Raw genomic sequence first — 57,671 nt, 5'->3', positions numbered from 1 at the left:
TTCCAAGCGTGATTTTGTAGTCGTTGCTTTAACGCCAAGCTTTGATAAGTTAGAAACAATTTTAGTCAAATCTACTTCTCTTCCCATACTTTCCACCTCTTCTTTTCTTTATATTTAAGACGTAGTGTCCCATAAAAGGTTTCAACTACATCATACCCACTATTTAAGTATTTCATGCTTATTATTATAACATTTTTTCATCATCTGATACGTTTCAATATTGTTACATATGTTAAGTGGAAGTAAATCATACTACATGATAAGCCTTATTGACAATGGTGTTTTTTTAAATATTCATGCTACTTATTACTCTTTTGCTACCTTGAACAGCAATATTTAAACCAGGTATTTAAATCATTAATTTTGAATACCCCCCTATAGTATGATAAAATGATTTCATCAAACGTAGGAGGAACAAAATGACGAACGAATGTCACGATAACTCTTGTCGTAAAAGTCACCATCCAGAGCAAGTAAAAAAAGATTTAATCACTCGACTAAATCGCGCCGAAGGTCAAATTCGCGGTATTAAGGGCATGGTCGAAAAGGATGTTTACTGTGACGATATCATCACACAACTATCCGCAACACAATCAGCTTTAAATAGTGTCGCAAAAGTGCTATTAAACGGACACTTAAAAGGCTGTGTAAAGGACAGACTAGCTGAAGGTGATGACGAAGTATTAGATGAACTTCTCACCACTATACAAAAACTAATGAGAAAATAAGGAGTGTTTGATATGGCAGAAACAATTCAATTAAATGTAGAAGGCATGTCTTGTGGTCACTGTGTAAAAGCTATTGAAACTGGCGTTAGTACACTTGCAGGTGTAGCTACTGTATCAGTAAACCTTCAAGAAAGCACAGTAGATGTAGCTTATGATAATTCAAAATTGGATAAAACAGACATTTCACAAGCAATTGAAGAGGCAGGATATGCCGTTAAGGGCTTAGTAAATCCTTCTTAACAGAAAACTTTTATCTTAATAATTTTTAAACACACACAAAACAACTGCTCCTAGCAGTTGTTTTGTGTGTGTTTACAGAAAATATTTTTCATTCATACATCCACATGTTGTCACAAATTACTCAATCTTATCACATTATGATAACAAGGAAATTGTGCAACCTCAAAAGGTAAACGCGTCATGATGGTTGTCTCATTAAGTTCTTCATACTGCAACCAGAAGAACTACAGATTGGGTATAAAGAGTGATCAATTCGATACAATCAAACGCTTATTTATTTTAGCTCTTATAGTTGTTTCTAAATTTATACAGCGTTAAAATGAACATACTTATGTTTATAGAAAGCAGGGATTATATGAAAAAATCCATCCTATTATTAATGTCCGTACAGTTTTTTGTTTATTTAGGATTCGGGTTAATAATTCCAATTTTGCCTGAGGTTGTTGTACAACAAGGCTTTAACAAAATGCATGTAGGTGGATTATTAACAGTTTATTCTTTAGCAAGCTTCTTCACAGCTCCTCTTTGGGGTATATTATCAGATAAAATGGGTCGTAAAAAATTAATTTTAGTGGGGCTTCTCGGTTTCTGCACAAGTTTCTTATTAATTTCGATCTTTATCGATTCACTTACAATGCTCTACATTTCCCGCGTTGTCGGTGGACTATTCTCTGGAGCACTTTATACAGCTGTCACAGGTTTTATAGGTGACATGTCTACAGAGGAAAACCGCAATAAGTATATGGGATTCATGGGGATGTCAATCGGTTTAGGCTTCATCTTTGGGCCAGCTATTGGCGGATTACTTGGTCATTATAGCCTGAGTTTACCATTTACAGCCTCAGCTATTTTAATCTTCCTATTATTCATTTATGCAAGTATTGTGTTAGTAGAGCCTGAGCGACTTGGCGAAGCTAATAAACGTGCAATTGTTCCAAAAGGGGCTTCTACACTTTTCAAATATCGAGTGCGATACTTATTCCTATTTTCATTCGTTGTAACATTTTTACTTGCTGGTGTTGAATCGACTCTCCAATTATTCCAAATGGATAAAATCAACATCACCTCTGCTCAACTAGGTTCTTTATTCTTATTTAGTGGTTTTGTCGATTTCCTTGTCCAAGGCGGTCTTGTTCGTCGTATTAAAGACGGTTCTGAAGCTAAATGGTTAATGATCGCTCAAATTATTACGGCAAGCGGTTTATTACTATTTCCTTTTACAACAAGCCTTGCTTTCGCGGGATTTGCGCTATGTGTCTTCACAGCAGGTAACGCTTTAGCAAGAACATTAACAGTTTCGTTAACATCTAAAGAATCTGGCGGTAAATACGGAACAGCAGCTGGCATAACATATTCAATGGATAATATGGGACGTATTATCGGGCCCCTATTCTTTACTTGGGTATTCACAATGCAAGCAAACTCAACATATTTTATTTCTGCATCACTAGCGGTAGCAAGTATCCTAGTCATTCTACTATTCAAATCAACTAAAAAAACATTACGTATTTCAGAATAAAAGTGAAAATCCAGCAACCATCATGGTTGCTGGATTTTTTCTGTCAATTTAAATGACTTTGTTTCTTTTGCTAATTCCGGATAAGCCTCTTTTAGTACGGAGGATCTTAGCATATAAAGCGTTATGATAATAAGGAAACTACTTGAGCCGAGCAAGATCCACTGTGCGGGGAACTTATCAAATAATAACCCAAACAGCAGCGTTCCAAGTGGCATCATCGCCCCCGCCATTGTTTCTAGAATACCGAACGCTCTCCCACGATATTCTTCCTCTACTTCCGTTTGCATCATGACGCCAATTGGTGTATTCGTAAATACACCAAATACAGAAAAGCTTATAAAAATAGTTATATAAAAAATAACTATCCAAATATACGGGAAATCTATCCACAGTGGAACAGTCATTAAACCTAATGATATGGCCAATAACAATATAGATCGTTTTGAAAATAATAACGGATATTTCACTTGCTTTCTTGTCGCGAAATAAATAGACGCTACAAGCATCCCAACTGCACCTGATGCCTCAATAATTCCGATATGTCGTGAATTCACATGTAACAATTGAACTAACACATAAGTTCCACCCACACTCAAAGCCGAGAAGAAAAAGTTAATCCAAAGCGCAGCCCATATAATAATTAAGACGACACGCTTTGTTTTTAAATATCTAAACCCTTCTTTAAAGTTTTGTAAAAAGCTTTCTTTATCTCCTTCACTTTTATCTTCTTTTTTTGAATACAATTTAAAATCCATTGTTGCTTCGAGTAAAAAGGCTGTAGCGTATGCAGCCATATGAATTATTAAGAATACTTCTATCGAAACAAAACCATACATCATACCACCAAGAGCAGGACCACCAATTGCCGCTACAGATAATGAAGCTTGGTTAAATGAGGTCGCTTTTTGCAAACGTTCTCCATCAACTAAATTTGCAATTGAAGAAGAAAATGTAATGCCTATAAATGTTGAAGTAATTGAATAAATTGCTGTTGTAATATAGATTGCTGTTACTGACATTCCGAATATAGCTGAATACGTAAGGAGTCCACCCATAGTTAATACGGTACAAGCTTGTGCAATTAATATGATAGGTTTCTTCGAATATTTGTCTGCCATCATACCTGCAATTGGTGCTAACAACGTTCTTGGAATAATAGAACAAATCATATTTACAGCAAAAGAAGTCGCTGATCCCGTCATTGCCAAAATATATAAACTAATACCAAATCCTAATACATTTGAACCCAATGAAGAAATCATTTTACTAATCGTAAAAGTCCATAAATGATAAGTCGCTTTCTTTAACTTTAACGCTTCATCCACTTGCCATCTCCACCTTTAGTTTAATTTAATTGAAATGTTTAATTTAATTAAACAAATAATACCATGTACTTGACTTCCATTGCAAGATAAAGTTTAATATAATTAAACTAATTCAAAAATAGTGAGGTGTCTGTATGGAAACTCTCGGAACGCGAATACGTAAAATTCGCAAGGAGCGAAAGCTAACATTAGCAGAGCTAGCAGGCGACCGTTTAACAAAAGGTATGCTCAGTCTAATTGAAAATGATAAAGCCAATCCTTCTATGGATAGCTTGGCATATATTGCAGAACAGCTCGGGATTGAAGTAAGTGAATTATTAGAGGAAGTAAGTGCATCCGAATTACGCGAGTTACTTGAGAAAGTGAAAAGTATCCAGGTCCCTAAATTATTAGAAGCAATTGAACCACAACTTGAAAGATTACAACTAATTGAGCCTTATATAGACAGACTACCCATTAGTTACGAAGCAGGACAACTTTTAGTATTATATGCTGAGGCTAAATATGATGTAGAGAAGAAACATTGGGAAGAACCATTAGATCGTGCTATTCAAACCTTCAAAAAGATGAACTTAATGAACGATTGGCTACGTGCCTATATTTTAAAATCATCCGCTATGTTCATTAATCATAATTACGAAGAATCGTTAAATATTCTACTAGCTGCTAAAAAAGAAATTGAATGGAATCACTATGTAATAGATGAACTGCCAAATCTCGATTTACTTTATATGATAGCTGTTGAATACTTGGCAATCGGGATGGATGAAGAAGGTTTTGGAGTCATGAACGAAGCAATCAAACTATCGAAAGAATCACGCATTTTTTATCGCATCGATGATCTTTATCGATTAGCCGCGTTCAAAGAAGCTATGAATGGTAACGAACAAAACATACATTATTATTTAAAAAAGCTCTCTCAATATGCTGACTTTACAGACGATGCCACAACAAAGGGTTTTATCATTTTTACGAAAGCACATTACTACAACAGTTATATTAAAGACTACGAAAAGGGCAATGAGTTTGTTGAGCAATACTACGAGTTTGATGAGTGCGAAGGAACTAAAACAATGGCCTTTTACTATCTTGAAAAAGGTAAATCTTTATTCGGGATGAAGCGATTTACTGAAGCACTTGAAGCATTTGAACAAATCGACGAATTTCCCAATTATTTCCACCACCCGTATGATTTATCTCTTCAAAATGAATTATATGCTTATAAAGCTTTATGCTATGAGCAACAAGGGCAATTAGCAAAAGCTTTAGAAGAAGCTAAAATCGGTGTTGATTTAGTCGAGCATTTTATAGATACACCCTATAAACAATTTATTAATGACACATATGAAAAGCTAAAAAAGAAAGCAGATGGGCGTTAGCGCCATCTGCTTTTTTGCGTTCTAGTTTTAACAGTTCAACTAGTCCATTCAACATTTAAGTTTTCTGTATTCCTTATACTTACTATACCATTTCTTAAAGCGTTCCCATGCATCATCAAAGTCAGGTTGGATGATTGAAATTTGCACCCATCCACGCTCTTTTAAATAAGCACTTTCGTAGTGTAAATGGAAACCATTCATCGCTGCAGCATCTGCCATACTCGTTAAAGATTCGTCTGCTTTCAATGTAACGATCATTGGATAGCCTTCAGTTGTTAAGAAAGTAAAGTCTCCATCTATAGCTGCCTGTTGTAATTTTTTATATCGTGTTTGCAATAAATCGTAGCGATTTCCTTCAGTATAGGCTAATAGCGCGTTGTTAAAACTCTCCATCAACTGCGCTGGATAAGTAAATGGAATATTATGATTAGAATAATTGCCTAAATCAATATACGATGGAAGTTGCTCACTTTTTGCAATAACATGATTTGAAAATACTACGGCAATACCACTCATTGTGCCGACTGCCTTACCACTAACTGCTGTTGCTATAAATACTTTCTCCATTGAAAAGCGATATGTCCCAAAAGAACTTACACAATCCATACAAAGTTTCACATTATATGTCTCGCATAAATTTTGTACCATCTCTAGATTATTTAACATTCCAGTAGATGTTTCACCATGAGCCATTAACAGCCACTCAAAATCAGACTGTTTTAAAATACTTTCTAATTCTGCTTCGTTAAATGATTGGCCCCAATCATAACGAAGCCAGTCATGTTCTAAATGCCAACGCTCTGCTTGCTTTTGCAAGCGCTGACCAAATGCACCGTTCGTAACAATTAATCCTCTTCCAGAGAGTTTGGTAAGCTGTGCAATCATTGCCTCATTCGCCAATGTACCGCTTCCTAACAGCAAGTGTGCATAACGTGCTCCACTTAACGCTTCCAACTTACTACGCACCTGTCCTATCGTTCTAGAAAAAGAATAGGAACGATGAGATACTGGCGTCTTGAGTAAGGGCGCTTGAATAGCCTCTGTCATTTGGACTGGTCCTGGATAAAAGGAGTAACGTCGTAGCTTAAAACGACCTGCTAACGATTTCTCATAGCGCTCAGTCGTTAACACCATCGGGATAAATTTTGCATCAACTGCCCCAACTGGCTCTGAAAATGCCTCAAAGCCCATTTGTATATACAATTTTTCTTCACGTACAGTACCAGAGATAACTGCAGCGCCATAGCCATTTTCATAAGCATAGTCGATTAGAGCTCGTGTCAGTATAAAAAAGACACGTCCATTTCGATGCTCCTTCTTAACAGCTAACAATCGTACCTCACAAAGCTTCCCTAATAAAGCATCTGCCGGTAATAACTTTTCCACTGGACCAATCTTATTATCCAAAGAGAAAGGTCGAATATCTCGAAAAGCAACCATACCAACGAGCTCTTCATCCTTCAGTACAACTAAGTACATATTTTCATGATGAAAAGCATCCACTCGTCGACCGCTAGGATTTGGCTCATGCTGAGGGATTTCTTCTACAAATGTTTCGTAGTTAAGTTTGGCGATTTCATCAAATTCATGTTCTGTCTGCGCAATTTTACACCAATACATAGAAAAGCCCCTTTAACGTTTTACTATAATAACGAAATGTTTAAATAGAAGTTTCCATATAAATACTATTAATCACAAAATAGGAATATTTTCTTCTACTTTCATTTTATAGCTAAATGGCTACGAAAAAAAGGAGGTAATTTCCCATTTTGTATTATTGTGCGATTAATTCAAAATCACCTGAATTTGTTCGGGATTTCACGACCGGGTTTCCGTTACCGATTTCCCCCACGATTCGATGATCTTTTTTCTCTTTAAAAGTCATACCAGCATATATTACTGTTGCATCTCCTGAATCACTCATGAAATCTACACTTAAATTATCTGCCTTGTTTTTCAAAATTACAGCCGTATCTCCACTTGCAGTACTAAGCGTTATATTTCCATTCAATGTATTTACTAAAACCGCAATATCGCCAGAGCTAGTTTTAGCTGTAGTATCTCCAGATAAATAATCCGCAACTATCTCTCCCGATGTACTATTCATTATTATGCTCTTTGCTTTTACATCCTGAGTGCCTATATCTCCACTAGATGTGGTTAATTTTGCTTCACCATCGATGGTAATGCTTTGACCTGTAACATCTCCTGAAGTTGCATCCATTATAACTTTCTTCGCTTGCATATCTCGGACGCTAATATCTCCACTAGAAGTAGTTAGTTCTATGTCACCATCTACAGTAATATTATTCCCAACTATATCACCTGAAGCGGTATGAATAGCTAACCCTTTCGTAGCAATATCTATATACGCTACATCACCTGACGAAGTATTTACTAATATTTTTTCATACGTAGCTTTAGGCAATGCTACTTTTAAGTGGACCGACCCTCTATTGAAACCAAAAAATGAGAATAATCTTTTAAATTTTGCTTCAGCTACAATAGTGCGATCAGTTTTCTTTACATCTAAAGAAGCCTTCTTTGTCAAATTAGGATTTGCTCTCCCTGATATAGTGAAAACCGCTTTATCCCCTTTACCTTCAACGACTTCAATGTCAATAGACGAGCTTATTAACTCAATCTCATCTATATCTGTTACCTCAATCTCTTTCTCGATAATCGCATTTTTCATTTTCAATCCAGTAAAATAATAAAAGCCACAAACTATAATTATTGCTATTAAGAATATACTTACCAATACTTTCTTCACCACAGCACCTCTTTCCTTTATTTTACTATATCAAAAAGAAAGATATACCATATCAGACCAGAGACGTATTTAAAAAAGGATTCTAGATGTAAAAAAAGCCTGATCTAAGTAATACTAGAGCAGGCTTTCATTAAGTACATTAAATTTCAGTTAGTTCTTGTGATGTTTCAGTGTTATAAATATCTTTATCCAATTCACCTGTCACACGTGCAGTTACAACACCTGCAGTCATTGAACCATTTACATTTAAAGCTGTACGCCCCATATCAATTAATGGCTCAACAGAAATTAAAACACCTGCAAGGGCTACTGGTAAATTCATCGCTGATAATACAAGAATTGCCGCGAATGTTGCACCACCGCCAACACCTGCCACACCGAAAGAGCTAATTGCTACTACAGCAATCAACGTGAAAATAAATGATGGTTCTAATGGGTTAATTCCAACACTTGGCGCAATCATAACAGCCAGCATAGCTGGATAGATACCTGCACACCCATTTTGACCAATTGATAAACCAAATGAACCAGAGAAATTTGCTACTCCTTCTGAAACACCTAAACGATTTGTTTGTGTTTGAATATTAAGCGGTAATGCACCTGCACTAGAACGTGAAGTGAAGGCAAACAATAATGTTGGTGCCACTTTTTTTACATAAGTAATTGGATTTAAACCTGACACAGTCACAATCAATAAGTGAACAATGAACATTACGAACAACGCTACATATGAAGCGATAACGAATTTACCCATATTGTATATTGCACTAAAATCTGATGTTGCAACTGTTGACGCCATAATTGCCAAAATACCGAATGGTGTTAAACGTAAAACGATTTTCACTACACCCATTACTAAAGCATAGATTGCATCAATCCCTACTTTTATTGTATCAGCTGTCTTTTCGTCTTGACGTTTAACTGCTAAATAAGCAAACCCTAGGAATGCTGCGAAAATAACAACTGCAATTGTTGAAGTAGAACGAGCACCTGTTAAATCTAAAAATGGATTAGCTGGGAGCAAATCAATAATTTGTTGTGGCAACGTTTTTTCACCAATATCTGCTGATTTTGCAGCAATATCTTCACCACGTTGCATCTCTGCATCACCTTGGACGATTTGTGATGCATCCAATTGAAAGCCTACAGCAGAAGCAATACCCACCGCAGCGGCGACCGCCGTTGTACCAACTAAGATAAATAAAATAAGTGTAGCCATTTTCCCAAAGTTTTTACCGATAATGACTTTCGTAAACGCTGAAAGTATAGAGATAAATACTAATGGCATTACAACCATTTGAAGTAATTTTACATATCCCGATCCAATGATGCTAAACCATCCAACTGAATCTTCTAATACTTGTGCATCAACGCCATACGCAAAGTGCAAGATTAACCCGTATATAATTCCTAAACCTAGACCAGCAAATACCCTTTTTGAAAAAGATATATGTTTGCGGTGCATAATAATTAATAAACCAATGAGCAGTAAAAGTACTACAACATTGAGTGATGTCAATAAAATATTCACAGTAAATCCTCCTAGTAAAGAAAAACATAAATGATAATTATATAGAATACCATAAACCATTAATCCCTATTGGTCAAGTAGGTTTTAAAGAAACTTATATGCGAACTTTATATTCTTCTTTCTTATAGATTTATAAGATATACTAAAGAAAAGAAATTATGGAAGAAGGTGTTTTCATTTATGGTATCCATCATCTTATCGCTGAACATCTTATTAGCAATCCCAATTATATTTTTAGAACGACGTGAGCCTTCCTCTACATGGGCTTGGATATTAGTCCTTTTCTTCTTCCCAGTAGGCGGTTTCATACTTTATTTATTATTAGGTCGCAAATTACGTAAAAAGCACCTTTTCCGATGGGAAGGTCGCAAGAAAATTGGGATTGAAAAACTAATCAATTATCAAATGCAAGCAATTGAAGATAGTACGTTTGAATACCGTTTAGATGATGCAGCTCATTATAAAGACCTTATCTATATGCACCTAAGTTCAAATCATGCTGTACTAACACAAGACAACGCTGTAAAGATTTATTCTGATGGTGCTGAAAAATTTAAAGCTTTGCTAAGAGATATTGAAACTGCAAAGGATCATATCCATATTCAATACTATATTTTCAAAATGGATAACTTGGGAAGACATATATACAATGAATTAATAAAAAAAGCAAAGCAAGGGATACAAGTAAGAGTATTATATGATGAAATGGGTTCTAGAGGAGTACACAAGCGACATTTCAAGGAGTTGATAGAGGCAGGTGGTGAGGTGGAAGTATTTTTCCCATCAATCTTACCTCTCATTAATCCCCGTTTGAATTACCGAAATCACCGCAAGCTCGTTATTGTGGATGGTCGAACAGGATACCTCGGCGGATTTAATGTCGGTGACGAATACCTTGGATTAAACAAAAAATTCGGCTACTGGCGTGACACACATTTACGTATAGAAGGAAGTTCTGTACATCCAATTCAAACTCGCTTCATTTTAGACTGGAATCAAGCTTCTGATAACCAGGATATTGAATATTCTGATCGATACTTCCCTACTTTTTCCCGTAAAGGTGAAGTTGGTTTGCAAATAGTTTCTAGTGGACCTGATTCAGAATGGGAACAAATTAAAATCGGCTATGTAAAACTAATTGGTATGGCTAAGAAATACGTTTATATTCAAACACCATATTTCATTCCTGATGATAGTTTTATGGATGCAGTGAGAATTGCTTGTTTATCAGGGATTGATGTGCGTATTATGATTCCTAACAAACCTGATCATATGTTTGTTTACTGGGCAACCTATTCATATATTGGTCAACTCATTAAAGCCGGGGCTAAAATCTATATTTATGAAAATGGTTTCTTGCATTCAAAAATGATCGTCATCGATGATGAAGCCTCTACAGTAGGTACAGCTAATATTGACTACCGAAGTTTTAAACTAAATTTTGAAGTAAATGCATTTATCTATGATCGAGAAACTTCCCATCAATTAGCAGAATTGTTTGAGCAAGATATGCAGTTAAGTACTGAATTAACACCCGAAAGATACGCAAACCGTTCTCGTATAATAAAAATGAAAGAATCCGTATCTCGTCTACTATCACCAATTTTATAAACAATAAAAGCCTTCTGAATTTATGTTCAGAAGGCTTTCCTATTATATAGCATTTTATTTTTCGATTTCTAAGTATTCTTCTAATGTACTGTTATTTTTATAAATATCTTTAGCAATATCTTTACCTACATAACGGAAATGCCAAGATTCATGCATATAACCTGTGACATCTTCTTTTCCTTCAGGATAGCGCATAACAAAACCATATTTATGGGCATTTTTTGCAAGCCATTGCCCTGCTGCAGTTGTACCGAAACCTTCATCGGCAAAGAACTGTTCATTTCCTACCTCTCCAATATCAAAAGCTAACCCTGTTTGATGTTCAGAATAACCAGGGCGAGCACTATACGTATCTGCTGCCTCTTTACCATCCCTATTTACATAATTAGCATACAACTCAACTTGACGATCATAAGAACGATATGTACTAAAAGCATTAAAAGTATATCCTTCAAGTACAGCCGCAGCATTTAATTCTTCAAAGGCTTCACGTGCATCAGGATCTTCACCTGGAGCAAAATCGGCAGGTAAAGGATATCTTTTACTAGCGATTAACAAATCGCTTATATAAGTCGCTTCTTTAGGAAGCTCTTGTCCCTCGATATAACCACCAGCATCACGTACTACTTTTTGTTCATTCTTTTTTTGATCTTGCGTTTTTAAATCCTCTTGGAATGTTTCAGTTTTTTTTGATGATTGTTCATCCTTATTTTCGGCATTTTCATTTCCACAACCTGACATCATTAGCGCGAAAACTGCAAATGAGGCCATCATCTTAAATGGAAATTCGATATGGTTATTTTTACTCATCACAAATCGATACCTATCCTTCTTTTGTATATTTTTCATCATTTTATAGTGATTCTATTGAATTATCAATTACCAGTTCCCTTTTATATAGACGATTTATTTGCAATAATGTTTCGTTTAACAATAAAAACGATATCTAGCAATCGCAAGATACCGTTTCATAATAAGGTTATATGAAATTCACTACTAAAATCGCTAACGTAGCTACACCGAAGAAAATAGACATTCCTCGCATCCATTTAGCCTCTTTTTCAAAACCTTTTTCCTTAAAATCTTTTGCTCTAAATCCATTTGTAACGGTGAACATTAATGTCATGAAGAGTATAGCTACATTAAAATTTTGTTTAATGATAAAATATAGAGCCAATAAACTCGTAATGACAACAAGTACACCCGTAATTTGTTTTGCTTTCAAAGTATTTTCCTCCAAAAAAATCGGGACACTATCTGCCCCGATCATTGTATTACTATTCTGCTGCTTTTTCTGGATGTTGCGAATAGAACTTACGACCAAGATATGTTTGGAATATTAAAATCGCACCGCTGACAGACCAGTAAAGTGGTAATGCTGCCATACTAGAGAATGAGATGAACATAATCATAATTGGTGAAATATACATCATCAATTTCATTTGCGACTTTTGCTGTTCAGGAACAGTCCATAACGACACTTGTGCTTGAACGAAATAAATCGCACCAGCAATCAATGTCATAATAATATCTGGTTTACCTAGGCTAAACCATAAGAATTCATGTGTTTTAACCTCAGTCGAATAAAGGATTGCATAATAAAGCCCCATGATGATCGGCATTTGTATCACTACTGGTAAACAACCCATATTCAATGGATTGACACCATGTTTACGATATAAACCCATCATTTCTTGTTGCAATGCCATTTGTTCTTCTTTTGTTTTTGCTGCTTTCAATTTCTTTTGGATATCATCCATTTCAGGTTTTAACTTATCCATTTTCGTCTTCATACCTTGTTGATGCTTATAGTTTTTAAGCATAAACGGCATCAAGATAAGTCGAATAAGAACCGTAATTAAGATGATCGCCAATCCGTAACTATCTGTAAATAACGTATTTCCAAAGAAATCTAAAACAAATTCCATTGGCTTTACGAACAAGCTATAAAAAAAGCCTTCTTGGTTTTTCACTGAATCACAACCAGCTAGCACAAATGGCGTCAAACCAAGCATTGAGAGTAACCCAAGTTTCTTCTTCAATTTTCTCACCTACAATTTCTCAAACTATAGTGAAGTATACCTTAAATATAAGGTACATATCAAATCAAAGAAGGAGCAAACTATCAATATTTTCAAATATTTCGGTCTGGTAGTTGAAAACGAAAGTACTCATGATTTGGTTGATCCCTAAAGTGCTTAGGAGTCAGCCCCACATACTTCTTGAAAATACGTGTATAGTAGCTCTGGTTACAGAAGTGAAATTGCTCTGAAATATCTGAAATACTTTTATTTGTATGCCTTAAATAATATTGCGATTCCTCTACACGTCTTACGTTCAAATACTCTACCAATGTAATTCCCACATGCTCCTTAAAAATACGCGACAGATGGCTTGTACTGATTGTAAAGTACAAAGCAATATCCTCTACAGATAAGTCTGTCTCCACCTCATCATCGATAAACATAATGACTTTATTGACAGTTTGATGCTTGTAAGAAGGTTGTTTTCTTTCAGAAATCACATAAATATAGAACTCTATTAAATCATCCGCAAACTGCAAAAATTCTGCATCATTCATACGTTGATCAATCATCTCAACGCAAGCGGCGTTAAAGGCAAATGCCTTTTTAGATGGTGCCTGATTTTCAATAAGCTTTCTGGTAACAACTGATGAAAGTACAACAAAATAATGTCTGATTGCTCTGAAAAAGTGCTTCCCAGATCGCTCTGATAATATATCGATTAGACGACGCAAAGATTCCTTAGAAGCTTCAGCCTCTAATTGATAAATCTCTCTCAACAATTGGGATTCAATTTCAAAAAATCTTTCAATACCCTCATAACGGTTCATCGTTTCAATCTCTTGGAAATACCTCTTTGAAATAGCTTCTGAAATAGAATATTGGTGTTGTAGCATATACTCCCCATCTTTCTACAATATGCGCATGTTTTATAATAGACTTTAAATAACTATATAACGAAATTGGTAATATGAAAATAGTTTTATGCCTTTCTAAGCAAAATTTGTAAAAAAATATATTATAGGTCGTTATTCTCACTAATTTTACAGGTGATTTATATATATTATACATAATTTATCCATTAATAATAATTTAAGGGCATGTTTTTGTTTGCATTGGAATATAAGCCACAATTCTTTACAAACTCTTATGACAAAACTATAGTATTAACCAAGCAAAGTATGTACCTTTTGTTTCACCCTAAATCCAACAATAAATTTTTTAAAATTCCAATCAATCTATTTACTTAAATTCCTCTTTAAACTATAGTAAAATGTTGAGAAAGTACTTAAGAATGGAAAGAAACGAGGTAAGGATTTATGGATCCACGATCTATCGAGGAATTGATACAGATTATTAAGGAGTTTTTCCCTGATAACACTTCAATCGTTATTTCAGATACTGAAGAATACTTATATTATCAGCCAAGCAAAAAAGTTGATTTAAAAATCAAACCGGGTGACTTAATCCCTGAAGGTTCAGCAACTCACCAAGCTCTTCGTTACGGACAAAAAATCAATTCATTTATCGAACCTGAAGTGTTCGGCATTCCTTACTATGGAATGAGTATTCCGTTAATGGAAGAAGGGGAAACCACAGGGGCCATTACAGCTATTTTTCCACAAAAGCCATCTCCTTTCCTTACAAACTACATTACGATTAAAATTGATGACTGTTGGTACCCTGTCAAACATAAAGAGGTTATCTATTTAGAAACTCAACTACGGAAGACTTTTGTGAAAACAATGCACAAAGAAGGCTACCATCGATTGAATTTAAGTGATCTAGAGCTTTTCTTATCTCCGGACTCTTTCATCCGTTGCCATCGATCATACATTGTTAATATCGACTTTATTGAAGAAATCCAACCAGATTCTCATTCAACCTTCTTATTAATCATGAAGGATGGGACAAGAATTCCTGTCAGTCAGCGTTACGCAAGCTATTTCCGTCGTTCACTGGGATTCTAAGTAAACATAAGAAAAAGCTGTCTTTTAAGACGGCTTTTTCTCGTTCATGCGCTTTTTTTCTCTTTTTCGCTAGTTTTAAGCCTTTTCATGCTTTTTCCGAGCAAATGTGACAATTCGATGATAATATAAAAAATAGGTATAATCTTCATTCCTGGCTATTTTATAGAAATAGAAATTTTATGTAATAATGATCAAAAAGCATTCATTAAGCAGAGAGGATGATAGTAATGACAGTAAAAATCGAAGAAAGACTTCGTCATGCAGAACTTGCGAAAAAAGTAATTACAGCTGAGGAGGCTGCATCTTTTATTCAAGATGGTATGGCACTAGGTCTAAGTGGCTTCACACGTTCAGGGGATGCAAAAGCAGTACCAATGGCTTTAGTAGAGCGTTCTAAAAACGAAAAGTTCAAAGTTGATGTATATACAGGTGCATCTTTAGGATCAGATATCGATACTATTATGTCTGATGCTGGTATTATTGGTAAACGCGTACCTTTCCAATCTGATAGCGCTATGCGTGGACACATTAACAATGGTGATATGTACTATATCGATCAACATTTATCTATTACTGCTGAGTACTTACGTCAAGGCGCTATGAAAGGCGTGGATGTAGCTATCATTGAAGCAGTAGCAATTACCGAAGATGGTATGTTAATTCCAACTACTTCTGTTGGTAACTCACCAATTTTCGTTAAAACGGCAGATAAAGTAATTATCGAGTTAAACCTTGCTTCTTATCCAGCTCTTGAAGGTATGCACGATATCTACATTCCAGATAACCAAGGTGAACGTGGTCCAATTCCATTGTTAAATGCTTCTGATCGTATTGGTACAATCGGTATTCCTTTAGATTTAGATAAAGTTGCTGGTATTGTCATTACAAATCAAGAAGACTCTGAATCTGCAATCGTACCACCAGATGCTGAAACAGACCAAATCGCTTCTCACTTACTAGGTTTCTTACGTAATGAAATTAAAGAAGGTCGTTTAACTGAAGAACTTGCTCCAATGCAATCTGGTGTTGGTTCAGTTGCAAACGCTGTACTTCACGGTATGTTAGATTCTGAATTCAAAGATTTAGAGGTTTACTCTGAAGTTTTACAAGATGCTGTATTCGACTTAATCGATGCTGGTAAAGTAAAATTTGCTAGTGGTTGCTCTACAACACTTTCTCAAGAGAAAATGGAATCTGTTTATCACAATTTAGAAAAATACAAAGAAAAAGTATTATTACGTCCACAAGAAATTTCTAACCATCCAGAATTAATCCGTCGTATGGGACTAATCGCGATTAATACTGCTCTTGAGCTTGATATTTACGGAAACGTGAACTCAACTCACGTAAGCGGTACGAAAATGATGAATGGTATCGGTGGATCAGGAGACTTTACACGTAATTCTCGTGTTTCTATCTTTGTTACTAAATCATACGCTAAAGGTGGCAAAATTTCTTCAGTAGTACCATTCGTTTCTCACGTTGACCATACAGAACATGACGTAGATGTAATTGTAACTGAACAAGGTTATGCTGATTTACGCGGACTTGCTCCTCGTGAACGTGCAACACTTATTATCGAAAACTGTGCTCACCCTAAATTCAAAGCTGCATTAAATGCATATGTAGAAGAAGCTAATGCACGTGGGGGACAAACTCCTCACGTATTAGAAAAGGCTTTTGAATTCCATACAAACCTTGCTAAACACGGTCAAATGTTAGCTCCAGAACTTGAAGAAGTAAAATAATAATTCAGTTCTAAATTGCTTATTATAAGAGGTTGTTCAAATCTTTGAAATTCCGAAGATTTGGGCTCCTCTTTTTTGTATTCATTGATACAAAAAAAGAGAGCCAACCGCAAATCAATTACGGTTGGCGGTTGGCTTTTACAATATTATTCTTTTTTATCATCTGCAGGCTGTTCTGGATCATCAAATGAATTACCTTGTCCATCACCATGCACTTCAGCATTGTAATATTGAACGCTTGTTAGCGCACCTTCATCTACCATTCTAGAATCACCCTCATCATAAGGGTTCGGGTGTCCAGCTTCAGTTAAATCAGAATAATTGTGTTTTTGCGCTTCAATAAATGAATTAACTTTTACCTTTGTATTATTAAATGCAACTACCGCTTTATCACGGTTTTCTTTTTTTCGGAAATATGCATATGCACCTGCTGCTATACCAGCGATAACTAAAGATTTACCTTTTGCCATTGAACATCATTCCTTCCAATATTTTGTTCCATCATACTATGTTATTTACCTTTTATCCAAATAACTAAACATGACATTTCAATTCACCTTGCAAAATACTATTTTTTTCGTTTACACACCATATCAATATGAGGCAAACATTCCATAATATATTCCTCCGAAACAGCTTCAAACCCAAAAGCACTGTAGAATTTTCGTAAATAGGCTTGAGCTTCTATAAATAGGTCTGCTTCAGGCCAATTGCGTTCTAGAATTGCCATCACTCTTGTTATGAGCTCTTGTGCTAGCCCTGTTCCTCTGGCTTCTGGTAAAACGATTACTCGTCCAAATGAGGCCATTTCAAATTTTTCGCCTGGTGGTAGAACTCGTGAATAAGCAATTAGTTTGCCATCCTTTTCATACGTTACATGTACACAATTTTGATCATGGTCATCCAGATCTGCATAATATGCCTTTTGTTCAACTACAAATACGTTTATGCGTAATTGTAATATGCGGTATAGACCCGTTGTTGTTAACTCGTCAAATGTCTGTTCTTTCCAAGCCATTATATATCACTCCTTAGTATTCATTATTTCATATTTTCTATACCTTTTCGACCCAATCACTGCTAAATAAATAAAAAAATCGGACAATTTAGAAATAGGTTCAAGAATAGTTCATATCACTTTTTTTCACCATTTTCAAAAACAATTTAGAGTTCTCTAAAAACATTCCACCTAGAGATACTAAATATTACTTTCCATCTTATTACTACAATAACAAACGCGTTTCTAGTAGGATTAATTGGTTCATTTCTTGCCATGCTAACGCATAAACAGATTTACGAACCCAATCTTAACCTACAAGAAATACCTAAAGATGTTTACCATATGCTTTTGAATATAGTGGAAGGAAAACTTTTTCACCAATAAATAAAAAGAGCTCTCAGTTTTTTTACTGAGAGCTCTTTTGTTCTATTCATTTACATAAAAAGTATCAATTTCTTCAACTTTTGGTTTTCTTACAAAACTCATGATTGCAGCAATATAAAATAGAATTGCTGTTAGCGAGATAATCCCTGCACATACACCTGCTAATATAAAGAAAGTGCCTGCTACATTTTGTTTATCACTTTTTCTAATATACACAACACCTAAAATGCCAAACACAAGCGATACTACTAATAGAGCAACGCCAAGCCATCCAAATGCATTTAAATAAGTTGGCATATTATCGATGAAAGTAGTTGCCGCTTCAATCTGTCCTGAAGTTAAATTCGGATCTTTCTGCATATCTGACAATACTTCATCTGTGAATGTTGGATCATTCGCAAATGTTGAGATACCGAACATCATTATAGCAAGCGCAATAATTACAATTACATTAAAAACAGAACCAATAATACCTAAAGCCAATTCTCCAGTTCTCTTCATCTAATCACCTCTTAATTATCATTTCTACTTACTATACGGTTTCCCTTTAATTTGGTTTCACTTTTATTAAAAACAGCCCACTAAATATTCAGTGAGCTGTTTCGTTAAACTTAATATTTAATTGTATGAAAGTAATTATACTTTAATGTCATCATATGCGTTTGATTTTTCAAAAGCGGCTACTACATACGTGCAAACAGCTTCAATCTTGAAATCTTTTTCTCTAGCATAATCAGCTGCACGATCTAATAGTTTCTTAGCAACACCTTGTCCACGTAATTTTTCAGACACAAATGTATGGTCAACAACCATAATATCCCCTAATTTCGTCCAACAAATTTCCGCTAATAGTTCATCATTTTCTTTGTACTCAAAAGCGAATTCTTCGTTACCACGATTATTTAATTGAAATTCCATATTACACACCCCTTTTTTAATTTAGTGTAGCACAATTTATTCTGACAGTGTTAGCGGTCGCAATTTCGCTTCAATTTTTTCACGTTGAGGCTCTAAGAATGGTGGCAATGCTAATTGTTCTCCTAAAGTTTCAAGAGGCTCATCTGATGTAAAGCCCGGCTCATCTGTTGCTAATTCAAATAATATACCGTTTGGTTCACGGAAATAAATTGACCGGAAATAAAAGCGATCTACTTTGCCTGAAGTATGGAAACCATGCTCTCTCAATTTTTCTTCCCATAAATCATATTCTTCAAAAGTATTTACTCGGAAAGCAACATGGTGTACGCTTCCTCTACCTGGACGTTCACGTGGAAGGTCTGTTCGTTCTTCAATATGCACTTCAGCACCTGCACCACCCTCACCTGTCGTATAGACAATAATATCTGGCATATTAGGTATTGCTGATGGATATGTTCCCACTTTTTCAAACCCCAAAACTTTCGATAATACGGTTTCAGTTGGCGTTGCCATATGGACAGTTAATGTTACAGGTCCTAACCCAACTATTGCAAACTCTGCTGGTATATCCGTTTCTGTCCATGCTTTTCCATAAGGTACACCTTCCCCATTGTCTACTACAAGCATTAATCGTGAGCCTTCAAAATCACGAAATGTTAAAGTTTGGCGACCGAAGCGCTCCAGCACTTCATCGTGCTCTACTTCTAATTCTTTAAAGCGATTCAACCAATATTGTAATGCTTCTTTAGATTTTATTCGAAAAGCTGTGTTGTTAATACTTGAAACACCCGGATAAGTGCGACCTGCTACTGGAATATCGAAATACGTCATATCTGATCCAGGTGTACCGACTGCATCTGCGTAAAATAAATGATATGAAGATGTATCGTCTTGGTTAACTGTCTTTTTCACAAGACGCATCCCTAAAATTTTTGTAAAAAAATGATGGTTTTTTTCTGCGCTAGCTGTAATTGCTGAAACATGGTGAATTCCTGCTAAATGTAATGACATATCAAATGCCTCCTATTATATAAAAAATCCCTTTAAATATATCTCGATTTCGAGATATTTATTAAACACATATTATCACTCTACTATTTCTATTGCAATTACAATGCTCAGTTAATTTTCCACCACACAAAAAGACTACTTCATACCTTTGGTACGGAGTAGTCTTTTAAATTGGCATTATCAGCACTTAGTTAAAAATACCACTAATGCCGTCCATTATTTTTTGGAAAAAGTTTTTTACACTTGCCCAGAAGCCTGTATCACTATTAATGTCTTCTGAAATGCTACCTAATTTATCTTTTAATGTACTACTTAAGTCTTCTAGTTGACTTCCCCATTTACTAAAATCGATATCTAAGTTACTGATTTTATTCATTAGATCAATTAGTAGTTGGCGATCTTGATCGCTTAAATTAATTTCTAATTTACTAAGTTGTTCGTTTACTATTTTTTCAACGTCTTCTTTTGTTGCTGGTTTTTGTTCTGCAATTTGCTTTTTAATTTCAGTTAATAGTTGGCTTACTTTTTCATCGTCAACACCTGAATTTTGTGCTAAGTCCGTTGCAACAGAAAGCTCTTCATTCGCCACATCTGTACGTTCTGTGTCTAGCTTTTCGCCAGTTGTCACTTCATATGCTTTATAAATACCTACAAGTGCAGAGTGTCCTGTAACTGCTTTAGGAGCGGCTACTTCTACTACAGCGTCCTCAATACCAGCTGTTAACATAGCATTTGCATACATATCTGATGTAACTTGCGTAATATTTTGTGGTGTTACGATATTAATGACTAATCCTGATCCAGCATCTTTACGCGTAATCTTCGCTGATGAATACATGCGAGAACGTGCATCACCATCTGAGATGTATTTCACTAAATCCGCACCTGTTACTGTAATCTCTTCTACTTCCGCTTCACTTGCTACATCTAGACTTTTCTTCACGCTTTCTTTCTCTGTATCTGATAGGTTACCACCATAAACAACGATTGGCACTCCTAATTTTTCATTAATCCCTTTTTTTGTTGAAGTATCAGTTGTGCTTGCAAAACTAATAGATGGTGTTACAACTGAGACTGTTAAAAACATAGCTGTTAAAACGGCTAAAAATTTCTTCATCTCTTCTTCCTCCTTCATATACATGTCATTCATATACATTATTAGAATCGATTTTTTCATAATGATGCGTTCAAGAACAATTATTAGTAATGAGACATAGGAAAACTAATCATGTAACTACATCATTGCATTATTTTGATGGCAATTGCGGTACACTTTAATTTTATTTTCTCACCTCTATGTATTAATACGAAAAAAAGGAGCAAAAAGTTTCTGAAAGTATGGAAACTTTCTACTTCTGCTCCATCAATTTTATTCTTTAATTTCTGTCCAGCCATCTACTTGTGTAATTCGGCCGGCTTTCATTAATGTTCCTAAAGCACGTTTAAATGCTGCTTTACTCATATGGAACATCTCTTTAATTTCCTCAGGCGATGATTTATCTCCGAATGGCATTTTACCGCCAATTTCTTGTAAGTAAGCGAAGATTTTTTCAGCATCATCCGATAGACGTTCGTACTTACGTGGTAACATTGAAGCGTTAATCGTACCATCTTCTTTCACTTCAATTACACGTACTGAGATATCTGTACCAAGGCGAGGCTCTGCATTACGCTCTGACTCGTGTACGAAAACACGATAAGGTTTATCTACGCCAATAAGGAAAGTTCCAACTGGTAATAAACGATACGGTCGAGCAATGATATTTTGGTTGAAAAGTTCTGGTTCTGCATCTTCATACATTTCCAATACCTTTTCTTCTGTTGCAAGGCGTCCGAATAAACCTCCATCACGGTCTGTGCGCAACGTGATGAATAAATGATTACCCGGCTCTGGCCATAGTGGCTTAAGCTTCGGTAAATCTTCCGCCGGTACTAATACTTCTCTTGAAGTACCAATATCAACATAAGCACCATCACGATCTTTTACATGTAATACGCGTGCCCAGCCGAATTCATCTTTATTGATATGAGGTATAGCTGTTGTAGCTGATAGATTTCCTCTACGGTCAGCGAATAAAAATACCTCAATTTTACTATTTAATTCTAAAGGCTCCGTTACTTCCGAAATATTCAGTGGAATATCAACAAAATCATTAGTAAGAATATACTTTGAATCTTGTTTTTCTTTCACAAATAGTTTAACGATATCGCCTGATTGTAATTCTGCCATACATCTAGCTCCCTTCATATGACATATCATTCACTTTGCTGAGTTTTTAACTCCTCAAGCTGTTGAATAAATGTAGGATTTTCTTCCATTACTTGTATAAGATCTGCAATACGGTCTATGGAATTCCAACTCAAATGATGCTCGATTCCTTCAACATCATTGTAAATTCGTTCTTCATCTACACCAATTAGTCTTAAAAAATTCTCTAGTAGATCATGTCGTTCTACTAAACGCTTGCCTAGCTTGGAGCCTTTAGGGGTCAACATGAGGCCTCTATAACGTTCGTACACTAAGTATCCATCTTTATCAAGCTTCTGAACCATTTTGGTAACAGAGGAAGGAAGAACTGACAATGCTTCAGCGATATCCGAAACGCGTGCATAGCCCTTTTGATCAATTAGTAAATATATTTGTTCGATGTGGTCTTCCATACTCGGTGTCGGCATCTCATGTCCCTCTCTTTCCATATCCTACTCTATAGTTTACTACAAGCACTAATAAAACGTAACCTATTACAGAGGATTGTCTTTTAATGTCCAGATTTATGGCTGACAATATGAATAGCATGAATAATTTGTCTATTAATTTGTTCGATACTATCGGGTGTCTTTAAGATAACGTACACTTTCTCACGTTCTTCTTTTGTTGTCACAAAATGATTATCTAAATGATTTAACGTAATAGCACAAATATCTAATTCACATTTTTGACAGCGACAAAATGTTGGATAGTCAGGACCATGAATGGTAAACGACACAAGTCCCCGCACGATTTCTTCAGTTACGTTCAACAATTGTGCTTCTTCTGTAACTGGCGAAGGTTCCGTTTGTTCCGTCATATTATCTCTCCTTCAATTACTTCCGACAATTCCCTTATGTTTAGGTTTTTAATAAGGGGGAATTGTTTATGCATAACAACAAAAGGGGTGTTCCTAATGGGGAAACTGCTATGGTGGATTATCAGTATTTTAATCGTAATTTGGGTATTTAGCTTACTTTTTAAAATCGGCGGCGGTCTCATCCACATTATCTTAGTTCTTGCAGGTATTCTGTTCTTCGTTCAGTTACTGGCAGGAAGGAAATCATTATAACATTCGAATGCCAATGCGTAAACGCATTGGCATTCGTTTTTTATTGTGTTTTCGCGTATATACAAGTATCTCGCAGTGCTTTACCGTTAGCAGAAAGTGAATCATTTTTAAAGATGCCCTCTAACTCGTACTGTGCTCGTTCAGCAACAGCCCGACTACGAATATTTTCAGTATCACAACGAATTTCTATACGTGCTGCGTGTAATTCTTCAAAAGCAAACTGTGTAATTCGCTCGACTGCTTCTGTCATATAGCCTTTACCTTCAAACCGTACATCCAACCAATAGCCAATTTCAAATTTCGGAATATCCCAATCGATTTTGTGTAAACCAGAACTGCCTATAAACTCCCCTGTTTCTTTCAAAAATATATGCAATCTTAATTCTTTTCTAGCTAAAAAATCTGCAATAGCTAGTCGAATATTCTCTCTTGTCTCTTCAGATTTAGGCAAATTTTGCGCCCAATGCATATACTGTTTTAATGAATTTGCTGATTGAATAATCGAATCCCAAACTACTTCGGCATCTTCCATAAGAGGCATACGTATAATCAATCTTTCAGAATTAAATGAGTTAGGGAAATCCCAGTTTTTTTCGAAACGAACTTCCTCTTTCACTTTTTCATCGTCCCAACTAACAGGCGTTGTTTTACCTTCAAAAAAGTCTTCACGAGTGATGCCGTATGTGACAGCATCGTAATATGCATACTCTTTTGGCACAAACCATGCCTGTCTTAAATGTGCTTCTTTTAAGAAACCAGCACGCTCAAACGTTTTGCGCATGGGGAAGTTATCTTGTCGTGTATGCCCTTCAAGACGAATTTTCTTTTCAGGCATACGAAATACATAATCTGATATAAGTCTTAATGCAACAGTTCCATGCCCTAATCCTCGCCAATTCTCCGCAATACGTAAGTCAAAAAGGGGTATTTCATCTTGTAGATCATAGATTTTCACCATACCTACCTTTTCACCTTCATCGCTTTCTAACCAGAACGTCTTCACATCTTCTGATTCGTAACCACCCTCATCAATCGCCTTTTCAATTAGTTCACGACCAGGATGAGAATTGACGTGATATGGCCACGTATTCATCGTCATAAAATGAATTAACTGTTCCTGTTCCTCCATTGTCCACTCTATTAGTTTCACAACACTCGACCTCCGATTACACGATACCGTTATTTCTGCATGCGCATTAAACGTAACGAATTTAATACTACTAGTAGGGTTGCACCCATATCTGCAAAGATAGCAATCCAAAGTGTCAACCATCCTGGAATTATTAGAAGTAACGCTATCAATTTTAGCCCTAATGCAAACATAATATTTTCTTTAACAATTCGCAACGTTTTTCGACTAAGTCTTATCGTATATGGCAACTTTTCAAGATCATCAGCCATTAATGCGACATCAGCTGTCTCTAATGCCGTATCTGTACCAGCACCACCCATCGCAATACCAACTGTTGCATTTGCTAAAGCAGGAGCATCATTTATACCATCACCAACCATAGCTACAGAACCATACTGTGACTGTAATTCCTTCATTGCTTGTAGTTTATCTTCAGGTAATAGTCCAGCACGGATATCTGTTAACTGAAGCTCCTGTGCTATCGCTCGAGCTGTGGGCTCAGCATCACCAGTTAGCATGACAGTATGTGCAATACCATTGGCGCGAAGTTTTTGAATAACACTTACACTATTACTACGAACTTTATCCGCTATTGCTATAGAACCAAGAAAAGTTTCCCCAGACATTACAGCAATGACAGACTTCCCTTCTTTTTGAAGATTGTTAATAGCTGATTGCATAGCTTGAGGAACACTTACGGTGTCTTGAATCCATGTTAAACTCCCTACAGAAATACGTACACCCTCTATTTCTGCATACGCTCCCTTACCTGTAACAGATTGGAATTGCTCAGCAATAGCTGGTTGTACCTTATGTTCTTTAGCATATTGTAAAATCGCTCGAGCTAATGGATGCTGTGATGACTGTTCCACTGCAGCTACTAAACGAATCAAAGTTTCTTCCGTTATATGATCGGCTACTAATACATTTGTTACTTCAGGAACGCCGTTCGTTAATGTACCTGTTTTATCAAACGCAATTGCTTTTAAACGCCCCAGTTGCTCTAGATGAACTCCACCCTTTATGAGAACTCCTTGTCTTGCTGCGTTTCCAATTGCAGTAACGATAGCCACTGGGGTTGAAATAACAAGTGCGCATGGGCAACCTACTACTAAAACAGCCAATCCTTGATAAATCCAGTGATTCCAATCTCCCAAAAATAGTGGTGTGACAAATGCCACTAATAGAGCGATTAAAATAATCAGTGGTGTGTAATATTTTGCAAACTGATCTACAAACTTTTGGGCAGGAGCTTTTTCTGCCTGAGCTTCTTCTACTAAATGAATAATTTTCGCAATCGTTGTATCTTTTACATGCTTCGTAACAACAATTTCTAAAGCGCCCTCTTCGTTCAATGTTCCAGCAAATACTTCGTCACCTGTTTCTTTCTTCACTGGAATGGATTCACCCGTAATTGGAGCTTGGTTAACACTTGAAATACCACTTTGTACTTTACCGTCCATGGCAATCTTTTGACCGGGTTTTACAATTAAAATATCACCAATTAGAATGTCCTCTGTAGCAAGTTCTACTAATTGATTTCCTCTGCGTACCATTGCGGTTGCTGGTGCAATATCCATCAAACTACTAATTGACTGTCTCGCTTTATTCATTGAATACGCTTCTAATGCCTCGCTAACAGCAAATAAAAAGACAACAACTGCCCCTTCTTGCCATTCACCTATTATTGCAGCTCCAATAATCGCAATCGTCATTAACGTTTTCATATCAAATTCTAACCGGAATAAATTTTTAAATCCTGTTTTGAAAATATCGTATCCACCAATCACTATGGCTAATAAAAATAGCGCAATTGCTGGTAAATAATCATCGCCTTTAAAAGATGCTACGAAATAGCCTGCTAAAACGAATATTAAAGAAATACCAGCTAAGATATTTTCTTTCTTTTTAAAAAAGGGGATATTCTTCTCAATCCTTCTATCATCTGCACGTTTAACTTTTATACCATCAAAAGCACCTGCTTCTTCAAGTTGCTCTATTGATACTTCTCCTATAACAGTGAGCTTAGCTGCCCCAAAATTCAATTGTACGTCTTCTACTGTAGAGATATTTTGAATGTTTTTCTCAAACTTTTGTGCACAACTTGCACAAGATAAATTCTGCAATCGATATTCCTGTTGCTCACTTTTCTTCAATGCAATCCCCTTCTTTCGAATGTTCATAAGCAATTTTCACAAGCTGTTCAACATGGTCATCCGCAAGTTCATAATAAATTAGTTTTCCTTCGCGATGCGATTTTGCTAAAGAATTATCACGTAAATAGCGTAAATGATGTGAAGCCGTGGCCGTAGATGAACCTATAATGGCTGCTACATCACAGACACACAATGATTTTTCAATTGTTAATGCATATAAAATCTTTAGTCGTGTTTCATCTGAAAATGCTTTAAAGAATTGGGCTAACTTCTGCAATTCAGGAATTTGACTTTGTACTCGCTCTACCGCTTCTTCATGTACTTTAGTTACTTCACACATGTCTTTTTGCATTTTGCACCCCTTCATTCAAACATCCATTTGATTGTTGATAACAGTATACATTTTTTACATATATTATTCAAATGTCTGTTTGATTGTTAAAGACATTTTCCCTATTGTCCATTTGCAGAATATTCAATATAATTAACAGAAAGATTGTTAGGAGAGATTAGTTATGAATAAAGGGCGATGGAATGCTATAACGGATGTCCCAAATGTACATATTGGCCATGTAACACTACATAAAAAGATAGATGAAGTAGATACAATTTGCACTGGTGTAACAGCCATCTTACCTCATAACCAAAATCTATTTGAACAAAAAGTACCTGCTGCAAGTTTTGTATTAAATGGGTTTGGTAAAACAGCAGGTCTTATACAAATAGAAGAGTTGGGGGTATTAGAATCACCTATCATGCTAACAAACACATTTAGTGTTGGTGCAGTTTTAGAAGGCACTTTGCAGCATATGTTGCAAGAAAATCCGTCAATTGGAGATTCTACTAGTTCACTTAATATTGTTGTCGGAGAGTGTAACGATAGTCATTTAAATAGTATGCGTTTAATGGCAGTTAGACCAGAGCATGCACAAAATGCAATCCAACACGCTGAGAGTGGTCCTATTCAACAGGGAGCTGTGGGTGCTGGTAAAGGTATGATTTGTTACGGTGTCAAAGGAGGAATTGGTTCCTCTTCTAGAATTGTAGATAACGAAGATCAACCATATACAGTTGGAGTATTATCCTTAACGAACTTTGGTAATGCCCATGAATGCAAATTCGCGAACTGGCAACAAGAACAAATCGACAAACCAGATGGTTCAGTCATTATCGTTGTCGCTACCAATGCTCCAGTTGATGCACGTCAACTAAAACGCTTGGCTAAACGTGCTTCCATTGGCTTAGGTAGAACAGGTACACATATCCATAATGGTAGTGGTGATATTATTATCAGCTTTTCAAATGCATATACAATTCCACACACATCAAATTCATTGACTGAAGAATATTCAATATTACGCGATGATACAGACGTAATGAATAACCTTTTCCAAGCAGTGATTGAAGCAACTGAAGAATCTATATACCAATCTTTACTACATGCTGAAGCGACAACTGGACGGAAGAATCGCATGATTAGCAAAGGACAATTATAAAAAGGAAGCTTGGCATTTTTGCCGAGCTTCCTTTTTATATTATGCGAATATTTGCCATCCAAGGGTTAGGAAAACAATTCCAACAAATAATGTGAGTACTGGATACAATAGCATTGCACGATAATCACGTTCTTCTATTAATTTTACAACGTCAAAAGCAAATGTAGAAAATGTCGTAAATGCTCCTAAAAAGCCAATTGTGAAGAATGAAGAAAGCTTCGCTTGCTCCGCTCCTAAATGTAAAGCCATCCCCATTAATAGCGAACCAACACTATTCACAAGAAAAGTGGCTATAAAAAAGGGTTGTTCTTTATGCTTCATCCACTCTATCACACCATAGCGAGTGATAGCACCGAGGCCACCACCTGCAACAATTAATAGCCAAATCATAATCGTTCACCTGCTTTTACTTTTGGTGCTGTACATAAGTAACCAAAAGAGGCTAAAGCAACGCAAACAGCTGTCATCATAATTGCATATAAGATAGCTAATAACGTGTTAGTTTGCATGAGAGCAAACCAACTCGCAGAAAAAGTGGAAAATGTCGTAAATGCTCCTAACACACCTGTTGTTAAGAGAAGTCGCAATGAATTGGATGGTTTATTTCGAATAAATAGCCCGTTTAGAAATCCTAATACGGCACTTCCCATACCATTGACAACCCACAACATCCATTCAGTGGGCACTGTTATAGTCACACTATAGCGAAGTATTGCCCCTATCATACCACCCAGAGCGACCGATATTATTTCTACCATTAATAAAACACCTTCTATGTTATTGAGCCTTTAATAATAAATTCTTACCATTAGGCACATCACCTGTAATAATGGTTTCATGATACTTACCATTCGCCCAATCGTCAACTTGATCGTTATACCACTCAGATTTTATATGACCACTTTGTCCAGGTCCCACAATATGATACCCCTTCGATAAGTCGCTTAAATCTGCAACAAAACGCCAAGATGCGCCGTGATTTACATTACCATTTTCTTTGTTTGCTGCTGCTTGTACTGTAAATTTAGAACCGCCGATTGGTACTGGCTTTGGATTAAGTAATTTTGCTAGAATTGGAGAAGCTGCCGATAATGGGTGGTTAAATGTTAACTGATGATAATCTCCCCATTGCCACTTCTTGGCGTTTTTACCGAATTCAGCTTCAATATCTTGAATCGTCCTTTGAAAGGAATTGTACATAAGCTTATCAATACCACCTGCTTTGGTCACCCATGCACCTTGTTTTCCTGCAAAGGCCTGACGCATAATTTCATCTGTAATATTGTATTTACCAGGCATCATTTCGTACACATCTTTTGGTAAATTATCTTCAAACAATTCCTTCTGAACATTAATAATCCACAAGTTAAAAACTAACGGGGCACCAGATTCTTTTGAATCGACTTGATTCCAGTCCTCCATCATTTTCAAAATGTCCTTATATTCTTTTTTACTATCAACTTGTTTTACCGAGCCTAGCATATCTTTCAAAAACTCACCTGCATACAAGTCCTTCTGATCCATTTGCAAGTTTTGCATATCTTTTACTGTTAGCTTATTCTTGCTTTCTAGCACTTCAGAAATTCGTTCATAACGATATGGCTGTGCCCAAAAGTCCGAAATATGATATGGATATTCGTCACCGACTACTTCATTATTCGCTGTTGCAATAAAGCCTTCAGCTGGATTCACGACTTTTGGTAATTTATCGTAATCAATATACCCTTTCCAATCATATTCTGCTGAGTCTCCTGGAACCGGTAGCTGCCCATCACCTTTTTTACGAATTGGAATTCGACCATTCGCTTTATACGCAATCGTACCGTCCTCTGAAGCAAAAACAAAATTTTGTGCTGGTGCTTGGAAATCCTCTAAAGCTGTTTCGAACTGCTCCCAATTTTCAGCACGGTTCATATTCAGTATCGCTTGTAATTCTAGCGTTGGTTCTAGCGCGGTCCATTGCATAGAGAAGACTGCAGTTGGTTCTTCCTTCTTAAATGCTAAATCTGAAATAATTGGACCATGTCTCGTTTCTACAACTTCAAAGTCTATCGTTTTACCACCTTTAATTTTGATTGGTTCATCTCGTACCGTAGCCTTTTCCCATTTGCCTTCATATTTATATTCAGTCGCATTACTTGGATTTGGTGTTTCGATATATAAATCCTGTGCATCTGGACCAACATTCGTCACACCCCATGCTACCTTCTCGTTATGTCCTAAAATAATACCAGGTATCCCCGCAAAAATAACTCCACTTACATTTTGAGTTGGAGACTCCAAATGCATTTGATACCAAATAGATGGTGTACTTAAACCTAAATGAGGGTCATCCGCCAATAATGGCTTTCCTGACTCTGTTTTACTACCAGATACAACCCAGTTATTACTACCGTTAAATTCATGGGGTAGTAGCGATGCATCGAATTGTCCTGCAACATTTACAGGTGTGTTTTTATTTGCTGCAATAATCGATTTCGCATTTTCTGGATACTTAATGAATAACTCTTTAGCCTCTTCATCTGATAAATTGTTTAATGCCCAGTGTCTAAACGCTAACATATCCCAATTCCCGCCTAAATCATAGGCCATATATTTACCAATTGTTAATGAATCCACTGCTGTCCATGGTTCTGGTTCATATCCAAGCAAACGAAACTCATAAGATAAAGTACCCTTTTTCTTTGCTTGTTCTATAAATGAATTTACACCTTCTGCATACCAAGCTAAAACTTGCTTAGCCTCTTGTGAATAACCCGCTTCAGATTTTTCGGCAGCAGATCTCAAACTAAATGTACGAAAGAATTTATCCGTATCTACCGCAGACTCACCGACAACCTCTGCTAGTCTACCGCTTGCTTGTCTTCTCGCTAAGTCCATCTGGAATAGTCGATCCTGAGCTTGCACAAATCCTTGTGCTCGATATAAATCTGCATCTGTTTTAGCTGTGAGGTGTGGTACTCCTTTGTCATCTCTTACTACTTTCACATTTTCATCCAATACTACTACTTGCATTTCGCCATCTATTTTTGGTTTAGAATTCCCTATGTAACCATTAACAAAAATAAGTGCTCCACATGCAATAAGTATTAACCCCCCTATAGTCCAGCTTAGCCATTTCCATAATCGAACACGCTCTTTCTCTTTGACCATAATTCCGCCTCCCCTTACTCCTACTATATTCGGCTCCCGAAGTTTTTTTCCCTTTTAAATAAAATAAAAAACCACGCTTTTTCGACAAAAGGCGCGGTTTCTCTATTAAAACAATTTATTTTAATGTTAATACGATTGGACAATGGTCACTTCCTAGAATACTAGCATGTACTTCTGCATCTTCAATGTTCTCTTGCAAACGATCTGAGACGATAAAGTAATCGATCCGCCAACCAATATTACGTTCTCTTACTTTATTCATATAAGACCACCATGTATAAGTATCTGTTTGTGTTGGATATAAATAACGGAAAGTATCTGTAAATCCTGAACCTAACAAAGTTGTCATTCTGCCACGTTCTTCTTCTGTAAAGCCAGAATTGCCGATATTGGCCTTTGCATTTTTTATATCTATTTCTTCATGTGCAACATTCAAATCACCACAATAAATAACGGGCTTTACTTCGTCTAAGGATAGCAGATATGTTCTCAACTCATCCTCCCATTCAATTCGATAATCAAGACGCGCTAAGTCACGTTTAGAATTTGGTGTATACACATTTACTAAATAGAAATCTTCATACTCTAATGTAATGATACGCCCCTCTTCTTGTTTTGATTGGTCACCTACACCATATTTAACGGACAGTGGCGTATGTTTTGTAAAAATAGCTGTACCTGAATAACCTTTGCGCTCTGCATAATTCCAATATTGCTCATAGCCGGGTAAATTTAATTCAACTTGTCCACCTTGGCATTTTGATTCTTGAATACTGAAAAAATCCGCATCAACTTCATTAAAATAATCTAAAAAGCCCTTTTTCAAGCACGCTCGAATTCCATTGACATTCCAAGATACAAATTTCATAGTGAGCTCCCCTTTAAATATAAATACGCCTTCCGCATGTAATACGAAAGGCGTTATCTGTAGTTTTTAGTTTAATAAAATTTACAATGATCAGTTTTTAGAAGGTTCTTCACCAACGATTTTTACTTCTAATTCTAAATCAACATCAAATTTCTCTTTCACAGTGGCTTGCACCATTTTAATTGTGTTGATGTAATCAGTAGCTGTTGCGCCACCTTTATTTACGATAAAGCCAGCATGCTTCGTAGAAACCTCTGCACCACCTACACCTTTACCTTGTAGCTCACTGTCTTGAATCAATTTACCAGCAAAGTAACCTGGAGGGCGTTTAAAAACACTTCCTGCTGAAGGATATTCAAGCGGTTGTTTCGATTCACGCAAAAATGTTAACTCAGCAATTTTTGCATCAATTTCCAGTTGATTGCCTCGTTGTAATTCAAATTCAGAAGATAATACGTAGTAGCCTTTTTTAGAGATAATACTTTTACGATAGCTTAGGTCAAGTTGTTCTTTGTTTAAAACTAATTTTTCGCCTGTTGATGTTAGTACAGTTGATTGTAAAATAACATCGTTTATTTCCCCGCCGTATGCACCTGCATTCATAGCCATTGCGCCACCAATAGATCCAGGAATACCACATGAGAATTCTAAACCTGTTAAAGTTGCCTCTGCCGCTGCTATTGATACGTCTTTAAGCAATGCACCTGCTTGTGCATAAACAGTTGTGCCATCAATGCTGATTGCATCCAATTTCGAAAAGTTCAGGACAATTCCTCTAACTCCTCCATCACGTACAACCATATTAGAGCCATTCCCTAAAAGCAAAATCGGAATATCATTGTTATTCGCATATTTTACGATTGCTACTGCTTCTTCTTCAGTAGAAGGCATGACAAAAACATCGGCGCTACCGCCTAACTTTGTCATCGTGTATTGATCTAGTGGTTCATCTATTTTAATGTTTGCTGGATTTACTATAGTAGATAATTTTGCTGCCCATTGTTGTTTCATTATTGAAAGACCTTTCCTTTCTAAACTTCTATTCCTTCATAGTATGAATAGACAATGGCATTTTTTCAAGTGATTTTCACTTAAAGCCATTTTTTAGACCAATTTTCAATTTCATCAATTGCAACTTTTAAACCTTTTCCTTTTTCTGTCAAAGTATATTCTACTCGAACGGGTACTTCAGTATACACATGGCGCTCAACTAGACCTTCTTTTTCAAGTTCTTTTAGACGTTCAGATAACAGTCGCCCACTAATTGGCATCGACGACTCAATTTCATTAAAGCGCTGCGGTCCATCTAATAATTGATATAAAATTAAGCCCATCCAGCGTTTACCTATCAAATCCATAGATTTTGCTAAACGAGGGCATAATGCTGATTCCTTCATTTGTTTCACCTCTATATATGCTATTGTAGCGGGATTATTTTAAAAAGTAAACTTTCGGTAACTTATTTACTTGACGTAAGTAATTTATTATTTTATAGTTAGTTACGAAAAGTAAGTGAAAAACATTAATTGAGAGGAGGAACTACTTTGACTTTCAAATTAGATCCCAAAATGACATTAGGATATGTACATTTACGCGTACAATCTCTCGAAAAACAAAAAGAATTTTATCAAATGTTAGGATTCCATATTATTAAGGAATCTACTTCAGAAGTTATATTTGGTGCAGGTAGTACTGAACCGATTCTAATATTAACTACTGCGCAAGATGTTGTGCAAAGACCAGCACGTACTACAGGTCTTTTTCACTTCGCTATATTAGTCCCAAGCCGCGAGGATTTAGCTCATGTTATCGGAAATTTATTAGAAATTGGTGCTCCTATTTCTGGAGCAGGTGACCACCTTTATTCTGAAGCGTTCTATCTAAGTGACCCCGAAGGCAACGGAATTGAAATATACCGCGATTTACCAAGAAGTGAGTGGCTGATTGAACCAAACGGCCAAGTGAACACAGCTACTGAACCAATCGATTTCAAAGGTATCATGGCTTTATACAAATCGGAGCGTACATGGACGGGGTTCCCAGAAGGTACAACTTTAGGCCATATGCACTTAAACGTTTCGAACCTAAGCGATGCAACAAGCCGCTTCTATTTAGAGGCTCTAGGATTAGATTTAATGACTAACTTTATGGATTCAGCTTTCTTTATGTCTGCTGGTGGTTATCATCACCACATTGCAACAAATATTTGGCAAGGTGTAGGTGCTCCACTCCCACCAAAAAATGCCACTGGGTTAATGAGCTACTCTCTTAAGCTGTCTTCAAAAATTGAATTAAACAAACTGAAAGAAAATTTACAAACCTTCAATCTTTCATTCTCTGAAAATGAGGGGAAAATAATTGTAAAAGACTTAAATAATAGTGACATGATTTTCTATGCATAAGCATATAATTCATCTGTAACATTAAAATATCTCAAATTAAAAACTCTTGATTTCGAGATAATATTGTATTATGATAAATGTACTAAATAACAAACACTTTTTGGGAGGAATTTTAAAATGACAAAATATAACGTAGACCAAGCTCACTCTAATTTAGGTTTCCAAGTAAAACACATGATGATTTCAAAAGTTAAAGGTAACTTCGGTTCTTTCACTGCAGATATCGATGCAAATCCAGAAGATTTAACTGGTGCATCAATTAAATTCGTAATTGATGTAGCGAGTGTAAATTCAAACAATGAAGATCGTGATAACCACTTAAAGTCAGCTGAATTCTTTGATGTCGAACAGTTCCCTAAAATGACTTTCGTTGCAACAAACATTACATCTACTGGTGACGGCGAATACGAAATTACTGGTGATTTCACAATTAAGGATGTAACGAAACCTGTAACTTTTGAAGCTGAATACGGTGGTAAAGGTACTAACCCATGGGGTCAAGAAGTTGTAGGTTTTGAAGCGGAAACTAAAATTAACCGTAAAGACTTCGGTTTAACTTGGAACGCAGCACTTGAAACTGGTGGCGTACTAGTTGGCGATGATATCAAAATTAATATCGAACTTGAAGCAAACCCTGCTTAATTCAATATAAAACCCATAACAGATTTGCTATTAGCAGCAAGCCTAACCAGTCACCAAAGTGTGACTGGTTATTTTGTTGTATCTGCTTTAAAGCAAAGTATAATTGTGACTTCCTTATAGATAAGAGTGAATATGGAATAACAAGAAGACCTGTAAATAACTTATTTATGTCTTCAGCAAGAGAGGCTATTAAAGTAGCCTATATCTTCAATGCCTACCAGTATGGGTTACCATCATTTTTTTGAAACTATTCTAATGGTACTTCCGTAAATGCTATTATATAGAGATTATGGGGGTGCTGATTATGTCAGATGGAATGTTCGTTGATGATATATCTTTTTTTGTGGGTACTGGATTATTCGGGGTATTTTTTGTTATTATTTTCCTTATTGTTGTTAGTGCATTTATATTTGTTATTGTAAAAGGAATTTCTCAGTGGTCTAAAAATAATGCTTCTCCTATCTTAACTGTGCCCGCAGAGGTTGTTACAAAGCGTTCAAAAACGTCTGGTGGCAGTGGAGATACTTCAGCTAGCACTACGTATTATACGACCTTCGAGGTACAAAGTGGCGACCGAATTGAGTTGCCTGTAAGCGGACGTGAATACGGTATGCTCGTTGAGGGAGACCTTGGTTTACTAACATTTCAAGGTACTCGTTATAAAGGTTTCGAACGCAATGGAAAAGAGGGAAGCACCATTTAATGGGCCTCCCTCTTTCTTTATAAATAACCTAACTAATATTAGGCATTCACTATTATTATAAAATTAAGCGTGAACAGCTGATAATGATTTTGCTGCTGCTTTAACGCGTTCCATACCTTCAGCAATAATTGCTTCTGCTTTGTCTGGCATTGCGTTATGGCCTTCGATTACTACTTCTTCAACTGACATACCGAATACGCCGCCAAATACATTACGCATATAGTTTACAGCCATTTCCATCGGTGCTGTTTCTGGAGTTGAATAAATACCACCACGAGCGCTTAAAAGAATAGCTTTTTTCTCTGGCATTAAGTTAATCATGTTACCTTCTGCATCATATTTGAAAGCAAAACCTGCTTGGAATACGTAATCAACGAAAGTTTGTAATTTAGCTGGAATTGTTAAGTTCCATAATGGGAATGCAAATACTACTACGTCAGCAGCAGTTAAAGCGTCCATTGCTTTTTGTTTTGCAGCAAGAAGGCGACCTTCTAAATCTGTAAGTTCTTCACCATTTTGTACTTTACCAAATGCATTGAATAAATCTTGTCCGAAGTATGGTAGATCTTCAGCGAATACATCAAATGTAGTCACGTTTAAATCTTGTGCACCTTTTACTTCCTCCATGAATACTTCATACATTTTACTAGAAACACCTTCAGTAGAAGGACGGTTATTTGCTTTAACAACTAATACGTTTGTCAATTTAATCTCTCACTCTCTTAGTTAAAATAGTTTTCTAAAAAACATCTCAAATTCAAGATAATTTTATTTTATAAAATAACAGATACACTGTCAATGTATCTGCTCTCATACTTTTGACTGAAGATTAAAGTTCACACTTGCCATCATCACAAATGCCTGTACCTTCTACACCCATCATTTTAAGTGTCGGTTGAATTCCCTCTTCAGCTGCCACTTTACGAATTGTCTCTTCGAATAATTCTTGTGGTTGAGCACCCGAAATTGCATATTTGCGATTTAATACAAAGAATGGGACACCTCTAACACCTATTTGTGAAGCCTCTTGAATATCAGCCAATACCTCTGATGCATAATTATCTGAGTTTAGTACATCTAGTACTCTCTCACGATTTAAACCGACTTCTACTGCCAACTCTACTAATACTTCAGTTAAGCCAAGTTGTTTTGCTTCAATAAAGTGCGCACGTAGTAAACTCTCCGTCATTTCAGCAGCTTTACCTTCTGCTTCGGCGTATTTTGCTAAACGATGTGATTTGAAAGTATTAGCAGGTTTCATATTTTCAAAATCAAAATCTAACCCAACTTCTTTTGCACGACCTGCAACACCAACTGTTTGGGCCTTTGCCGCTTCAATTGTAGATCCGAATTTTTTAGCAAGGGCTTCGTACATGGATAAATCCGAAGTAGCTGGAGTGTTTGGATCTAACTGATAACTCTTGAATATTACTTCCGTTTGTTCACTGAATCCCGTATCTTGCAAAGCTTTTTCTAATTGTTTTTTACCGATATAACAAAATGGACATACATAGTCTGACCAAATTTCAATTTTCATCAATGCTCACCTCTTGCAAACATTGTATATGTGAACATATGAAACAGCAATTTATCTGCTTATACATAATTTCTCAAATACTCCACATGCTAAAAAAAATGTACTTGGAGGCATCTTATGGCATCTTCAATTTGGCTAGATAAACAGGCACCTTTTGCAAGACCTTCACTCGAACAATCAATCGAAACGGACATCTGTATTATCGGTGGTGGTATTTCTGGCATACTCGCTGCTTACTTACTCTCAAAAGTTGGTAGGAAGGTTACCTTATTAGAAGGCAATACTTTATTTTCAGGTACTACCGGCCATTCAACTGGGAAGGTAACTGCACAACAAGGTCTATTATATAGCCAACTTATTACTAAATTTGGTATGGAAGCAGCTCAACAGTATTATGAGCTCAACCAGCAAGCTGTGGAACTATCATTTAATTTAGCAGAACCCGATTGTGTGCATCATGCAGATTCCTTTTTATATACACAGAAAGCTGACGGTAAAAAAGACTTAGAAGATGAATGGAAGGCTTACCAAACTCTTGGTATTCCTGGAGAATGGAACGCCGATTGCGAAATTCCATATGACATTACCGCTTCCTTAAAAATGCCAAAACAAGCTCAAATCCATCCAGTACGTTTTGGACGGACTATCGCAGATAAGGCAATCCAATCAGGAGCTGAGATTTACGAGCATTCACGCGTGCAGAAGGTCAATATTTTAAAGCCTTGTGTTGAACTAGAGAATGGTCATACAGTTTGTTATAAAGAGCTAATCTTATGCTCCCATTATCCACTAGAAGCTATTATTGGTATGCAAATTTTTAAACTGGAAGTCACTCGTTCTTATATCGTGACTTTTGAAGCAAGCGAATTGTATAAAGGTCAGTATTTATCTATCGATAAACCTGGTCGCTCTATTCGAACAACATTAATCGATGACAAACCTTTTATATTATTAGCTGGGGATAGCCACCCTGCAGGTACTATTTCCAATACCTCCATGTATTATGAAGCGTTGCAATTAGAGGCTAAAGATAAATTTGCAGCTAGCAACTGCAACTATCACTGGTCAGCGCAAGATCCTGAAACAGTAGATTTAATTCCTTATGTTGGGCAGATTAGTTCCCGTTTACCGAATATTTGGATGGCTTCTGGTTTCAGAAAATGGGGGTTAGCTAATTCAATTGTGGCCGCACAACTGCTCCGAGATGGTATTGTTGGAAAACAGAATGTCGGACTCTCTCTTTATTCTCCAAAGCATACTAAATTCGGAGATGCTGTTTTACAAGCTTTAAAGCTAGGCGGAAAAGTAACGAAGGATTTTGTAGGAGGTCATGTCACTCGTCGTGCTATGCCTCGTTGTACTCATTTAGGTTGTAAAACTAGATGGAATGAAGCAGATGAAACATGGGACTGTCCTTGTCATGGCTCACGTTTTTCAAAGGATGGTGCAGTACTTGAGGGGCCTGCAGTATATCCACTTGACCTAAGTGGATTATAAGTGTAATTTTCAACAATAAAAAACCGCCTATTCCAATTGAAATAGGCAGTTCTTTCACTAATGAGGATTATTTTAATGCGTCAGTTAATGCTGGGACAATTTGTTTTTTACGAGAAACTACACCTTTTAATAGCGCACGATTATTATCTGCAACAACGTTAAATGCTGCATAAGCTTTTTCAGCTTGTGCACCTATTGCAACAGCAACAGAATCATTGTTTATGATATCCGTTACGACGAAGAAGAATAGGTCTAGACCTTTTTCTGCAACAGTGTTGTTTAATAAAACTTCTAAATCAGCTTGGCGATCTAAAACGTCATTTACATCAACAGCATTTACTTGAGCGATAACAACTTTGTGGGCTCCCATGCTGAATTCTTTTGCATCTAGAGAAAGTAAATCTTCTAGTGATTTATCACTTAAATCAGCGCCTGCTTTTAACATTGCAAGCCCATACTCAGCAGCGTCAACAGATGCAATTGCAGCTAACTCATTTGCTGCTTTCACATCTTGCTCAGTGCATGTTGGCGATTTGAATAATAATGTATCCGAGATGATAGCAGATAACATAAGACCTGCATAGTTAGCTGGAATCTCAACTTCATTTTCTTTGAAAATTTTATTTAGAATTGTTGCTGTACAACCGACTGGTTCCGCGCGGTAGTACAATGGATCTGCTGTTTCAAAGTTAGCAATACGGTGATGATCAATAACTTCCATTACTTGAACTTCAGTAATATCATCAGCACTTTGTTGACGTTCGTTATGATCAACTAGGATTACTTGAGCAGCTTCTCCTGCAACTTTTTCCACATAACGTGGTGCTTCAAATCCGAATTTTTCTAAAGCGTAAGCTGTTTCGTTATTCAGTTCGCCAAGGCGAATAGCTTCAGCATCAATGCCTAGTTGTTTTTTTAAATATGCATATACTAACGCAGATGTGATTGTATCAGTATCTGGGTTTTTGTGTCCGAATACAAGTACTTTACTCATTTAAATTTTGCCTCCTAGATTTCAATAATTTCCGAATATATCTTATCATAAATAGCACTGAAAAAGAACGTCAGCGCTCTGATGATAAATGTTCAATCCTTATTATGGGCCTAATTAAAAGTATATAATTCCTGTATTCTATTTTATTAAGTTAATTTTACAAAACCACATCATCTGCTCCAATATCCCTTTAGGTCAACATAGTCTTTTTTATCCATAAGAATAAATAATAATCATATAAATCATGTAATTAGGCTTAATACTATGTTACTATTTCTAATATAATATATACATATAATAAAGAGGGGTAATAATGGAAAATAAGATTGAAAAGAAATACATACCACTAGCTGAATATTTCAGCTCCGCAAAAGACGATAAAATTCAACTTACCTTTACAGAAATCGAAACAATTATGGGACATTCATTACCTAACTCCTCGTATTTAAATAAGAGTTGGTGGAAAAAAACTAAACCTCCCTTAAAACACTATCTAGCTTGGATAGAACAAGGATACAATGTAACCACAGTACAACCTGGTTATCATGTGACATTTGAAAAACCTTCAAATAACAGTAATGATGAATTGGATAGTTTAAATAAAGCTAAAAATACTTTTATCACTCGCTCTATTGAAACGGATGATGCCCGTGATTTAGCCAAATTATTGTCTACGTTAGATGCAGAGACAGATTTTATGCTTTATGGTATAAACGAACGCGACCCATCTGTTCAAAGTGTACGCAAAAAAATTACTAACTTACGCAAAGACAATTCTAGCTCGATTCTAGTAGCAGTTGTTGAAGGGCAAATTGGAGGCATGATTTCTATTTCTGGTAATAAAGCTCAACGTGCTAAACACCGTGTATCGATTTACCTCGGTGTCAAACAGAAATTTACTAACCGAGGCATAGGCACAACACTTATAAAAGAGGCTGAAAAATGGGCACTGTCAAATAGCGTTAAAAGAATTGAATTAAGTGTTAGTAAATCTAATACTATCGCAATAAATATGTTTAACAAATTTGGATTTGGAATAGACGGAGAGCGTCAACAATCATTGAAAATAAACGATGACTATGAAGATGAGCTTTATATGAGTAAATTATTAATAATATAAACAAAAAACTATGCAAATTTTGCATAGTTTTTTGTTTATCGATAAACTTTTTGACTTACAGTAAGTTGATCCATTAATTTTACGTTAGGTTCATAGCCAATTCCAAAACTTTTTGGCACTGAAATGTAGCCATTTTCAACATGTACTTCAGGAGAAATAATATCTTGGTCCCAATAATGACTAGAGCCTGCAGTATCACCTGGCAATACAAAATTATCTAGCGTCGTAAGTGCGACATTATGCGCTCGACCAATACCAGATTCTAACATACCGCCACACCAGACTTTAATATTATGTTGCTGGCATAAATCATGGATTCGTTTTGCCTCAGTTAAACCACCTACACGACCAAACTTGATGTTGATGATTCCACAACTTTCAAGTTCAATCGCTGTACGTGCATCCTCATAAGAACAAATACTTTCATCTAAACAAATTGGCGTTTTTAAATGCTTTTGTAGCTTTGCATGATCGATAATGTCATCTGATGCAAGAGGCTGCTCAATCATCAGTAAATTGTACTCATCTAGTTTTTTAAGCAACTCTATATCATCTAAAGTATAGGCCGAATTGGCGTCTACCATTAGCGGTACTTCTGGAAACTTTGCTCGGATTGCCTGAACGACATCAATGTCCTTGCCTGGTTTAATCTTAACCTTCATACGTTTATAGCCGGCTGAAATATAATTTTCTATGCACTGTAACAGCTGATCAATTGTCGGCTGAATTCCAATACTTATACCCACTTCAATTTTCTCTTTCGCTCCACCTAATGCATTCGAAAGTGACTGTTTTGTATTCTTTGCATATAGATCCCATACCGCACATTCAAGAGTCGCTTTTGCCATCTTATTTTGACGGATTACTTTGAACATATCACTTATTTCATCTGGATGCTGAATATCTTTATTAAGCACTAGTGGAATAAGGAAATCTTCAAGCATATGCCAACTCGTCTTAACTGTCTCCTCTGTATACCAAGGGATTTCGAAAGCAACCCCTTCCCCCCAACCAGACATTCCACTATCATCTTTAGCTTCTAATATTAAAAACTGCTTATCTTGCACTGTACCGAAGCTTGTTGCAAATGGTGATTTCATTCGCATACTTAGTTGCCGAATTTTAATTTCTGTTATCTTCACACTACCGCACCTTCCACTACCGAATCTAGATTAACGTTTTAATAAAACATACGCTAATATACTATTTTCAGCAAGAGAGGGCTTCCTTTTCTGCATGTGCAAATGCACCTAATACTGTTCGTGCCAAAATTTCTACTCCAACAATCAACTGAGCCTTATTAAAAGTCATTTGCGGATGATGTAAACCTGGAGTTAATCCGCAACCAAGCCCTAACATTGCTGCCTTTACATTTGCCCTTTTAACCGTATAAAAATGAAAATCCTCACCACCTGGTGTAATAACAGGGGGACGCAAATACTCTTCACCTACTGATTCAATAATTGCTTGCTCAATTATATCCTTTGCTTCGTCATCTACTTCAGCTGCTGCAACCCTAACTTGTTCTTGTAAATCTATTGACACTTCATATAACGATTCAATTGCTCTTATGGTACGCTCTATGCCATCATGCAACTGCTCGATTCCTTCATTCGTTTGAGCACGAACATCAATCGTGAAATAGGCTTTCGCCGGAATTATATTCCCTGATTCTCCACCCGCTTGAAATTTCGTTACTTTTACCGAAAATGGAATCATTGTATCTATATGAATCGTTTTTAGTGCTTCGATTAAGCTTGCTCCAATTTCAATGGCATTTTTACCTAAATGGGGTCTTGCAGCATGTGATTCCACTCCGTTAATTTGCCCACTTAATAGTCTGGATGCACCATGATATAGCGCTGGACAAAATGTGCCATCACGTAGCTCCTGCACCGGCCGGACATGTACTCCAAATAAATAATCCATATCGTCGACCAATCCACGATCAACAAAGGACAACGCTCCCTGTCCTTTTTCCTCAGCAGGTTGGAATAATACCCGAATGGTTCCTCGCCACGTTCTTTTCAAGCGCTTTAATAATAGTAAAACACCAATCACCATTGTCATATGCGCATCATGTCCACAAGAGTGATGCGCCTGATATTCCCCATCAATTTCTTGCCATAAGGCATCGATATCAGTTCTTAGCCCTACAACCGGTCTACCCTCACCGATTTCCACATATAAACCAGTACTATCTGCAAACGTATGCACCTCGTACCCTTCTTGTTCTAATATTCCTTTAATATAATCTGTAGTCCGCCTTTCTTTCCAGCTAATTTCAGGATTTTCATGCAGATACTTAAAAACACTTTTCAATTGTGGTTCAAGTAATGTTAACTGCTCCTTCATCATAAGCGTCTCCTATCTATTTATTTTTGAAAATATATTTTTATACTTAGCTTTTCCTAACATAATTTTTTCTCTCTTATAGGTATATATATGTAACATGCCATTTTGATATCGTGAACAATGTTTATAATTCATCAAAAAAACCCGTTTAATTAAAAAACGGGTTTAGTATTTCTTACATTAGATTTAGTTTTTTTGCTTCAAATATAAGCTCGTCCTTAAATTTTGGATGAGCAATTTCGATTAGCGCCTTCGCCCTCGCTGATATCGATTTGCCTTTTAGCTCGGCTACACCATACTCAGTTACTACCTTATCTACTTCATTTTTGGAGGTTGTTACGACTGAGCCGCTTGTTAATAAAACTTTTATTCTCGATATCGTATCGTTTTTCGTAGTCGAATGCATGCATATAAATCCACGACCATTTTCCGCAAAATTTGCTCCACGTGCAAAATCAAATTGCCCACCAGTGGAAGAATAATACTTGCCTGCAACTGTTTCAGAGGCGCATTGACCATATATGTCCACTTCCGTTGTGGCATTGATAGAAACGATATTATCCTCTTTGGCAATTAAGCGCGGATCGTTCGTCACATCAACTGTTTGGAATTCAACAATCGGATTATTATGCAGGAATTCATATAACTTATCCGTCCCTAACGCAAAAGTACCGACGATTTTCCCCTTATTCGTTTTCTTCTGAGACCCATCGACTACACCTTTCTCCACTAAACCAACTACCCCGTCCGTTATCAGTTCCGTATGAATACCTAAATGGCGATGATCATTTAGTAAACTAATAACTGCATTTGGAATCGACCCTATCCCAGCTTGCAATGTATCACCGTTTTTAATATATTCTGCAACATATTCTGCAATTCGTATGTCTTTTTCTTCGATTACTGGTTCCGGATTTTTCACAAGCGGTGTATGATGCTCAATAAAGCCTTCTATTTGGCTAATATGTATTAAATTTTGGCCAAACGTTCTTGGCATATGCTCATTTACTTCCAAGAAAAAGGGAGCATTACCTATAAAACATGCAGCATAATCGGCTTGTGTTCCAAGAGTAAAATATCCGTGCTCATCCATTGGTGAAGCAACTGCCATTACAAGAGATGCTTTCGTATAATCCTTCATAATACGTGGTACTTCATGAAAATAATTTGGCATTAATTCACAATGCCCATTATGATAAGCCTTACGTGTAGCACCACTCAAAAAGTATGAGACATGTGATAAGTGCCCTTTATAAGCTCCGTCTATATATTTACGTGGATGCATCGTTAACATCTGATGAATACGCACATCTTTTAAGTATTCTGCGTTCTCTTCCAAAACATCCAATAGCTTTACTGGTTCTCCATTCGATATTGGTATAATAATATCTGCTCCGTCCTCAATATATGCGAGGACATCTTGAGGATTTTTTAACTTCGCTTTGTAATGCCCTTGAAAAATATTTACCATACAACAACCTTCTCCATTTCTACATTAAGCATGCATTTCTCTTAAAAATATTACCTTTACTTTAGCGTAACATAATCTTCGTATTTTTCACGGCTTTTTTATCATACAAAAAGAAAGGGAAATCATATGATTCCCTTTCTCTGAAATACTATTCTCCACTAAAACTATTAACAATATTCTTAGAGTTATCCACATTCTTTTAAAAAAACAGTGAAAAAGCCTATTAATTAACCAAAGAGGACTAAATTAATATCAATAAAAATCTTTTTTATCCACTATACACATTTTTATCCCCACTATACACAAAATGCTATCAAAAAAGCAGTTCACCTTTGAAAAGGGAACTGCTACATGTGTATAACTATTATTTAAACGCTTGGGCTGCATGTATAGCCTTTTTCCAGCCTTTATATAAATCTTCACGTCTATCTTCTTCCATATTCGGACTGAATTGCGTATCTAAATTCCAGTATTTCGAAATCTCATCGCGATCCTTCCAGAATCCAACTGCCAATCCAGCTAAATACGCTGCACCGAGTGCTGTAGTTTCATTAATTGATGGACGCTCTACTGGAACATCAAGTAAATCTGCTTGGAATTGCATTAACAAATTATTCATGACAGCTCCGCCATCCACTCGTAATGTTTTTAACGAGATTCCTGAATCTGCTTCCATAGCACCCAGCACATCTTTTGTTTGATACGCTAATGACTCAAGTGTTGCGCGTATGAAATGCTCTTTTTCTGTACCACGTGTTAAACCGAATACAGCACCACGTACGTCACTATCCCAATATGGTGTACCCAACCCAACGAATGCTGGAACAACATATACACCATCAGTCGAGTCAACCTTTTCTGCATAGCGCTCACTTTCTTTTGAATCATGGAACATCCGTAAACCATCACGTAACCATTGAATAGCTGAGCCTGCTACGAAAATACTACCCTCTAATGCATACTCTACTTTACCGTCTATTCCCCAAGCAATTGTTGTTAACAAACCGTTATCGGATTTAACAGCCTTTTCACCTGTGTTCATAAGCATAAAGCAACCTGTGCCATAAGTATTTTTCACCATACCACTTTCAAAACAAGCTTGGCCGAATAAAGCAGCTTGTTGGTCACCCGCAATACCAGCAATAGGTACTTCTTGACCAAAAAAGTGATTTCCATCCGTTAAACCATACACTTCAGATGAAGGCCGAACTTCTGGCAGCATTGATGCTGGGACTCCCAAAATCTCTAATAGCTCTTCATCCCATTCCAAGTCGTAAATATTATACATTAATGTTCTAGAAGCATTCGAATAGTCGGTTACATGTACTTTCCCATCGGTAAGTTTCCAGATCAGCCATGTATCAATCGTACCGAATAATAAATCACCATTCTCAGCTTTTTCTCTTGCCCCTTCAACATTATCTAATATCCATTTCACTTTTGTGCCTGAGAAGTATGCATCAATAAGTAATCCCGTTTTATCTCTAAATAAATCATTATAACCTTTCTCTTTCAACTCTTCACAAATGCCTGCTGTTTGGCGTGATTGCCATACAATAGCATTATGCACTGGTACTCCCGTATTTTTATCCCAAACAACTGTTGTTTCACGTTGATTGGTGATACCAATCCCTTGTACTTGATCTGCATGGACATTTTTCTCTGAAAGGACACCAGCTATGACAGATGAAATTGAGCTCCAAATTTGCTCTGCATTATGCTCTACCCATCCTGATTGTGGGAAATATTGCGGAAATTCCTGTTGAGCACTATTAAAAATATTGCCTTCTTCGTCAAATAAAATTGCACGTGAGCTTGTAGTACCTTGGTCTAATGCCAGAATATACTTTTTTGTCATATGATGACCTCCAGAATTTAATTTATTATTCTATCTTACAACTTTATTCACTGTAAATTGTGCTCCTACGAAAATTGCCAGCACGATTACTCCAACTATCCAAAATGTGATACTATTTTCTCCTTCAAAAACTTGCTTATAAAATAATGCTCCAAATAATCCACCAATAATCGGACCGACTACCGGTACCCATGAATAACTCCAGTTGGAATCTCTTTTCCCTGGAATCGGTAGGAAGAAATGTGCTATACGAGGCCCTAAATCACGTGCTGGATTAATAGCATACCCGGTTGGGCCACCAAGTGCCATACCAATTACGATAATTAAAGCACCTACTATTAAGGGATTTAAGCCATCTGTAATATTATTTGTGCCTATAGCTAAAATACCAAGAACTAAGATAAATGTGCCAATCATTTCCGTTGTTAAATTTGATAACGGATGATTATATGCTGGCGCTGTACAAAATACACTTAGTTTAGCATCCGGATCTTCAGTTGGTTTCCAATGTGCTAAATAAGTTAAGTAGACTAAAATAGCCCCGATAATCGCTCCAATCATTTGAGCAAGTATGAACATTGGAACATCTGCCCACTCAAACTTTCCAATCGTTGCTAATGCAATTGTTAATGCAGGATTTAAATGTGCACCACTTATCCCTCCAACTGCAAATGCAGCCATAGCTACTGCAAGACCCCAAGCAACTGTAATAACAATCCAGCCACCATCTTTTCCTTTAGAACCTTTCAAAGAAACAGCCGCAACCACGCCGCCCCCGAACAATATCAAAATCATTGTCCCTACCATCTCAGCCATAAAAGTTGACATATCGTACTCCTCCTTCTTAATAACGATATAATGAAAGCGTAAACAATAAAATATATTCTCATAGAATGCAAGTTATGCTTATTCAATAATAATATGTTTCAAGGTTTGCTATGTAAAAAAATATGCTTAAAAAGTATTATATTGATTTGCGAATAAAAAGACCCTTCAAATAACTCGATTATCTGAAAGGTCATCTAGTTGCGCTATTTACTCGCTAATTGCATTCTTCAACATTTGTTTACGTTCTATTTTCTTAACTAAAAAAATACTGATCTCATATAGCAAAATCAACGGTATTAAAACTAATAAATGACTAACAAAATCCGGTGGCGTAGTCATTGATGCAAAAACAGCCATAAATACATATGCCCATTTTCGAATCGCTTTCATTATATCCGCTGTAAGTAAACCAATTGAAGATAAAAATAGAGCGACAATCGGCAACTCAAATAAAATGCCAACGGGTACAGTTGTCATTATTAAGAAATGCATATACTCACTCGCCGATACCATAACATCAAAATTCGCCTGACCGATACTGATTAGAAATTTATAGCTAAGTGGGTTAACTACAAAAAAACCAAAAGAAATGCCAAGTAAAAATAGGAACAACATGACTGGAGAATACATCCCTAGAAAACGACTCTCATTTTCCTTTAATCCCGGTTTTATAAAACTCCATAAGAAATGCATTAAAAAAGGTAAGGCTAACCCAAGAGCCATAGTACTAGAGATTGACATATAAAACTTCACAACCTCTAACGGTCCTAAAATAACAAGTGAATTTCCTTTCGTAATAAAAGGAAACCACCAGTTAACTGTTGCAAATACAACAAAAAAGAAAAAGAGAAAAACCGCTAATCCTTTAATTAGCTGCTTACGTAAATCTGCTAAATGATCAAATAATGATTTAACCACATCTTTGACTACCCATTCAGTAGCAGATGAATCAGTAGAGGGTAATGTTGAAGCAACGACAGTTTCTTGTTCCTTGTCTGCTAATGCCTTTTTTATTGTTGTCTCTGGCTCATAAGGTTCTTTGTCTAAAGGGCTCAATATTTTTTTATTGTTATTTTCATAAGGATCCATAGGCTAAATACTTACCTAAATCTCTTTTTTCTTTTCAGGTGGTGTTTCATCGTCGTCATCCATTAATCCCTTGGTAGACTTCTTGAATTCTGCAAAAGTTTTCCCGACTGCCGAGCCGATTTCTGGCAATTTTTTTGGACCAAAGACAATGAGAACAATAACTAAAATAATGATTAAACCTGGTATGCCGATTGCTGATGGACTAAACATATTGCCTTCCTCCTTTATTAAACGAGCGAGCCGCCCTTTTTACTGTATTTGATAATACCTTCAGCACAGCGATAGGATAAAGCACCAACTGTCCCAGTAGGATTGTAGCCACTATTATTCGAGAAATTCCCAGCACCTACCACGAATAAATTATCAACATTCCAATGTTGTAAGTAGTTGTTCACAACACCTTCCTCTGGTGTTAAACTCATAACGGTTCCACCAGTATTATGAGTCGATTGATAAGGGACAATATTATATTGGTCAAGATCTGAATTGACTACAACTGTTTTCGCGCCCATCTCTTTTAAAATATCTCCACATTTTTTCGAAATATGTTTGTGTAATGCTTTGTCTTGATCTGTAAAGTTATACGTCATTTGTAATAATGGGACACCATAAGAATCTTTATACACATTATCTAACGATAAATAGTTCTCTTTATGAGGCATTGATGCACCTTGACCACCAACGCCTAATGAGCGGGTAAAATTTTCAATAGATTGCTTTTTAAACTCTGCTCCCCAAGTTGGGGTATCAGGTAAAATAGGATTTGTACCAATTGGTCTCGTGCCCGTTTGCGTTAAAGCGACATTAGCACCATGAATGAATTTTAAATCTGAGTGATCAAAATTATCACCATTTAAATCATCAAAACACATACCTAAAGCACCTGCACCCATAAATGTATTATATTGTTCATCAAAAAAGCCTGAAGCACCAGGTAAAATTTGATAGCAATAATTCCGACCTAATGTTCCTTTTCCTGTTGTCGGGTCATACATTTCACCGATATTCGATACCATAAGTAATTTTGCATTATTCATGACATAGCTTGTTAGCACTACTACATCAGCTGGCTGAATAAATTCTTCACCTGATATTGTATCTAGATATTTAACACCTGTTGCTTTATTGCCCTTTTTTATAACCTCTACAACATTGGCATGAAATCGGGGTTCGAAGTTCCCTGTTTTAGTCGCTGTTGGAACAACAGTAATTTCTGGTGATGTTTTTGCCCCGTATTCACAGCCAAAACGTTCACAGAAGCCACAATATTGACAGGCATTTATTTGTTCACCATCGGGGTTTTTGTATGGTTCCGACAAATTAGCAGACGGCATCATATATGGGCTATAACCTAATTTCCCACTTGCCTTCTCAAATTTTTTTAAAAGGGGCGTTGTTTTCATCGCAGGTGTAGGATATGGATTTGATCTCTTACCGCCATGCTTATTTTTACCATCACCTGAAATACCAGTTGTTTTCTCAAATGTATCAAAATACGGCTCAAGTTCATCGTAAGTTAAACCCCAATCTTGAATTAAATAATCGGTACTTAACTTATTCTTACCATATTTTTTTTCAGTCATTGTTTTTATTTGAAAATCATAGGGTAAAAAGCGGAATGTTTGTCCATTCCAGTGCGTTCCTGATCCTCCTAAACCTTCTCCTAACAAGAAGGATCCTAATTGACGCATTGGTAATGCCTTCATTTTCCGATTATTACGGAATGTTATCGTCTCACGCGATAAATCTTGCATCAAATCATAACGTATAGCATATCGATATTCGTCATGAATTTGCTGATAATCCGATGTACCCCGTTTCTGTCCACGTTCAAGCCCTACTACTTTTAGACCGGCTTTTGCACATTCTGCAGCAATAATTCCTCCGGTCCAACCAACCCCTACCGTTACAACATCTACTTTTGGTAAAGTCTTAACCATTACTATCCACCTCCATACTAGATAGATCCTAAAGACTTAGGTTCATATTTTTTAAACTCATCTTTTTCAATTTCACTGATATATGCCATTTGATGGCCTGGGAAACCTTTCATTTTCCAACCTTCCAGATTACGATTGCCTCCGTACATTGGATCAGCATATGCGCCATTAAGCGTTGCTGAACGAAGAAGTGAGAAGAAAAGTCCTGATGTCGTACCTGACATCTTCACCTCATCTTTTTGGAAAGCTGTTAATATTTCATCCATTTGCTTGTCCGTAATATCTGAAAAACCCTTTTTAAAACGCTTCTTACTCTCCTTCTCTAGAGCCATAACACCTTGAGTGAAGATTTCAGCACGAGTAAGACGGCTTTGATAACCTTGTGTCGGCGCCCCTTCAGCAAATGGTCCTTGCATGTACTCTTTAGAATTACTACCATAATTCCCTGCTAACTGGCGATCTATAAAGTACGGTACACCCAAATCAATAGCACCTGCCCCTAGATTATCTTTTGGAAAAATACGTTCAGTGGCATTTGATAAGACTTGGAAATCGGTCTGACTCATAAAGAACATTCGGGCCGGAACGCCAGAATGCTCATTATGTCCCGTTGTATTATTGGCATTTTTAGATGGCTTAGACTTTTTATTGGTGTTGTAGCCAATCAAACCGCCAATTATCCCACCACCGACTAATGTGCCTGTAGCAATACCCGTGGTTTTCAAAAAATCACGTCTCGATAAGTCTTTCCCTTCTTGACTCATATAGACAATCCTCCTTAACAAAAGTCGTGATAGCGGCTATTTACCTCAATGAGTAAACTGATTGTTCTAAAATTATAAGTTATGTTTAAATTGAAAATTCCGGTGTTTTACTCAAAAAAATAAAAAAGCAGCCTCATTTGAGACTACTTTTCCCTTTTTTACAATTTCCCAACCATTTTTTTAACTGGGACGGAGAAGAAAATATAATACTGTTTACATTAGAGTGGATCATCCTATTCATAACCCCTGGTCTTGCATCAACAGGAAAGCGCCAAATCCATCGTAAAAACTCTGCATCAACCTTTTCAGGACACCCCTCCCCCATATCAGGCCTTGTCCTCCCGAGATATTGAATAGTACGTTTTAATACTCGATAAGTGCAAAGCTTATTAGAAAAATCGAGGAAAATAATAAGATCTGCATATTTGGCTCGCATTTCTAGTGTCGAATCGAAATTTCCATCGATAATCCAAGTAGGCTTTTCAAGTTCTAATTGTAGCCTTTCAATAAAATCTGCTTTATCAGATTTCTGCCAACCAGATTTCCAATACATAGCATCTAGATGAACGAGAGGCAATTCCCATAATTCACTTAATGCACGCGACAATGTTGATTTCCCTGCCCCTCCAGAACCAATAATCAAAACCCTTTGATTTTTCGCTGGGTATTTCACCTATCATCCCCCCTAGCTTTTTCACTATTTTATAATGAACTCTTCTAACACCTTCACTACGCTATTAACGAAGGTATTACCCACTCCCCAATCAAAGCGGAAAAAGGCACCTTCTCCACCACCAGAAGCGACTGCATGAATTTTTGTTTTACCTTCTAAATTGTCGATTGTTACTGTTAAGCTTGCACGATTACTAGTACGCATATAATACTTTTCGAGTATACAAACTACTACTTGTTGATCCCCTACAATACGTTCATATTGATCAATAAGCTTTCCAGAAAAACTGCCTTCCACAATGTTTGTTTTAATACGGTTTAATACATCATGTGGTTCAATTGATACGTAAAATTCTGTCACATCCATTGCTATCACTCCTTTTATGTATAACTCTAATACGTTAGGAATCTACTATTAGTTTCAAATAGAAAGAAAATTCACTCAATAATAAATTTAATATTTTGCTAGAATTACCTGAACATTTGGTAGCGAACAATAAGAGTAGAGGTATGTAAATGCCCCTCATTGCTGGCTTAACACTAGTCATATTATTCACCAAACCAGTTGGATATATTTTGTCTTTTAATATGTAACTATTTCAAAATGAATTGTTCTAGCCCCTTTCATTGAAGGAACCAACAAAATAAAACGATCTTCTCTCTATTATATAGTGAGAGAAGATCGTTATTAATATTATATAGGCTTATAGAAAGAAGGATAGTCCCTCATATATATTCCTACTCTAACTCTGTCTGTTTTGTCTCTGTACCTAGTGCAACGATTGCAACTACACCTATTATTATCGAAATACAGAAGATACCGAAAATCAAATTCAATTCATATCCTTTTGCTACAAGTGAACCTACAAGCAACGGTCCAAATATTCCTCCTAATCGGCCAACAGAGGCAGCCATACCAGCACCTGTACCACGAATAATAGTTGGATACTGCTCAGGCGTATAAGCATACAATGCACCCCAGGCTCCTAGATTAAAGAATGATAAGAACATTCCAGCTCCAAGTAAAAGACCAATTGTTTCAGCATTACCAAAAACAAGTGCACTTACAGCGGTCCCTAACAAATAGGTTGCTAAGACAAATTTTCTGCCTGCTCTTTCAATTAGCCAAGCAGCTGTAAAATAACCTGGTAATTGAGCTAGCGTCATTATCAGTACATATTTAAAACTTGCTATTAAACTAAAACCCTTCATAACCATAACACTAGGCAACCACAAAAACATGCCATAATAAGAAAAGACAACTGTAAACCAAACAATCCAAAGCATTAATGTACGACGGGCATATTCTTTCGACCAAACATCTTTAATATTTTGGCCGATATTACGTACAACATCCTTTTTGGCTGTAAACTGAGGCGAATCAGGTAAATGTAACCGCAAGTATATCGCATAAACTGCTGGAAGAGCCGTTAATAATAAAGCAATTCGCCAGCCGTAGTTTGGTATAACAAAATATGAAATAAGTGCTGCTAATAACCAACCGCCCGCCCAAAAGCTTTCTAATAAGACAACAATGCGTCCACGTTCATGTGATGCAACACTTTCAGAAACAAGCGTTGAAGCTACTGGCAATTCACCACCAAGACCCATACCAATGAAAAATCTTAAAATCATAAATGCTGCTAAAGTCGTCGTCAATGCCGATAAACCACTAGCAATAGAGAAAATGACAAGTGTCCATATAAATACCGATTTACGTCCAATACGATCGGCTAATATACCAAATACAAAGGCTCCAACCGCCATTCCAATTGAGTTAACACTACCAATCCAGCCCATTTCACTTGGTGATAGCATCCATTCTTTTGCTAAAGCTGCTATGACAAAAGATAAAATACCCACATCTAATGCATCAAACATCCATCCAACTCCCGCAATACCTAGAAGCTTATTACGCGATATTACTTTAGTACCTGCCTGTTGATTCGTTGTCATTATTATTCCCCCGTATGTCTTTACGCTTGAATATACATTTGACTACCCTAACTATACACATCTTTATATTTTGTGACAAGATGTAAAAGAAATTCAATTGTTCCGAAAATTTAGCAATTACCTATTGAAACATATACCCAAAATGCGTTAAAATGTCTCTTATAGAAAAACAAATGTTTTTCCAGGATGAACAAAAAGGAGAATGTTATATATGTGGAAAGGTCTTATCCATCACTATAAAGAATATCTACCTGTCTCAGAAAATACACCTGCTCTTACTTTACATGAGGGTAATACACCACTTATTCATTTAAATACACTATCAAAAGAACTAGAAATAGATCTTTATGTTAAATATGAAGGTTTAAATCCAACAGGTTCATTCAAGGACCGTGGCATGGTAATGGCAGTAGCAAAAGCCGTTGAGGCTGGAAGTAAATTTGTTATTTGTGCTTCAACAGGCAATACATCAGCTGCAGCCGCTGCATACGCAGCACGCGCTGGAATCCAAGCTATTATCGTTATCCCAAAAGGTAAAGTAGCTGCTGGTAAACTAGCACAAGCTTACATGTATGGTGCAAAAATCATCGAAATTGATGGTAACTTTGATGAAGCACTACAAATTGTTCGTGACATTAGCGAAAACACTTCAGTAACATTAGTAAACTCAGTTAATCCATATAGATTAGAAGGTCAAAAAACAGCTGCTTTTGAAATTTGCGACGGTCTAGGCAGCGCACCGGATATTCTTGCAATCCCTGTCGGAAATGCAGGTAACATTAGCGCTTATTGGAAAGGTTTTAAAGAATACAATGCAAAAAAACAAACAGGTCTACCAAAAATGTTTGGCTTTGAAGCAGAAGGTGCTGCGGCAATTGTACGTGGTGAAGTAATACCACACCCTGAAACTGTTGCTACTGCTATTCGTATCGGGAATCCAGCAAGTTGGAAACTAGCTGAAGCTGCTCGTGATGAATCCGGAGGTAAAATCGCTGCAGTTACAGATGAAGAAATTTTATATGCATACCGCTTAATCGCTTCTAAAGAAGGCGTCTTTGCAGAACCAGGCTCTGCCGCTTCTATTGCTGGTGTACTACAATCCGTTGAAAATGGTTCAATCCCTAAAGGAAGTCGTGTAGTTGCTGTATTAACAGGAAACGGATTAAAAGACCCTGATACAGCTGTAAAAGCATCTACTGTCGATATGGTTTCTTTAGCAAATGATGAAGCGGAAATCCGTACTTACATCGAGGGATTGCTATGACAACAAAGTGGTCCATATCTGTTCCGGGAAGCACCGCTAATCTTGGACCAGGATTCGACTCTATTGGACTAGCATTAGGTCTCTATTTAACACTAGACGTAACTTTACAAAATCATTGGGAGTTTGAGCATCGTTCAGAACACCTTCCTGTAAATGTTACAGTTGAAGACCATCTCGTCTATAAAGTTGCTCAAGAAACAGCTGAACGGTACAAGACTACACTTCCTTCTTGTAAAGTCGTGATGCATAGTGAACTACCTCTTGCTCGTGGACTTGGAAGTAGCGCATCTGCTATTGTGGCGGGTATTGAACTCACAAATCAAGTATGTGATTTACAACTCTCTATCGAAGAACGTTGTAAACTTGCTTCTAAAATGGAAGGGCATCCTGACAATGCAGCCGCATCTGTACATGGTGGTCTAACGATTGCTTCAACGTTGCCAAACGGTCAATTAGAATTGATTAATGCACGAGATGTTGACGCTGCATTTGCTGTTTTCATTCCAAACGTTGAATTAAAAACAGAGGAAGCTCGTAAAGTATTACCGTCAAACTATGACAAAGCATACGCTGTTCATGCAAGCGCCAATGCTAATATGTTAACTGCTTCATTACTTATAAAAGATTATGAACGTGCAGGCAAATTCATGGAGCATGATTTATTTCATGAACCATTCCGCGCAAATTTAATCCCTAATTATCATGAAATTCGTCAAACAGCACAGGATGCAGGTGCCTTTGGTACAGCCATTAGCGGTGCCGGTCCAACTGTCATCTCGTTAATCTCAAAAGATCGCGTAGATACTTTCGTTGCAAAAATGAAGCCCCTCTTCCCTTCTTATGATATTAAAGCCGTTCCAGTCGATATAAAGGGTGTTCAAGTTACAAAAGAATAATGGGAATGGAAAATGCCAAGAGCATGTGTCTCTTGGCACTTTTTCTTTGCAATAATCACCGATGTGTTAAAGTTATGATCTTTCCTAAATCAAATGAATTGACATTACCCTCCCCTGTAACTATAATGATTACATGTTAGGCGGTGACTGATATGGTGAACAGTCGTGTTTCTGTTGCTATACACATTCTTTCTTTAATCGCTACAACAAATGATTCTAACCAACTTACATCTGAATGGATTGCTAGCAGTGTTAATACTAATCCCGTCGTTATACGTCGGATTAGTAGCCAGTTAAAAAAGGCAAACTTAATAGTCTCCAATGCAGGAGTTGCTGGATATCAATTAGTCAAAGAACCGAAAGACATTACGCTACTAGACATATATAGAGCCGTACAGGCACCAGAGGAGTTATTTGCAATACACGATAACCCCAACCCAGAATGTGCTGTCGGAAAAAAAATTCAATCCACTTTAGATAACGTATTTCAATCTGTTCAGCGAGCAATGGAAGATAAATTGACAGCAGAAACGCTACAAGATGTATTAGATCAACTCTTTCACTAAGAGGCGATCTTTTTTTACAAACAACTTGTAACCGTATTAGTTACAACAAATTCTAAGGAGGCAATCATTATGAAAATTGGTATTATTGGTGCAACAGGTAAAGCAGGTAACTTCATTTTAAATGAAGCAGTATCACGTGGGCACGAGGTAACTGCAATCGTTCGCAGTGCTGCAAAAATAGTGGCCGAAAATGTTGCTGTTATAGAGAAAGATATCTTTTCATTAACAACAGAAGATGTACAAAAGTTTGACTTTATCGTCAATGCATTCGGGGCTCCAGCAGGCGCAGAACATTTACACGTAGAAGCAGGACGCAAGCTTATCGACATTCTACAAGATGCAGCGAGTACAAAACTATTTGTAGTTGGCGGAGCAGGTAGCCTTTTTGTTGATCCAGAAAAAACAGTGACAGTGATGTCTACACCAGATTTCCCTGCAATTTACTTACCAACAGCTGAAAAACAAGGCAAAAACTTAGAGGACTTGAAAGCATCATCTATCACTTGGACTTTCTTAAGTCCATCTGCTTTCTTCGATCCAGAAGGCCCACGCACTGGTCAATATATCGAAGGGATAGACCATCTATTAGTCAATACTAAAGGCGAAAGCTACGTTAGCTATGCTGACTATGCAATCGCTGTATTAGATGAACTAGAGAACCCAAAACATGTGAATGAAAGATTCACTGTAGCATCTGAAAACTAAATGGCACACTAAAAAACAGGACCCATGATGATGAACTGCCCCGTAAAAGTTAGACACCATTCTAACTTTTACGGGGGTTTTTTTATGGCAAAAGTACGAGTTGAACAACGTATTCAAGCGGTTCAA

At 36.6% G+C, this 57,671-nt stretch carries 60 protein-coding genes (1 of these 60 running past the window's edge); 18 read left to right on the top strand and 42 right to left on the bottom strand.

Annotation, left to right across the window (positions count from 1 at the left end; translation table 11 throughout):
• Positions 1-87 carry the 5' portion of an Lmo0850 family protein gene (locus ACQKM9_RS18450; protein ID WP_164491933.1) on the bottom strand. The gene continues 51 nt to the left of window position 1, outside the view, so the window shows 87 of its 138 coding nt (coding positions 1-87); the start codon lies at positions 85-87; the stop codon falls past the left edge of the window.
• Between the two features lie 332 nt (positions 88-419).
• On the opposite strand from ACQKM9_RS18450, the gene ACQKM9_RS18445 reads away from it, so the two are divergent.
• The 3 genes from ACQKM9_RS18445 to ACQKM9_RS18435 all read left to right on the top strand — a co-directional run bounded on the left by ACQKM9_RS18445 (position 420) and on the right by ACQKM9_RS18435 (position 2,487).
• Positions 420-728 (top strand): metal-sensing transcriptional repressor, encoded by a 309-nt coding sequence (locus ACQKM9_RS18445; RefSeq protein ID WP_053419204.1) that lies wholly within the window; start codon positions 420-422, stop codon positions 726-728.
• 12 nt (positions 729-740) lie between these two features.
• Complete coding sequence (locus ACQKM9_RS18440; protein ID WP_427735850.1) at positions 741-968, top strand: copper ion binding protein; 228 nt, start codon at positions 741-743, stop codon at positions 966-968.
• Positions 969-1,323: 355 nt separating this feature from the next.
• Positions 1,324-2,487, top strand: a complete 1,164-nt coding sequence (locus ACQKM9_RS18435; protein ID WP_427735849.1) for an MFS transporter — start codon at positions 1,324-1,326, stop codon at positions 2,485-2,487.
• A gap of 20 nt (positions 2,488-2,507) precedes the next feature.
• On the opposite strand, the gene ACQKM9_RS18430 is transcribed toward ACQKM9_RS18435, so the two are convergent.
• On the bottom strand, positions 2,508-3,812 hold the full coding sequence (locus tag ACQKM9_RS18430; RefSeq protein WP_427735848.1) for an MFS transporter: 1,305 nt from the start codon (positions 3,810-3,812) through the stop codon (positions 2,508-2,510).
• Between the two features lie 134 nt (positions 3,813-3,946).
• Here ACQKM9_RS18430 and ACQKM9_RS18425 point away from each other — a divergent pair, with 134 nt between their 5' ends.
• Positions 3,947-5,191, top strand: coding sequence for a helix-turn-helix domain-containing protein (locus ACQKM9_RS18425; RefSeq protein WP_427735847.1), 1,245 nt, complete (start codon positions 3,947-3,949; stop codon positions 5,189-5,191).
• A 48-nt stretch (positions 5,192-5,239) separates the two neighbouring features.
• On the opposite strand, the gene ACQKM9_RS18420 is transcribed toward ACQKM9_RS18425, so the two are convergent.
• The 3 genes from ACQKM9_RS18420 to ACQKM9_RS18410 form a co-directional block, all read right to left on the bottom strand.
• Positions 5,240-6,811 (bottom strand): aminotransferase class V-fold PLP-dependent enzyme, encoded by a 1,572-nt coding sequence (locus ACQKM9_RS18420; RefSeq protein WP_427735846.1) that lies wholly within the window; start codon positions 6,809-6,811, stop codon positions 5,240-5,242.
• Between the two features lie 154 nt (positions 6,812-6,965).
• Positions 6,966-7,964, bottom strand: coding sequence for a DUF4097 family beta strand repeat-containing protein (locus tag ACQKM9_RS18415; protein WP_427735845.1), 999 nt, complete (start codon positions 7,962-7,964; stop codon positions 6,966-6,968).
• Between the two features lie 139 nt (positions 7,965-8,103).
• On the bottom strand, positions 8,104-9,495 hold the full coding sequence (locus ACQKM9_RS18410; RefSeq protein ID WP_427735844.1) for an L-cystine transporter: 1,392 nt from the start codon (positions 9,493-9,495) through the stop codon (positions 8,104-8,106).
• Positions 9,496-9,675: 180 nt separating this feature from the next.
• Between ACQKM9_RS18410 and cls the strand changes: the two genes are divergently transcribed.
• Positions 9,676-11,106 (top strand): cardiolipin synthase, encoded by a 1,431-nt coding sequence (cls, locus tag ACQKM9_RS18405; protein ID WP_427735843.1) that lies wholly within the window; start codon positions 9,676-9,678, stop codon positions 11,104-11,106.
• A 54-nt stretch (positions 11,107-11,160) separates the two neighbouring features.
• Here the strand turns inward: cls and ACQKM9_RS18400 are convergent, their stop codons facing one another.
• The 4 genes from ACQKM9_RS18400 to ACQKM9_RS18385 all read right to left on the bottom strand — a co-directional run bounded on the left by ACQKM9_RS18400 (position 11,161) and on the right by ACQKM9_RS18385 (position 14,026).
• Complete coding sequence (locus ACQKM9_RS18400; RefSeq protein WP_427735842.1) at positions 11,161-11,916, bottom strand: M15 family metallopeptidase; 756 nt, start codon at positions 11,914-11,916, stop codon at positions 11,161-11,163.
• Between the two features lie 169 nt (positions 11,917-12,085).
• Positions 12,086-12,331 carry a hypothetical protein gene (locus ACQKM9_RS18395; RefSeq protein ID WP_053419194.1) on the bottom strand — a complete coding sequence of 82 codons (246 nt, stop codon included), beginning with the start codon at positions 12,329-12,331 and terminating at the stop codon, positions 12,086-12,088.
• Positions 12,332-12,383: 52 nt separating this feature from the next.
• Positions 12,384-13,148, bottom strand: coding sequence for a membrane protein insertase YidC (yidC, locus tag ACQKM9_RS18390; protein ID WP_427735841.1), 765 nt, complete (start codon positions 13,146-13,148; stop codon positions 12,384-12,386).
• Between the two features lie 92 nt (positions 13,149-13,240).
• Positions 13,241-14,026, bottom strand: a complete 786-nt coding sequence (locus ACQKM9_RS18385) for a helix-turn-helix transcriptional regulator (RefSeq protein WP_427735840.1) — start codon at positions 14,024-14,026, stop codon at positions 13,241-13,243.
• Between the two features lie 423 nt (positions 14,027-14,449).
• Between ACQKM9_RS18385 and ACQKM9_RS18380 the strand changes: the two genes are divergently transcribed.
• Positions 14,450-15,100 (top strand): LytTR family DNA-binding domain-containing protein, encoded by a 651-nt coding sequence (locus ACQKM9_RS18380; RefSeq protein ID WP_427735839.1) that lies wholly within the window; start codon positions 14,450-14,452, stop codon positions 15,098-15,100.
• A gap of 227 nt (positions 15,101-15,327) precedes the next feature.
• The gene (locus ACQKM9_RS18375) at positions 15,328-16,848 is read left to right on the top strand and encodes an acetyl-CoA hydrolase/transferase family protein (RefSeq protein WP_427735838.1); all 1,521 of its coding nucleotides are present in this window, start codon (positions 15,328-15,330) and stop codon (positions 16,846-16,848) included.
• Between the two features lie 146 nt (positions 16,849-16,994).
• Here the strand turns inward: ACQKM9_RS18375 and ACQKM9_RS18370 are convergent, their stop codons facing one another.
• The 9 genes from ACQKM9_RS18370 to ACQKM9_RS18330 all read right to left on the bottom strand — a co-directional run bounded on the left by ACQKM9_RS18370 (position 16,995) and on the right by ACQKM9_RS18330 (position 23,229).
• Positions 16,995-17,318, bottom strand: a complete 324-nt coding sequence (locus ACQKM9_RS18370) for a hypothetical protein (protein WP_427735837.1) — start codon at positions 17,316-17,318, stop codon at positions 16,995-16,997.
• 98 nt (positions 17,319-17,416) lie between these two features.
• The gene (locus ACQKM9_RS18365; RefSeq protein ID WP_427735836.1) at positions 17,417-17,866 is read right to left on the bottom strand and encodes a GNAT family N-acetyltransferase; all 450 of its coding nucleotides are present in this window, start codon (positions 17,864-17,866) and stop codon (positions 17,417-17,419) included.
• A gap of 408 nt (positions 17,867-18,274) precedes the next feature.
• The gene (locus tag ACQKM9_RS18360; RefSeq protein WP_427735834.1) at positions 18,275-18,733 is read right to left on the bottom strand and encodes a DUF4064 domain-containing protein; all 459 of its coding nucleotides are present in this window, start codon (positions 18,731-18,733) and stop codon (positions 18,275-18,277) included.
• Positions 18,734-18,868: 135 nt separating this feature from the next.
• Positions 18,869-19,150, bottom strand: coding sequence for a GNAT family N-acetyltransferase (locus tag ACQKM9_RS18355; protein WP_038186025.1), 282 nt, complete (start codon positions 19,148-19,150; stop codon positions 18,869-18,871).
• A 36-nt stretch (positions 19,151-19,186) separates the two neighbouring features.
• Positions 19,187-20,161 carry a ring-cleaving dioxygenase gene (locus ACQKM9_RS18350; RefSeq protein WP_427735833.1) on the bottom strand — a complete coding sequence of 325 codons (975 nt, stop codon included), beginning with the start codon at positions 20,159-20,161 and terminating at the stop codon, positions 19,187-19,189.
• 187 nt (positions 20,162-20,348) lie between these two features.
• Positions 20,349-21,278 carry a DUF1002 domain-containing protein gene (locus ACQKM9_RS18345; protein ID WP_427735832.1) on the bottom strand — a complete coding sequence of 310 codons (930 nt, stop codon included), beginning with the start codon at positions 21,276-21,278 and terminating at the stop codon, positions 20,349-20,351.
• Positions 21,279-21,530: 252 nt separating this feature from the next.
• Positions 21,531-22,391 carry a CvfB family protein gene (locus tag ACQKM9_RS18340; protein WP_427735831.1) on the bottom strand — a complete coding sequence of 287 codons (861 nt, stop codon included), beginning with the start codon at positions 22,389-22,391 and terminating at the stop codon, positions 21,531-21,533.
• A 26-nt stretch (positions 22,392-22,417) separates the two neighbouring features.
• On the bottom strand, positions 22,418-22,837 hold the full coding sequence (gene mntR / locus ACQKM9_RS18335; protein ID WP_427735830.1) for a transcriptional regulator MntR: 420 nt from the start codon (positions 22,835-22,837) through the stop codon (positions 22,418-22,420).
• Between the two features lie 83 nt (positions 22,838-22,920).
• A complete protein-coding gene (locus tag ACQKM9_RS18330) occupies positions 22,921-23,229 on the bottom strand; it encodes a late competence development ComFB family protein (RefSeq protein WP_427735829.1) in 309 nt (102 codons plus the stop codon).
• Positions 23,230-23,325: 96 nt separating this feature from the next.
• On the opposite strand from ACQKM9_RS18330, the gene ACQKM9_RS18325 reads away from it, so the two are divergent.
• Entirely contained in the window at positions 23,326-23,481 is a 156-nt protein-coding gene (locus tag ACQKM9_RS18325; RefSeq protein ID WP_427735828.1) for a lmo0937 family membrane protein, read from the top strand.
• A 40-nt stretch (positions 23,482-23,521) separates the two neighbouring features.
• On the opposite strand, the gene ACQKM9_RS18320 is transcribed toward ACQKM9_RS18325, so the two are convergent.
• From ACQKM9_RS18320 to ACQKM9_RS18310, 3 genes are read right to left on the bottom strand one after another with little or no spacing between them, the layout of a single operon-like run.
• Positions 23,522-24,631, bottom strand: a complete 1,110-nt coding sequence (locus ACQKM9_RS18320; protein ID WP_427735827.1) for a GNAT family N-acetyltransferase — start codon at positions 24,629-24,631, stop codon at positions 23,522-23,524.
• A gap of 29 nt (positions 24,632-24,660) precedes the next feature.
• Complete coding sequence (locus ACQKM9_RS18315) at positions 24,661-26,796, bottom strand: heavy metal translocating P-type ATPase (RefSeq protein ID WP_427735825.1); 2,136 nt, start codon at positions 26,794-26,796, stop codon at positions 24,661-24,663.
• Complete coding sequence (locus tag ACQKM9_RS18310) at positions 26,756-27,121, bottom strand: ArsR/SmtB family transcription factor (protein WP_427735824.1); 366 nt, start codon at positions 27,119-27,121, stop codon at positions 26,756-26,758. Before ACQKM9_RS18310 ends, ACQKM9_RS18315 begins: the two co-directional genes overlap by 41 nt.
• 163 nt (positions 27,122-27,284) lie before the next feature.
• On the opposite strand from ACQKM9_RS18310, the gene ACQKM9_RS18305 reads away from it, so the two are divergent.
• Positions 27,285-28,265, top strand: a complete 981-nt coding sequence (locus ACQKM9_RS18305; RefSeq protein WP_427735823.1) for a P1 family peptidase — start codon at positions 27,285-27,287, stop codon at positions 28,263-28,265.
• Positions 28,266-28,304: 39 nt separating this feature from the next.
• On the opposite strand, the gene ACQKM9_RS18300 is transcribed toward ACQKM9_RS18305, so the two are convergent.
• From ACQKM9_RS18300 to ACQKM9_RS18275, 6 genes are all read right to left on the bottom strand, one after another.
• A complete protein-coding gene (locus ACQKM9_RS18300) occupies positions 28,305-28,655 on the bottom strand; it encodes a fluoride efflux transporter FluC (RefSeq protein ID WP_427735822.1) in 351 nt (116 codons plus the stop codon).
• Positions 28,652-29,023, bottom strand: a complete 372-nt coding sequence (locus tag ACQKM9_RS18295) for a fluoride efflux transporter FluC (protein WP_427735821.1) — start codon at positions 29,021-29,023, stop codon at positions 28,652-28,654. Before ACQKM9_RS18295 ends, ACQKM9_RS18300 begins: the two co-directional genes overlap by 4 nt.
• 19 nt (positions 29,024-29,042) lie before the next feature.
• Positions 29,043-31,418: a penicillin acylase family protein gene (locus ACQKM9_RS18290; protein ID WP_427735820.1), complete on the bottom strand. Its 2,376-nt coding sequence runs from the start codon at positions 31,416-31,418 to the stop codon at positions 29,043-29,045.
• A gap of 115 nt (positions 31,419-31,533) precedes the next feature.
• Positions 31,534-32,286: an exodeoxyribonuclease III gene (locus ACQKM9_RS18285; RefSeq protein ID WP_427735819.1), complete on the bottom strand. Its 753-nt coding sequence runs from the start codon at positions 32,284-32,286 to the stop codon at positions 31,534-31,536.
• Positions 32,287-32,376: 90 nt separating this feature from the next.
• Positions 32,377-33,300, bottom strand: coding sequence for a UDP-N-acetylmuramate dehydrogenase (murB, locus tag ACQKM9_RS18280; RefSeq protein ID WP_427735858.1), 924 nt, complete (start codon positions 33,298-33,300; stop codon positions 32,377-32,379).
• 77 nt (positions 33,301-33,377) lie between these two features.
• On the bottom strand, positions 33,378-33,683 hold the full coding sequence (locus ACQKM9_RS18275) for a winged helix-turn-helix transcriptional regulator (protein WP_427735818.1): 306 nt from the start codon (positions 33,681-33,683) through the stop codon (positions 33,378-33,380).
• A gap of 147 nt (positions 33,684-33,830) precedes the next feature.
• Here ACQKM9_RS18275 and ACQKM9_RS18270 point away from each other — a divergent pair, with 147 nt between their 5' ends.
• The 3 genes from ACQKM9_RS18270 (at position 33,831) to ACQKM9_RS18260 (ending at position 36,033) form a co-directional block, all read left to right on the top strand.
• Positions 33,831-34,688: a VOC family protein gene (locus ACQKM9_RS18270; protein WP_427735817.1), complete on the top strand. Its 858-nt coding sequence runs from the start codon at positions 33,831-33,833 to the stop codon at positions 34,686-34,688.
• A 117-nt stretch (positions 34,689-34,805) separates the two neighbouring features.
• The gene (locus ACQKM9_RS18265; protein WP_427735816.1) at positions 34,806-35,330 is read left to right on the top strand and encodes a YceI family protein; all 525 of its coding nucleotides are present in this window, start codon (positions 34,806-34,808) and stop codon (positions 35,328-35,330) included.
• A gap of 304 nt (positions 35,331-35,634) precedes the next feature.
• Positions 35,635-36,033 carry a DUF2500 domain-containing protein gene (locus ACQKM9_RS18260; protein WP_427735815.1) on the top strand — a complete coding sequence of 133 codons (399 nt, stop codon included), beginning with the start codon at positions 35,635-35,637 and terminating at the stop codon, positions 36,031-36,033.
• Positions 36,034-36,096: 63 nt separating this feature from the next.
• On the opposite strand, the gene ACQKM9_RS18255 is transcribed toward ACQKM9_RS18260, so the two are convergent.
• Entirely contained in the window at positions 36,097-36,738 is a 642-nt protein-coding gene (locus ACQKM9_RS18255) for an FMN-dependent NADH-azoreductase (protein ID WP_427735814.1), read from the bottom strand.
• A gap of 124 nt (positions 36,739-36,862) precedes the next feature.
• Positions 36,863-37,570: a DsbA family oxidoreductase gene (locus tag ACQKM9_RS18250; protein ID WP_427735813.1), complete on the bottom strand. Its 708-nt coding sequence runs from the start codon at positions 37,568-37,570 to the stop codon at positions 36,863-36,865.
• A gap of 117 nt (positions 37,571-37,687) precedes the next feature.
• Between ACQKM9_RS18250 and ACQKM9_RS18245 the strand changes: the two genes are divergently transcribed.
• On the top strand, positions 37,688-39,067 hold the full coding sequence (locus ACQKM9_RS18245; RefSeq protein WP_427735812.1) for an FAD-dependent oxidoreductase: 1,380 nt from the start codon (positions 37,688-37,690) through the stop codon (positions 39,065-39,067).
• A 67-nt stretch (positions 39,068-39,134) separates the two neighbouring features.
• Here the strand turns inward: ACQKM9_RS18245 and ACQKM9_RS18240 are convergent, their stop codons facing one another.
• Positions 39,135-40,061, bottom strand: a complete 927-nt coding sequence (locus ACQKM9_RS18240; protein ID WP_427735811.1) for a manganese-dependent inorganic pyrophosphatase — start codon at positions 40,059-40,061, stop codon at positions 39,135-39,137.
• Positions 40,062-40,374: 313 nt separating this feature from the next.
• On the opposite strand from ACQKM9_RS18240, the gene ACQKM9_RS18235 reads away from it, so the two are divergent.
• On the top strand, positions 40,375-41,181 hold the full coding sequence (locus ACQKM9_RS18235) for an N-acetyltransferase family protein (protein WP_427735810.1): 807 nt from the start codon (positions 40,375-40,377) through the stop codon (positions 41,179-41,181).
• A 35-nt stretch (positions 41,182-41,216) separates the two neighbouring features.
• Here the strand turns inward: ACQKM9_RS18235 and menC are convergent, their stop codons facing one another.
• The 12 genes from menC to ACQKM9_RS18175 form a co-directional block, all read right to left on the bottom strand.
• Positions 41,217-42,323 (bottom strand): o-succinylbenzoate synthase, encoded by a 1,107-nt coding sequence (gene menC / locus ACQKM9_RS18230; RefSeq protein ID WP_427735809.1) that lies wholly within the window; start codon positions 42,321-42,323, stop codon positions 41,217-41,219.
• A 67-nt stretch (positions 42,324-42,390) separates the two neighbouring features.
• Positions 42,391-43,536 carry a M20 peptidase aminoacylase family protein gene (locus ACQKM9_RS18225; protein WP_427735808.1) on the bottom strand — a complete coding sequence of 382 codons (1,146 nt, stop codon included), beginning with the start codon at positions 43,534-43,536 and terminating at the stop codon, positions 42,391-42,393.
• Positions 43,537-43,711: 175 nt separating this feature from the next.
• Positions 43,712-45,007, bottom strand: a complete 1,296-nt coding sequence (locus ACQKM9_RS18220) for an acetyl-CoA hydrolase/transferase family protein (RefSeq protein WP_427735807.1) — start codon at positions 45,005-45,007, stop codon at positions 43,712-43,714.
• Positions 45,008-45,371: 364 nt separating this feature from the next.
• Positions 45,372-46,865: a glycerol kinase GlpK gene (gene glpK, locus ACQKM9_RS18215; protein ID WP_427735806.1), complete on the bottom strand. Its 1,494-nt coding sequence runs from the start codon at positions 46,863-46,865 to the stop codon at positions 45,372-45,374.
• Positions 46,866-46,895: 30 nt separating this feature from the next.
• Positions 46,896-47,693: an MIP/aquaporin family protein gene (locus tag ACQKM9_RS18210; RefSeq protein ID WP_427735805.1), complete on the bottom strand. Its 798-nt coding sequence runs from the start codon at positions 47,691-47,693 to the stop codon at positions 46,896-46,898.
• A gap of 207 nt (positions 47,694-47,900) precedes the next feature.
• Positions 47,901-48,782, bottom strand: a complete 882-nt coding sequence (gene tatC, locus ACQKM9_RS18205) for a twin-arginine translocase subunit TatC (RefSeq protein WP_427735804.1) — start codon at positions 48,780-48,782, stop codon at positions 47,901-47,903.
• Positions 48,783-48,797: 15 nt separating this feature from the next.
• Positions 48,798-48,992 carry a twin-arginine translocase TatA/TatE family subunit gene (gene tatA / locus ACQKM9_RS18200; RefSeq protein WP_038186132.1) on the bottom strand — a complete coding sequence of 65 codons (195 nt, stop codon included), beginning with the start codon at positions 48,990-48,992 and terminating at the stop codon, positions 48,798-48,800.
• A gap of 17 nt (positions 48,993-49,009) precedes the next feature.
• Positions 49,010-50,722 (bottom strand): GMC family oxidoreductase, encoded by a 1,713-nt coding sequence (locus ACQKM9_RS18195; protein WP_427735803.1) that lies wholly within the window; start codon positions 50,720-50,722, stop codon positions 49,010-49,012.
• Between the two features lie 17 nt (positions 50,723-50,739).
• Positions 50,740-51,486, bottom strand: a complete 747-nt coding sequence (locus ACQKM9_RS18190; RefSeq protein WP_427735802.1) for a gluconate 2-dehydrogenase subunit 3 family protein — start codon at positions 51,484-51,486, stop codon at positions 50,740-50,742.
• Positions 51,487-51,619: 133 nt separating this feature from the next.
• A complete protein-coding gene (locus ACQKM9_RS18185; RefSeq protein WP_427735801.1) occupies positions 51,620-52,159 on the bottom strand; it encodes an adenylate kinase in 540 nt (179 codons plus the stop codon).
• Between the two features lie 24 nt (positions 52,160-52,183).
• The gene (locus tag ACQKM9_RS18180; RefSeq protein ID WP_427735800.1) at positions 52,184-52,525 is read right to left on the bottom strand and encodes a DUF6054 family protein; all 342 of its coding nucleotides are present in this window, start codon (positions 52,523-52,525) and stop codon (positions 52,184-52,186) included.
• 371 nt (positions 52,526-52,896) lie between these two features.
• The gene (locus tag ACQKM9_RS18175; RefSeq protein WP_427735799.1) at positions 52,897-54,114 is read right to left on the bottom strand and encodes an MFS transporter; all 1,218 of its coding nucleotides are present in this window, start codon (positions 54,112-54,114) and stop codon (positions 52,897-52,899) included.
• Between the two features lie 211 nt (positions 54,115-54,325).
• Between ACQKM9_RS18175 and thrC the strand changes: the two genes are divergently transcribed.
• The 4 genes from thrC to ACQKM9_RS18155 all read left to right on the top strand — a co-directional run bounded on the left by thrC (position 54,326) and on the right by ACQKM9_RS18155 (position 57,545).
• Positions 54,326-55,378: a threonine synthase gene (gene thrC / locus ACQKM9_RS18170; protein ID WP_427735798.1), complete on the top strand. Its 1,053-nt coding sequence runs from the start codon at positions 54,326-54,328 to the stop codon at positions 55,376-55,378.
• Positions 55,375-56,274: a homoserine kinase gene (gene thrB, locus ACQKM9_RS18165; RefSeq protein ID WP_427735797.1), complete on the top strand. Its 900-nt coding sequence runs from the start codon at positions 55,375-55,377 to the stop codon at positions 56,272-56,274. The genes thrC and thrB overlap by 4 nt, the downstream gene beginning before the upstream one ends.
• Positions 56,275-56,426: 152 nt before the next feature.
• On the top strand, positions 56,427-56,840 hold the full coding sequence (locus ACQKM9_RS18160; RefSeq protein WP_427735796.1) for an Rrf2 family transcriptional regulator: 414 nt from the start codon (positions 56,427-56,429) through the stop codon (positions 56,838-56,840).
• A 69-nt stretch (positions 56,841-56,909) separates the two neighbouring features.
• The gene (locus ACQKM9_RS18155; protein ID WP_427735795.1) at positions 56,910-57,545 is read left to right on the top strand and encodes an NAD(P)-dependent oxidoreductase; all 636 of its coding nucleotides are present in this window, start codon (positions 56,910-56,912) and stop codon (positions 57,543-57,545) included.
• Positions 57,546-57,671: the final 126 nt, after the last annotated feature.

Source organism: Viridibacillus sp. NPDC093762 (assembly GCF_050279675.1).
In the GTDB taxonomy this organism is placed as follows: Bacteria; Bacillota; Bacilli; order Bacillales_A; family Planococcaceae; genus Viridibacillus.
Note: the sequence above shows the minus strand (reverse complement) of the source record. Positions and strands in the feature narration are given on the sequence as shown.

Coding starts and splice junctions, on each gene's coding strand:
- ACQKM9_RS18445 (WP_053419204.1), top strand. CDS start 420: ATGACGAACGAATGTCACGATAACTCTTGTCGTAAAAGTCACCATCCA.
- ACQKM9_RS18440 (WP_427735850.1), top strand. CDS start 741: ATGGCAGAAACAATTCAATTAAATGTAGAAGGCATGTCTTGTGGTCAC.
- ACQKM9_RS18435 (WP_427735849.1), top strand. CDS start 1,324: ATGAAAAAATCCATCCTATTATTAATGTCCGTACAGTTTTTTGTTTAT.
- ACQKM9_RS18425 (WP_427735847.1), top strand. CDS start 3,947: ATGGAAACTCTCGGAACGCGAATACGTAAAATTCGCAAGGAGCGAAAG.
- ACQKM9_RS18420 (WP_427735846.1), bottom strand. CDS start 6,811: ATGTATTGGTGTAAAATTGCGCAGACAGAACATGAATTTGATGAAATC.
- cls (WP_427735843.1), top strand. CDS start 9,676: ATGGTATCCATCATCTTATCGCTGAACATCTTATTAGCAATCCCAATT.
- ACQKM9_RS18400 (WP_427735842.1), bottom strand. CDS start 11,916: ATGAGTAAAAATAACCATATCGAATTTCCATTTAAGATGATGGCCTCA.
- ACQKM9_RS18385 (WP_427735840.1), bottom strand. CDS start 14,026: ATGCTACAACACCAATATTCTATTTCAGAAGCTATTTCAAAGAGGTAT.
- ACQKM9_RS18380 (WP_427735839.1), top strand. CDS start 14,450: ATGGATCCACGATCTATCGAGGAATTGATACAGATTATTAAGGAGTTT.
- ACQKM9_RS18375 (WP_427735838.1), top strand. CDS start 15,328: ATGACAGTAAAAATCGAAGAAAGACTTCGTCATGCAGAACTTGCGAAA.
- ACQKM9_RS18370 (WP_427735837.1), bottom strand. CDS start 17,318: ATGGCAAAAGGTAAATCTTTAGTTATCGCTGGTATAGCAGCAGGTGCA.
- ACQKM9_RS18365 (WP_427735836.1), bottom strand. CDS start 17,866: ATGGCTTGGAAAGAACAGACATTTGACGAGTTAACAACAACGGGTCTA.
- ACQKM9_RS18360 (WP_427735834.1), bottom strand. CDS start 18,733: ATGAAGAGAACTGGAGAATTGGCTTTAGGTATTATTGGTTCTGTTTTT.
- ACQKM9_RS18355 (WP_038186025.1), bottom strand. CDS start 19,150: ATGGAATTTCAATTAAATAATCGTGGTAACGAAGAATTCGCTTTTGAG.
- ACQKM9_RS18350 (WP_427735833.1), bottom strand. CDS start 20,161: ATGTCATTACATTTAGCAGGAATTCACCATGTTTCAGCAATTACAGCT.
- ACQKM9_RS18345 (WP_427735832.1), bottom strand. CDS start 21,278: ATGAAGAAATTTTTAGCCGTTTTAACAGCTATGTTTTTAACAGTCTCA.
- ACQKM9_RS18340 (WP_427735831.1), bottom strand. CDS start 22,391: ATGGCAGAATTACAATCAGGCGATATCGTTAAACTATTTGTGAAAGAA.
- mntR (WP_427735830.1), bottom strand. CDS start 22,837: ATGCCGACACCGAGTATGGAAGACCACATCGAACAAATATATTTACTA.
- ACQKM9_RS18330 (WP_427735829.1), bottom strand. CDS start 23,229: ATGACGGAACAAACGGAACCTTCGCCAGTTACAGAAGAAGCACAATTG.
- ACQKM9_RS18325 (WP_427735828.1), top strand. CDS start 23,326: ATGGGGAAACTGCTATGGTGGATTATCAGTATTTTAATCGTAATTTGG.
- ACQKM9_RS18315 (WP_427735825.1), bottom strand. CDS start 26,796: ATGAACATTCGAAAGAAGGGGATTGCATTGAAGAAAAGTGAGCAACAG.
- ACQKM9_RS18310 (WP_427735824.1), bottom strand. CDS start 27,121: ATGCAAAAAGACATGTGTGAAGTAACTAAAGTACATGAAGAAGCGGTA.
- ACQKM9_RS18305 (WP_427735823.1), top strand. CDS start 27,285: ATGAATAAAGGGCGATGGAATGCTATAACGGATGTCCCAAATGTACAT.
- ACQKM9_RS18300 (WP_427735822.1), bottom strand. CDS start 28,655: ATGATTTGGCTATTAATTGTTGCAGGTGGTGGCCTCGGTGCTATCACT.
- ACQKM9_RS18295 (WP_427735821.1), bottom strand. CDS start 29,023: ATGGTAGAAATAATATCGGTCGCTCTGGGTGGTATGATAGGGGCAATA.
- ACQKM9_RS18290 (WP_427735820.1), bottom strand. CDS start 31,418: ATGGTCAAAGAGAAAGAGCGTGTTCGATTATGGAAATGGCTAAGCTGG.
- ACQKM9_RS18285 (WP_427735819.1), bottom strand. CDS start 32,286: ATGAAATTTGTATCTTGGAATGTCAATGGAATTCGAGCGTGCTTGAAA.
- ACQKM9_RS18275 (WP_427735818.1), bottom strand. CDS start 33,683: ATGAAGGAATCAGCATTATGCCCTCGTTTAGCAAAATCTATGGATTTG.
- ACQKM9_RS18265 (WP_427735816.1), top strand. CDS start 34,806: ATGACAAAATATAACGTAGACCAAGCTCACTCTAATTTAGGTTTCCAA.
- ACQKM9_RS18260 (WP_427735815.1), top strand. CDS start 35,635: ATGTCAGATGGAATGTTCGTTGATGATATATCTTTTTTTGTGGGTACT.
- ACQKM9_RS18250 (WP_427735813.1), bottom strand. CDS start 37,570: ATGAAAATTGAAATTTGGTCAGACTATGTATGTCCATTTTGTTATATC.
- ACQKM9_RS18245 (WP_427735812.1), top strand. CDS start 37,688: ATGGCATCTTCAATTTGGCTAGATAAACAGGCACCTTTTGCAAGACCT.
- ACQKM9_RS18240 (WP_427735811.1), bottom strand. CDS start 40,061: ATGAGTAAAGTACTTGTATTCGGACACAAAAACCCAGATACTGATACA.
- ACQKM9_RS18235 (WP_427735810.1), top strand. CDS start 40,375: ATGGAAAATAAGATTGAAAAGAAATACATACCACTAGCTGAATATTTC.
- ACQKM9_RS18225 (WP_427735808.1), bottom strand. CDS start 43,536: ATGAAGGAGCAGTTAACATTACTTGAACCACAATTGAAAAGTGTTTTT.
- ACQKM9_RS18220 (WP_427735807.1), bottom strand. CDS start 45,007: ATGGTAAATATTTTTCAAGGGCATTACAAAGCGAAGTTAAAAAATCCT.
- glpK (WP_427735806.1), bottom strand. CDS start 46,865: ATGACAAAAAAGTATATTCTGGCATTAGACCAAGGTACTACAAGCTCA.
- ACQKM9_RS18210 (WP_427735805.1), bottom strand. CDS start 47,693: ATGTCAACTTTTATGGCTGAGATGGTAGGGACAATGATTTTGATATTG.
- tatC (WP_427735804.1), bottom strand. CDS start 48,782: ATGGATCCTTATGAAAATAACAATAAAAAAATATTGAGCCCTTTAGAC.
- tatA (WP_038186132.1), bottom strand. CDS start 48,992: ATGTTTAGTCCATCAGCAATCGGCATACCAGGTTTAATCATTATTTTA.
- ACQKM9_RS18195 (WP_427735803.1), bottom strand. CDS start 50,722: ATGGTTAAGACTTTACCAAAAGTAGATGTTGTAACGGTAGGGGTTGGT.
- ACQKM9_RS18190 (WP_427735802.1), bottom strand. CDS start 51,486: ATGAGTCAAGAAGGGAAAGACTTATCGAGACGTGATTTTTTGAAAACC.
- ACQKM9_RS18180 (WP_427735800.1), bottom strand. CDS start 52,525: ATGGATGTGACAGAATTTTACGTATCAATTGAACCACATGATGTATTA.
- ACQKM9_RS18175 (WP_427735799.1), bottom strand. CDS start 54,114: ATGACAACGAATCAACAGGCAGGTACTAAAGTAATATCGCGTAATAAG.
- thrC (WP_427735798.1), top strand. CDS start 54,326: ATGTGGAAAGGTCTTATCCATCACTATAAAGAATATCTACCTGTCTCA.
- thrB (WP_427735797.1), top strand. CDS start 55,375: ATGACAACAAAGTGGTCCATATCTGTTCCGGGAAGCACCGCTAATCTT.
- ACQKM9_RS18160 (WP_427735796.1), top strand. CDS start 56,427: ATGGTGAACAGTCGTGTTTCTGTTGCTATACACATTCTTTCTTTAATC.
- ACQKM9_RS18155 (WP_427735795.1), top strand. CDS start 56,910: ATGAAAATTGGTATTATTGGTGCAACAGGTAAAGCAGGTAACTTCATT.